The following is a 57,671-nucleotide window of genomic DNA, read 5'->3' on the forward strand; positions in this document are numbered from 1 at the left end:
ACCCTGCGGGCCAAGGACCTGTTGCGGCCCTGGGACAAGAAACAATCCAAGAAGGGCACGGGCTTCGAGCAGCCGCTGAAGGCCCATGAACACTGGCATACGGACGTTTCCTACGTGAACATATCCGGCACTTTTTACTACTTGTGCAGCGTCCTGGACGGCTTCAGCCGCGCCATCCTGCACTGGGAAATCCGCGAGTCCATGAAGGAGGAAGAAATCCAGCTCGTGTTGCAGATGGCCAAAGAAAAGCACCCCGACGCCACGCCGCGCATCATCAGCGACAACGGCCCCCAGTTCCTCTCCCGGGACTTCAAGGAGTTCATCCGCATCAGCGGCATGACCCACGTGAAGACCTCGCCCTACTACCCCCAGTCCAACGGAAAAATAGAACGCTTCCACAAGACCCTCAAGCAGGAGTGTATCCGACCCAAGACGCCATTGACCCTGGAGGACGCACAGCGCGTCGTCGGCCATTACATCACCGAATACAACACCGTGCGGCTGCACAGCGCCATCGGCTATGTGACACCCCAGGACATGCTCGACGGGAAGCAGGCCGAGATCCACGCCGAGCGCGACCGCAAGCTCGAAGCGGCCCGCGAAGAGCGCCGCAAAAGAAGACAGTTGAATCAGGAAGCCCAAGTCGCCTAACGTGGCGATGCCGGGCGAAACGGAAGGCGGCGCTGCGGGAGCGCAACCGCCCGAGGGATACCCCGGCCAGGCTCATCGGACGATGAGAGAGCGTGGCGCGCAAGCCGTGTCACGCCCGCCAGCACCTTCATCGGACGATAGACCTGCCATACCTAAAAAACTCACGCCCGAAGGGCGGTTAAAGATGCTGAGTGCAACTGACCGCACTCACTAAGAAATACAGGCATCACTCCGATTCAGGCTGAGACAACACAGCAGGACAGTCCCCCTCGACGGGACAGTCCCGCGATTTTCAAAGCGGAAGGACGGTCCCGCACATTGGGGTGGGACTTGCTCCATCGAGCAAATCTTGATTGCCCAATGACTCACCCCACTGTGAGTGCCCTTGCGTGCAGGACAGTCCCCCTCGAAAAAGAATCGCCCCGAAGTCCTTCGGGGCGATTCGTGTGTCCGTCTGATGAGCGACTATTTCAACTGCTGAATCTTCATTTCCTTGGCCAGCGTAACACCCTCGGCCAGATTGGAGGCCGTGCCGATGGCGTAGTCCTCTTCCACCGTGGTGAGGGTCAGCTTGCCCACGGGTTTCTGACGGTGTGCGATAACCTTGCCGCCTACCTCAATCGGGGCGCCATCCTGCAGGATTTTGAACTCCAGGCCCTCTTTCGCGCCATGTTTTTTGCCCAGGTTAATGATTACCGCATCGTTCGCGGCGGCATCGGCAATCAGACCCTGCAGCGGCTCGGTGGAGGCGAGCTTCTCGGTCAGGGCGTTCACCACCGCGGCCACCGTCTCGGTGGGCCTGGAATCGTCGATCTTCTGGGAGGCCTGGAAAAAGATACCCGTGGTCTCGGAGTCGATCAGGCGAAGATAAAGCATCGTGTCCGCGCCCACCTGCGCAAAGTCGATGAACCCAAGGTGTCCTGCGGAGAGCACCTGACCCAGACGACGCTGGGTGTCGCCGCTGGCGAGTTCCGAGCTGCCCAGGTTCAATTCCTGGAGGAGCTTGTCGAGCATGACGCGTTCAACCACTTGGATGCCGTTCTTGCCCTGGGCCTGCACTTCGATTTCGCGCTGGAGGACCATGTCCGTGCCGGCGCGATCAAAAACTATCTTGCCCTTGGTCTCTCCGGGCAGGAAGGCCAGCACCACGGGGCGGGACGTCCAGTCATCCGCCGGTTCCGCTTCTCCCTTGGCCTTGAGCTCTTCGTAGCGCTTGCTCAGGTCCGTGATGAGGCTCTTGATGAGCTCGCCCTTCTTGATGTCGTTGGCTTCTTCAAGTTCCGTCCTGACCTGTTGGAGCATCAGATTGGTCATCTCGTCGGGACGGATGGCGGAGGCCTTTTCCAGCGTTTCCTTGGCCAGCGCCAAGTCGTTTTCGCCGCCGCGTTCGCGATAGGCCGCACCTTCGTTGCTGAGGGCTTCCACGTTGTATTGGTCCAGCGACTGGGCTTTGGCGTATTGCTCCACAGCCTTGTCGATATCGCCATTGGCCTGGGCCAGACGCCCCTGGGCATTGACGGCTTCCGACTTCTGCCATTCGGGGATTTCCGCGCTGGCCGCCGCCGCGAGGCTGGTTTCGGCCTGCTCCAACTGGCCCGACTTGATGAGGGCCTCGCCTTTCACCGCCTGGGCGTAGCCATCGTCACCGGCCTTGTCCGCGGCGGCGATGGCGCCTTCGAGGTCGCCCCGCTCCAGAGCCACCTTCGCCAGACCGGCATCCGCGCCGATTTCGCCGAATTCCTTCTCGGCTTCGTCCAGCTTGCCCTCGGCCACGAGAATGTGGCCGTTCAATTCCTTAACCTCCTTCGCGTCTTCACCGTTTTCCAGCGCAGACGCAACTACGGCCGAGGCCTTGTCCGTCTTACGTTGCTGGAAGAGATTCTCGGCGACTTGCTTGAGGATGTTGGCCTGTTCCGTACCCGCGCCACGCAGCACCCGCTCAATTTTGCGCTCGGGCGTGTGGACAAAGAGGGTCAGGGGGAGTTGGTTGACGTTCTTGTACCACTCGGCCGTCTTGACCTGTTCATCGGCCAGGAGGAAATACTGGATCTTGAGGCCGTCGGCGAAGGCCTGAAGGGCCGCCTTGTCGGATTCCATCCCCAGTGCGATGATGGAGAGCGCATCGCTGTTGTATAGACGTTTCAGGGCCTGAAGCTTGGCGGCGATGGCCTTGCCGTTGTCCGGCGTGAAGAAGAAGAGGATGACCAGATCGGGATTCTTTTCGAGAATCTCGTTCAGGTTCACCGATTTTCCAAAGATGTCCTGGGCCTGAATTTCCGGGACCGGGTCGCCTTCAAAGAAGTCCGCCCGGCTGGACATACTGCACAGTGAAAAGCCCAACACCAGACCGAAATGCAAAACACGTTTGCTGATATTCATGGATCTCTCCCCAACCTCCTACATTTCAATGGTTTATCGACACACACCACCTATATGGGTGAATTCTACCACCAAGCGGGCTTTTTTACGAATGGACCAAGTCTCACAGAGTCGAGACGGGACCGAAAATGATTGGCACATTCGCCGTGGCTTCGGGGGTGCTCGCCGGCTCGATCTCGTCCGTAAAGCTTTCGCCTTCGGAACCCGGCTGGGCGGGGTCCGTTATTGTCACCCGATAACTCATGGCGCCGACCTTGCGTTCGGCGGGAATTTCGATAAGGTCGCCCGCACTCCAAGCGGGAGCGCTGGCGAGAACATTGCCGGCCGAGTCCAACAACTCAATGGCGATTGTGCCGGATACTTCGCTGAGTTTTCCTGCCAGATCGTCAAGGGTAGCTTCTTTCTGCATGAAGCGCTTGTAATCGTCTTCTGTATTCGCGCGATAGATCTCGAAGATCGCCGCCGTGTAATAGCGGTCTGAAGATGCGGTGGACGCCCCATTCTTGGAGTCCGGCGGGGGCGTTTTCGTCGGCGTCTCAGTCTTTTCCCCTCCGGACATCATGATCCCGCCAATAATCACCACCAGCGCCACCGCGATACCGCCGCCGATAAGAAGGCCTTTATTGGGTCCCGCGGAAGGCGTCGGAGCGGATTGAATCTGGGCGGGCGCAAGTCCGGGCACGGTTGCGCCAACGTCAACTGCGGAGGCCGGTGGCGGGCCCGCGACAGTCGCTTCGGGTCCGGGCGAACCGCCAGGCACGGTTGCGTCCGGCCCCGGACCGGCGATGGTCGTTTCCTGACTCGCGGGTCGCGAGCCGACGACCGTAGACTTAAAGTCCTCCGATGCGGGCTGGCTGATCATGGTTGCCTGCACCGGTGCTGCGGGTGCCGGGGCCGCCATGGTGGAAGAGAGGGCGACACTCGCGCCGGGATCGAGGATGGCCGGATTTGGGTTTTCCTTCAGGCTTTCGCGCAGGGCGGCGGCCATTTCATTGCCCGTCTTGAAGCGGCTGGCAGGGCGCTTACTCAAGGCTTTCATGATAACGCCGGCCAAGGCATCGGGGATGGCGAAGTTTAATTCGGTGGGGGAGACGGGATCGATCTTGATGACCCGGTGCATGACGGTGCTCAGGGCCTCGCCGCCAAAGGGCTTTTCGCCGGTGGTCAACTCATAGAGGATGTTGCCCACGGAGAACAGATCCGAGCGGCCATCCAGCTTTTGCCCCATGAACTGCTCCGGGCTCATGTAGTGGGGCGTGCCGATGAGGGCGCCGTCCTGCGTAAGGTTGGAATCACTCACGTGGGCGATGCCGAAGTCCGCCACTTTGAGGGGCTTGTCTTTCGGCATGAGGATGTTGGCGGGCTTGATGTCTCGGTGGACGACGCCGTGCTCGTGGGCCACGTGGAGGGCCTCGCAGATGTTCGCGCCGATCTCCACGATTTCTTCCATACCCAGCCGCTTGCGCGAATCGACGATATCCGCCAGGTCGCCCCCTTCGAGGTACTCCATGGCGATGTAGGCCATTCCGTCCTCTTCGGCGGCGTCGTAGATCGTGATGATATTCGGGTGGTTCAAGGCGCCGGCGGCCTTTGCCTCGCGGAGGAAGCGCTCCATCATCTCGTCGGCCATGCCCGAGGCTTCCACCACCTCGCGACGCGCGGTCTTGATGGCCACGCGCCGTCCGATGTTGGGATCTTTCCCCTCATAGACGACGCCCATGGCGCCTTTGCCCAGTTCACGGATAACTTCATAGCGCCCCAGCTTGGCGGGCATTTTCGGATCGGCCACGATAAAATCCTTGGTTGATAATTGCGGTATGTTTAACTATTCAGCCGTGGAGGCTAAAGATTCCAACCACGAATGGACACGAACTTACACGAATTAAGATGGGAAATCGACGCCGATTATGACAAATCAAAACTTTGTTTTAACCTCAAAGGACTCAAAGTGAAGGACAATAGGTCCACTTTTTCGCCTTGTGCCTTCATGGGTTCAACGATCTGATTTCTATCTTCAAATTGAATTGCGGGTTTGCGAAGAAGTCGATTCTAAAATCAGAAACCTGGTTTCTTATTCGTGTGGATTCGTGTTCATTCGTGGTTCAAGTTTTTGAGGCTGTCACGGCATCTTCAATTTCGCTATCCAGGCGCGCACGTTTTCCGCGTCGTTCGCGGTGGGGGCGAGGGCGAGGTACGCCTCGAAGTGCTTGATCGCTTCGGCGCTCTTATCCGCCGCCGCCAGGGTCAGGGCGAGGTTGTAGTGTGCGCTCGGCGCGTCGGGGTTGATGCGCAGGCTCTCCGAGAAATGGCCGATGGCCTCTTCGTTACGGCCCGCCCGCCGACAGGCCTCGCCCAGATCGTTGTGGCTTTGGGCCTCGTCTGGCGCGATCTTCCGGGCCTCGTCAAAGATTGTCACGGCTTTGTCGTAGTCCTTTTCGCGCAGGTAGAGCCGACCGAGGTTTCTCTTGACCTCCAGCCCTTCGGGCCGCAGGGCGGCGGCGCGCAGGTAGCTTTCAATCGCCTTGTCCGTTGCTCCCGCGCGGGCCTCGGCCGCGGCCAGGTTGAAGGTGGCTTCATAAAAAGTCGGCAAAAGTTTCTCGGCAAGGCGGTAGGCCTCAATTTTCTCTTCCAGGGTCTGGGCCCCGACACCTCGGTTATAGGCCTCGATGGCGCGGCGTTCGGACTCGCTGGCGCCGTCGGCGGGCACGAGGCGCGATTCCGTCGGGTCGGGAGCGGCCATTTTTGCGCCGCGCAAGCCGTGGGCGTCCAACAGGGGGAAGGCGTTGTTGATTCTATTCACAATTGTGAAGTCGATGTCGTTGAAACCGCCGCTGATGAGGCCGATGAGTTGGCCCTCCCTATCAAAGACGGGGCCGCCGCTGGAGCCGTGGGTCGCGGTGAGGGCAACCTGGATGACCGCATAGCCGTCAAAGGTTCGATTCGGATTAGCGACTGTTCCCGTGACGGTAGAGAATTCCAGATTCATAGGCGCGGCGATGGATACGAGGGGCGCGCCGCTCTTGAGCACTTCGGCATCGCCCAGAATGGCATGTGCCGGCAGGGGGGCGGCCGCCTTGAAAAGAGCGAACTCGACCTCGGGTCGGGACTCCACCAGTTCCAGCGGAACTTTCGTGCCGTCGGCCAGGCGTCCAACAAAATCCTTCACGCCTTCGGCCTGATGCGCCGTTGCGAGGACGTAGCCATCGGGGTGGATAGCGCAGCCGCTACCCTGTACCTCCGCGCCATTGTCGATTCGCTTACCCTGGATTACCAGCACCGTGGCCATGTTCCGGCTCGCCACGGCTTCCACATCGACGGGTTGTGCGCCGGTCCACGGCGCGCAGACCAGGCAGAAGGGCACCAGCGCCCTGACAAAATAGTTCATGGGTATTCCTCGTCCCTTATTCCCGAACCTAATAATAGGGCGGACTCGCTGTGCAGTCAATTTTTCACGTCGATGTGTACACATCGTTTTTCGATCCGGTACGTCACTGTGTTAGGATGGAACCGCGACGCGTTCCGGCAGGAGTTTACAACGTGAAAAAGTTATTGGTGATAGCGCTGGCCCTTCTGGCCGCCCTGCCCGAGGGGGCAAGGGCCCAGGGAATGATGTCCGATCTCCTTCTTGGAAAACTCGTAAATCCGGAGGTCGGCGCCTACGCCTGGTATTCTCTCAAAGACCAGGCAAGCGGCCAGGAGTATTTTCTCCGCCAGGCCATCGTGGGCACGGAGAAAATCAAGCGCAAGGAGGCGTGGTGGCTGGAGACGGAACTGGTGCCGAAGGTGGGCTTCTCTTCCGTCTATAAGATGCTCCTGACCGGGCCGGCGAGCGAGCCCGACAATGTGAAGCGCCTCCTGGTTCGCGAAGGCAACGGCGCGGTGCAGGAAATCACCATGGAAAACGGCGGTGACTGGGAAGACGATGCCGACATTCCACGCGAATCCGCGGGTATCGAAACGATTACCCTGCCTTCCGGTGAGATTCAGGCGGAGCACTACATCGTAAAGGACGGCGAGCCCCCCACGGAAATCTGGATCAGCGAACAGGTACCCCCGATGGGACTGGTCAAGATGAAGAATTCCGAAGGAGAACTGGTACTCCAGCGCTTTGGCAACGGGGGGAAGGACGGTCAGACCGCCATTCCCACGGAGACGGTTCAATCTGGAGAGACGGGAGAAGCGGACGAGGTGTCGGAAGCGCCGACGTCGGAAAGTCCCGATTCTGACACGGCGGATAAGGAACCCGAAGCCCCCAAAGAGAAGAAGAAATCGAATATTTCCATTCGGAAGCGGGCACGATGAGCGCCCGCACTTTCGTCGCCCCTGTGCTGGTGGGCCTCGCCCTCGTTTTATTCTCCGGTTGCCAGACCACCGATTCCTCCGATGCCGAAGCGGTTTCCCCCTCGGCGAAAATCGTGTTCACCCCCCGCGTTCACCGGGTTGTGATTCAGGCGGGCGAGGGGCGCTACCCGAACCTGTTCACGACGGCCTCCTATGCAGTGTGGGGCAGGGAAGGGCATGCCTCCGCGCCCATGACGCCTCCGGTAGCCACAGATGCCGCACAAGGGGATACCGCCACGGAAGCGGTGATGGATGCCAATCTGGAAAGCGTTCCTCCGCAACCGGAAGTGGAGGCGTCCCGAGCGGGCGGATTGACCATCGAGTGTCACCTGGAGTCGGAGTTTCCGGATCGCAGTATCGCCTATGACGCGGTTGGGCTGCGCGGAATGACGATCCTGTTGAAACTGCCCGACGGGCGCGAGTTGCAGCCCGCCCAGAAGACCCTTGGTTCGGAACTGGAAGAGGTCCCGATCGGGGCCTTGCGACGCTATGGACGAAAGCTGACCCTCTATTTCTCGGAAGGCCAGTTCATGGTGGAGAATCCCGCCGTCAATCCGAAGGCCGTCGGCGTTCAACTCCGAATTGTGGGGCTGGAATCTCAGTTCCTCTTCGACTGGCCCGCCACGCCGGACTTCCTGGCGACACCGAAGCCGCGACCGGACCAGAAAGCGGCCAAGTTCGTTCGCAAGCACCTGCCAGAGGCGCGTTCAGCCGTCGCTCGGACCTCCCACACCTTTGACTAAGCCCCGCGAGGGCCTTCTTTCGTGAAAGCCGCCATCAAATTCATCATGACCCTGACGGGGTTGTTACTCATCGCCATCAATATTGGCACGGTCCTGCTGCTGACTCAGTTCGAGGGCCTGCTTCGCCAGGGCATCACCCGACAGGCGGGGCAGATTCTGGGCTCGGAGGTTCATCTGGAAGGCGTGCGGATCGACTGGTCGCGCCAGGCCATAGAATTCAAGGGCATTTCCGTTTTCAATCCCGAAGGATTCAGCGACCGCGAGGCCTTCCGGTTGGAATCCGCCTGGGTCTATCCCCAGTGGCTGGCCATATTTTCGAAAACACCCGTAATCGATCAGGTGCGAATAGGTGAAGCACAGCTTCAGCTCCAGTATGACGAGGCAAAGGGCACCAACCTGGGGGCGATGATGGAGCGCGCCAGGGACTGGGCCGATCAGCAGACCCGTGGCGAGGCCTGGGTGCTCGGGCGGCCTGTAAATATCCGGAAGATCATTTGTGACGCGGCTGAGATCAAGGCGGAGAGTGTGTCGCCGCCCCAACCGCCGATCGCCCTCACCATGAACGCCTTTACCGTGGAGAACCCGGCGGGCGAGGAGGCGGTCAGCGGGGCGCGGGCGATTCATCTGGTGCTGCAGGGAATGGCGCGGCAACTGGGCTCGCTGGATGGACTCTTCAGCTTCGTTCGCGAGACCGTAAGTGCCGAAGCAAGCCCGCCGCCGGAAGCGGTCGCGCCTTGACCAACGTCAGGCCCCTTGTTATCATCCACCGGCGTCGGCCCCCGCATCGGGGATCGAATGTGTCGCAAAAACCCTGTTTCGCGCGCGGGTGCCGTCGAATCAACGAGCTGGAGGTCCCTGAACCGTGGCCCAGGTTACCCTGACCAACGTACAGAAGTTCTATCCCGGCGGTATTCCCGCCGTGAAGAACGCGAATCTGGTCATCAACGACAAGGAGTTTGTCGTGCTGGTCGGTCCCTCGGGCTGTGGGAAATCCACGACGCTGCGCATGATCGCCGGCCTGGAGGAAATCTCGGGTGGTGAAATTCGCATCGATGGCTGCGTCGTAAACGACGTGCCCCCGAAAGATCGGGACATTGCGATGGTCTTTCAGAACTACGCCCTCTACCCCCACAAGAACGTGTACAAAAACATGTCCTTTGGGCTGGAAATGCGGCGCTACCCCAAGGACGAGATTGACCGGCGCGTCCGCGATGCCGCCGAGATTCTGGGGATTACCGACCTGCTCCAGCGTCGGCCCAAGGCTTTGAGTGGCGGGCAGCGGCAGCGCGTCGCCGTGGGCCGGGCCATCGTTCGTAAGCCGAAAGTCTTCCTGTTCGACGAGCCTCTTTCCAACCTGGACGCGAAACTCCGGGTGCAGATGCGCGCGGAAATCTCCAAGCTCCACCGGCGGCTCCAGTCCACCATGATTTACGTGACCCACGACCAGGTTGAGGCCATGACCATGGGCGACCGGATCGTGGTGATGCTCGATGGCGTTATACAGCAGGTTGACGCGCCGCTGGATCTCTATCATCGCCCGGCCAACAAATTCGTGGCCACTTTCATCGGCAGCCCTCCGATGAACATACTAGAAGGCGGGATCGACAGCCACGGGCACGGCCTGGCGTTTCATACTTCAGGAAACACCTTCGTGCTCCCGCTGCCGTCGGAGTACCACGGGGCATTAACCCCCTTCAAGGGTAAGGAAGTATATCTGGGGATTCGCCCGGAAGACCTTCAGGATGCCTCGGAAAGCGCAGTGGAACCGGGGGAAATGCTGGAAGCGCTGGTGGAGGTGGTGGAGCCCATGGGTTCGGAAATATACGTCTACCTGAGCCTTGCGGGTCAGCCGATCGCGGCGCGCGTCCACGCGCTGGCCCAGCCGGAAGTGGGGCACCCCTACGCCCTCCGTATCAACACCGCCGCCCTCCATTTCTTCGACCGAGCGAGCGAAGAGGCCATCCGCTAGCCGGGGCCTCGGGTTTTCTGTGGATTCAGGTGCGAAATATCGCCCGCCCCGATTGCATTAACCTCGCAAGCGGCCTTGCCGCATAGGGTTAGGATGCCGGAGAATTTCACGCTGCTTGCACATTGGCGTGGGGCATGGCATAATCGTACGGATAAACTATTAACACTTTTAAGAATCTGCCGTAAACACAAGAAGGGCAGCGTCGTTATAGATTTTGTTGCGGGGATTGCTGATTCCATGGCCGGATGCCCTGGAGAACGGAGTGAAGATGAAAATAAATCGATTCCTCAAAGATGAGCGCGGCGTGACGCTGATAGAAATAACACTTGCGGTGGCTATTTTCGCAGGTGTCATCGCCGTGACCGCCCAGTCCCTCATGTCTTTCTACGTCAGCATCGACATCCAGGAACAGCGCATGGAAGGCGTCCGCGCCTGCCAGAGCGTGATGGATGGCCTTCGGGAGAAACGGGTTGAGTATAAAGACAATTTCCCGGAAGGGCTTCTGACCTGGATCGAGACCAACAATGACAGCTCCTGGGCGGCGTTCAAAGCGGACAACAGCGAGCATGTGGAACTTGCGGATCAGACTATCGAAGTGACCTGCTTCAATGACGCAGGCGAAACGGCGGATGGGGACGACAACCCCATCGTGGTTCACGTAACCACGAACTGGACCGATCGTAAGGGTCGTCCGCTGGCGGCTACGCTTGTGAGCATGTTGACCAATGAATAAGGAGACAGCTTCCATGAAAAACAGCGGACACACCATGGTCGAAATAATGGTCTCGATGGGCATCCTCTCCGTCGTCTCCCTCCTCGGCTTTATCGTACTTCAATCTTCCACCACTTCGGCCCAGTTGGCCAACGCCAAGGTGGAGGTTCAGAATAACCTTCGGGATACCGTCTCCGTATTGAGCAGCGAGCTTCGCGAAGGGGTAACGGAAATTACGACCGAGAAGACGGGCGCGCCCGAGGGCCTGTTTCCCGTTGCCATCAGCGATGAAGGCCGTTCGATTACTTTCCAAGTTCCACAACCCGTCTCGGGCGAGGCGATTTTTGCTTACTCCACGCCCATCACATTCTCCCTGGAGAATGAAGATGCCAATGAGAACGGTCTGCTGGATCCCGATGAGGACACGAACGGCGACGGTACGTTGACGCGTCGCATGGTGCGTTCGCAGGACGGGGCCACGGTGCCCGTGGCGAGCGCCTCGACCATCGAATTTGTGAATTTTACGCTGCTGGCCAACCAGGCTGCGGACGTTGAAGATATGACTACCGTGCAAATTACCTTGCGTGGCAGCAAGCGATACGGAGCAGGTGAAGGCAAACCGCTTCTCGCCGAGACAACATCCAATATTCGCCTCGTCAATTAAGAAAGGAGGGGACCTATGGATCATAGCCACCTTAAAAGAACAAATCAGGACGGTATAGCACTCGTATTCGCCATGCTCGCCATCATCGTCATTCTGGGCTCGATGGGTCTGGTCATGACGGGTGTACAGCGCGCCAAGAAAGAAACCGACCTCGCCTACAACAATGTGTTGTTGGAAGAAGCGGCCCAGGCGGGCATTGACCTGGCTGTAGAGCAGCTATGGAACGATTACAAAGTAAGCAGCGGCAACACGACCGGCAACGTTGCCTCGTACAAGTACTACCTGAACAACACCGCCGAGATCCCCATCAACGAAGATTTGAACTTCAACGGCAGCAAAGATGTCGGTGAAGAGGGCAACGGTGACGGTACCTTCGACACGCTGCCCTCGGGTGTCGGCCAGTATGGCAAGGCCATCATAACCGAACCCATCGATTTCAAGAAGCCGGGTACGGAAACCGTGCTGGCTACTATAGAGAACGTAACGGTTTCCCGCTACGACACGGTCTATGAATCGCGGCTTACCGTCCGCTCCTCGGCGACGATCGACGGCACGTCCAAGACGGCGGTGCAGGTGCTGCGCATTGGCGGTTCGCCCTTCGATCACGGCCAGTTCGCCATTCTTGCCAATAACATCAGTTGCATCCTCTGTCACGCGGAAATCCGCTCCCTCGAACTCGAGCGCAACACGGATTCCAGCCTCTACGGCACCTTTGACCGGGTCAAGGTAGCGGCGCTGGAGTCCCTCCTCGTCCGCACGGGTTCCGAGCCCGATTCCCGTGTAGCCGGTTCCGTGTACACTCGCGGCCGGGTTTATCAGCCCAACGGCAGCGAGTATACCGCCGCCGGCCTGGCTTCCACCGGCTTTGACGCCTATTCCTTCAGCAGCGAAGACGGAAAGATTACCCAGAGCGCCACGGGCGGCATGACTACGACCAATCTGGCCAATGCCGCGAAGAACGGTGACGGGGAGTTGCTCCAGTTCGCTAACCTCTACATGGAATACCCCGAAGAGGCGGAGGCGCAGACCGACGGCCCCCTTCCCGGTACTTTCCCGGCGCCCTATCCCGATGAAGATGGTGACCGCGTGGTGGATGACTCCGAGTTTGAAGTTATCGTCAACACCGCCAACGGCAGTATTGACTTCGAGTTGGGCGTGGAAGACCCGAGCGGCGCCATCACCAATGGTGTTGCCTACGGCATACCCGACGGCGGCATTTATACCGGTACGACGCTTCCGGAGTCTTCCAATTCGGCGCTGTCTTCGCTGTCCACCGACGGGTACTACGACGGTAACCTCATCCTGGTGGGCACGGAAGACGACCCCATCAAGATACAGAATACCGTTGCCATTGACGGTGACCTGGTGATCAAGGGACCAGTTGAAGGCGAAGGAAAGCTCCTCGTTCGCGGCAATACCTATGTCATCGGTGACGTTACCTACAAGGACGCCCCCGGCGAATTTGGCGTAAACGAATCCGGCGAAACGAACGCCTTCGCGTTGGTATCGGGCGGAAGCGTCATGATGGGCGACTACACCACGATTCGTGGCGTCAACCATACTTCCTATAACAACGACAAGTACCCGACCTGGAGCCAGTACAGCATCCACACGCGGGACAAGAACCGGACCAACAACGTAAATCGCCTTGGTTCCAATCAGACGCTGAAGTGGGGCTATTTTGACCCCTACTCGACGGATCCCAACCAGAAGGTTACCGGAACGCCCGGCAATCAGTTCAGCTTCACCATGTCAGAGCTTCAGTTGTTCAACCAGCTCGAACTGGAAAAGGCCGTGGCCGACAACACCTACACGCCGCGATTCTATGGTCTTCGCGAAAGCCAGCCGAACAACATCTGGCTGTACGACGCGGCCGACGAGCACGCGGTGCACTATAACGACTCGGGCGTGAAGAAACTGAGCGACTATCTGGTTGCGAAGGGTTACCCCCTTGATATTCTGAGTCGTGCGGCCTATCACTACCTGAATCCGGACGGCAACTGGATGTCGGAAGATCAGTTGCGCCAGTTCTGGTACGACGATGAAATGTCCCGCCCGAGCAGCGGACGCGACTTCAAGTTCGACGGCTTGCTGTACAGCAACAACTCGATCTTCAATATCGTCCGCAGCATGGAGCGGCACTACTCGAACTCGAAAGGCAAGATGACGATCCGGGGCGGCGTGATTGCGGCCGATCTGGGTATGTTCGTGCCCGGTGGTCTCAAGCTGCACTACGATCCGCGCGTGGAGCGTTTCCTGAATGTGGCGGATACGGAACAGGTGGTTTTCGCCCGCGCGGCCTTCTACTTCGATCGCGGGTGAGCCGCACGATGACCGAATTAAAATCGATGCTGGAGAAAGTGCACATGAAATCTCGATGGCAACACGTCCTGCTGGCCGTTGCCTTGTTGGCGGCCACCGCGGGCGCCGATACGGTCTACCTGAAGAATGGTGTCGAGTTCGACGGCGTCGTGACGCCCGTTCCCGATAATCCGGATGTCTTCAAGGTGACGGCGGGCGAGCGGAGCCTCGTCTATCGCGCGGAAGAAATCGACCGCGTGGAGAAGAACGAAAAGACCGGAAAGTTGAGCAAGGAGGAGATCCTGGCCAATTGGGAAGAGCAGAATCGGATCCTCACGGAGGAAACGGGCCTTACCGCGGAACAGCGCAACCTCGTCATGGGGCTGATGTTCGAGTTGAAGACCGACAACGTTTCCAAGCGGGTGGCGGTGCGCGAGAAACTGATCGGGCTTCAGAAGGAGTTCGACGCCTACAGTTTTCTTGCGAATCAGCTCCCCGGCGTATCGATTCTTATCGGTCCCAATCTGCTCGAAGCACTGGCCTATATGGACAGTTCGCGGGCGCTGGAACTCCTCCAGGCCGGCGCGCAAAATAATTATTTTGGCACGCGGGTCATGGCGATTGAGTTGCTTGGCCGCCTCGGTCATACGGGCAGCAAAGATCTCATTGTCCGCGGCCTGGCCGACCACAAACAGGAAGTGCAGATCAGCGCGATTTACGTGCTGGCGGGTATGGGGGCGCGGGAAGTGACCCCGGCGCTCATCAGCCTGCTGCCGAACCCGGACGAGCGCGTTTCAAATGCGAGCCGTGAGGCATTGCTGGCGCTCTGGGCGAACGCTCTTCCCGATCCGAAGCCGGGCACGGTGGACGAGTGGACCGCCTTCTGGAACGCCCAGGAGAAGTCGGGAACGCCTGTGCAGCTCGCGGATCTTAAGGCGCTCAGCAATCCCGAAGAAGAGATCGTAAGCAGTATCGATACCAATCACGGGGTGGGCTCCGGCGCCGAGACGACGGTCGCCTCGGAAGGCTGACAGACAGAAACCCCTTGAATGCGAAGTATCGAAGCCGGCTGCCTCTGAGAGGTGGTCGGCTTCTTTATTAACCGCACCGAGCCGATCTCTCCCCGATACCGGGCTTGGGGATTGGTGGGCGAAGAGACTATAATGGGGCCAAACTCAGGAGCGATTGCCATGTCGGGAATTTCAGTTTTGCTTTGTGTCGCGGCCCTTGCCGCGCCGGTGTCGGTCGATGTGACCAAGCCTCCGGCGCGTAATATTTCCGAGTATAACCTGTTTAAAGACGGCGCCCGCCAGATTCCCAATGATGGTGTTCTGCCTTACGACTTGAATACACCGCTCTATTCGGATTATGCGACCAAGCACCGCTTCATCTGGCTCCCTGAAGGTACCCAGGCGGCGTATCGAGACCCGGATGTCTTCGATTTCCCCGTCGGCACGGTGATCGCGAAAACGTTCGGTTTTCTAAATGATATCCGAGACCCTTCGAAAGGGGAGCGGATCGTTGAAACGCGCCTCCTTATTCACAAGCCGGAAGGGTGGGCGGGCTTCGCCTACATCTGGAACCAGGACGCGAGCGACGCCCGGCTGGCCGTTGCGGGGGGGCGGGTGGATGTTTCGTGGACGCATTTCGACGGGGAGGTGCGCAAGCTAGATCGCTACATCATCCCCAACATGAACGAGTGCAAGCAGTGCCATGAAATCGGAGGCAAGCTACAGCCCATCGGTCCAAAAGCGCGCCACCTGAACAAGACGTACTCCTATCCCGATGGCGCCATGAATCAGCTCCTCAAGTGGCAGGCGGCGGGTTATCTGGGCGAGGCGCCCACCCCGGAAGCGGCACCCCGGGTTCCCAACGCCGACGACCCCGCCAGCGGCACCCTGAACGAGCGGGCGCGGGCCTATCTGGATATCAACTGCGCCCATTGCCACAACCCCTCGGGGCCCGCGCACATGTCCGGGCTGGATCTGTCCTACAATCAGCGAGACGCCGGAAAATACGGTGTGTTCAAGAGCCCTATTGCTGCGGGCCGCGGTTCCGGCGGCTACAAGTTCGGCATCGAGCCGGGACACCCCGAGGTGTCCATTCTGATGCACAGACTGGAGAGCACCGAGCCCGGCGTTATGATGCCGCCCCTTCCCAAACGAATGATCCACGATGAGGGAGTGGCCTTGCTGCGGGAATGGATCCTCGCCATGCAGGCCAGGGTGACCGAAGGGAACTTAGTGGAGTTGGTGGAGTAGAAGTAGGATTTGCGTCTGATGTTGTCGCAGGTAACTGCAGCGGGCTGTTAGGCGTCTACGGTCGCAGCAGGGACTTTCGCAGCAGTTTAGACGCGTCTGACACGTCGCCGGCCTTCATGCGATAGATACTGAGTACGTAACCCTCTTCAATCTCTTCACCAACGTCGAGAGTTCCGAAGACGGCCACGGGCGATTCGGGTTGGTAGGCGACTTTCAAGGCGGGGGATGCCTCCACGAGAACCCACTCGTTTATTTCGGGGGAAACGCCGTAGCAGCAGAAGGACTGATTCTGCGTGATGGCGAAGCTGGTAATGCTTCCATCCTCGGCAAGTTCAAAAGGCACCATGAATCCCACGACCACCGCCTGCTGGCCGCTCAGCGCGCGAATTGGCGCGGGAATCTGATCACCCAGCAGGGCTGACGGGTTTTCCGCTCTTTGAAGTGTCTCGGGATCCGGATGTTTGTATGTGAAGGATGCTAGTCCACGAAAGGTGAGCTTGAAATACTTCCCGTCGGTCGTTTTCTCAAAATTGAGCGAGCCACCTTTCTCTGCAAGCTTCGTCTCCGATTCCTGTAAGGCTTCAAAGTCGGCTTGAGGTATGTTGCGGCTGCCCGGCGCGACCGACGGCGTATCGATTCTCCGGCCGGCCCGGGGCGCCGGGGCGTCGATGGGTGCGCCGCGTGGGGGAGGAGGCGTTGCCGTCGGGGTCTCCTCGGTACCCGCATAGGCGACATCCGCAAGGGGGAATAGCGCTTCTTCGGCCACCTGTGGGTGACGTCCAATCTCCCCGGGGGCATTCTGGTCACTCAATCCTCCCCCCATAATCATGCCCAGCAGTGCGGCCACTAGAACGATCAGTCCCGCCAGTTCCTTGGGTCTTCTCATGTTCAAGTTACCTTTCCAATTGGCCCCGGCTTAATCCGCGGTATTGTTACTCGTTCCCGTCCGGGAAGTTGAATTCGGTCTCGTTGATCGATGTGCCCCTGAAACTCAACGGGCCTATTCGACCCTGAAAGCGCTGAAGGTTTTTCAGGCGTTCGTCCGTAACCGAAAACTGGGAGGTGTCCCCCGACGTTTCACCGGTCAGGGCATTCTCCTGGGCTGCCACCTGCAGTTCGAACGGTGTCCCACCTTCGGGAATCACGGTCAACACTAGGTTAGGCTCTTTCATCCGGACGGGACTCTCGGCATGGCCGTCAAGGGAGTAGAGGGTCAAGCGCCCGGATGACGGGTCGAGTACCACTTCGATGTGCCCCAGGTGACCACCCAATACCAGCAGTGTGCCACCGTGCGGTGCGGTGTGATGGTGGTCATGCTCTTCCTCGTGATCATGACCAATATCATCGTGATCGGCGGGCGCAGGAGCGGGGGAGGCCGCCATCGCTTTGGCTTCAGGTCGGGCAGGTTCCGTCGCAGGGGGAACTTCTTGGGCGGGCTTGCATGCGCCGAGATGAAGGCCAATGCCCAAAGCCAGTGTCAGAGTGGCAATCCAGGGGCGCAGTGAAAGGTGGTGGCTCATCTCTTGGTCTCCAGAGTTCATTCTGATGTTGACCTTCAACGCCATCTTCGGGGCGTTCAAGTTTTTGGAAGCAGGTTGGTGGCGATATCAGTGCCATAGGCTCTGACGGCGGGAATGATTCCCGCGAAGCCGCCAACGAGCGTCATTCCCAGAGGAGTTATGACTTGTATCGGATGGGGGACCAGGGTGCGGAGAACGACACCGGTATGCTCACGGACGACCCAGGCGGCGACGGCCAGAATTACCATGTAGAGCGCGAAGCCCGCGATTGCACCAATGAAACCGATGAGACTCGACTCAAGTACGATGGCGCCGAATACGGTGGCCCGGCGCGCACCCAGTGCGCGAAGTATGGCAAACTCGCGACGCCGCTCGTTGATGGTGTTGTAAATACTGGCCGTGATCGCGGTCGCAGATACGAGCACGACGAGATAAGCCACTAGCTTCAGCACACGATTGACCCAGCCCATTTTTTCGAAGAGATCCAGCATGACGGCATCAAGGGGAAAGGCCAACGTTGCGACCTTGCCCTGCTTGTTGATGGTCTGCTCCAACTGCCAACCCGTGGCGGGGCTGGCGAGTTTGAGCAGCACTGCGCTGACTTCTTTGTGCTCATCGGGTATGGACTGCCCCGCGGCGGCCTGGTAGTCTTCGCCCGAGGCCCGAAGCACGTGGCCCTCCATGCGGAAGATCCCTTCGATAGGGATCCATATCACACGGTCCGATGGCGTGTTCGTTGGCTCAAGAATTCCGACCACCGTATACTCTTCCGGGTGTTTTGCGTTCTCGTCATAGGTGAGTCCGTGATAGGGGTTGATCGTATCGCCCGGTCTGAGGCCGGTCTGTTCGGCGACAAAGCTTCCGACCACGGCCTCGCGAAAGCCGTCGTCGAAGAAACGCCCGCCATCGCGGACCGCGTTGACCGCTCCGCTTCGAGATGGAAGATCGGTAAAGAAGGCGTGGGTCGTTCCGACGATTCGGAACCCCAAGTAGTTGTCGCCGGTCGCTACAGGTATGGCCTTCTGCACCCCAACAGTGTTATCGCGCAGAGACGTATAAAGCGTCCAGGGAATGTTGCCCGGCGAGGTCTCCAGATGAAAGACCGTGTTCAGCACCAGTTGCAGCTTGCTGCCCCGCGCCCCCAGCACCGCATCATAGCCCACATCCGGATTTGCGAAGGCCTGCCTGGACTGGGATTCTATCGCGAATACCGCCATGATGAGGCCCGAGGCGAGCGCCACAGAGATGACGGTTATCGCCGTGGAAAAGAGGTGCTGCCGGAGGCTCTTTCGTGCAATCATGAGTATGGCTCGGCTCATTCCGACTTCCTCCGCCGAAGCACTACGTTGATATCCGAAAAGGCGTGCAACTCGTCAAACTGTGCGAGTATCTCCCGATCGTGGCTCACGAGGAGCAAGGCGGCTCCCGCCTCCGCGCAGATGGTGCGGATGAGTGTCATCGCGTCCGCCGCGTTCTTTTGATCCAGGTTGCCCGTGGGCTCGTCTGCGAGCACAACCGACGGACGATTGGCGAGAGCGCGTGCCACGGCAACCCGCTGTTGCTGGCCCACCGACATTTGGCCTGGCCGATAGTGAAGGCGATCAGCCAAGCCCACGCGCTCCAGCAGGTGAAGGGCGTATTCATTGTCCACCTCACTACCGAAAAGCATGCTCATACGAACATTTTCGAGGGCAGTGTATCCCTGGAGCAGGTTGAAGGTTTGGAAGATGTAGCCGATGCGTCTGGCGCGCACCCGATCCCGGGCGGACTCTTGGAGGGCGGAAAAAATCTGGCCTTCGATCAGTACTACGCCCGTATCGGGCTGAAGAATGCCGGCAAGCATATTGAGAAACGTTGTCTTTCCGGATCCGCTGCCACCGTGGATGGCCGTATGATGACCGTGGACCAACTTGAAGGCGTCCACCCGCACGATGGGCACGCGAACACCGTCTGGCGTCCGATAGGACTTCTCCAGACCTTGCGCTTCAAGTGCGGGCTCGGGGTTCCCGTTAAGCGCGGATATTTGAGAACGTGGGGTGGACAACATGGGGACCTTCGGGCACCTCACGGGATCGGCGAAAGCTCACTTTAGTTGTATTGCACCAACTGCACCATGGCGATATTGGCCGAGACTGTCTCGACACCATGATGATACTGCGTACGCAGTATCGAATGCAAATCGTGCTTTCGGGCAGTCCTGCTCCACGAGGTACCAGGCACCAAGAGGGGGGGGGGCGATGGATGAGCCAAACCCAACTGCGCAGGCTGATACAAAAAAGAGCACGCCGGTTTACGAAAGTGGTTTGGGGTAAGAAGCTTCTCCCTCGGCCCCAGAGTTCCGCCGGCAGCATGAGCCTAACAGCAGGGATCCGTAAGGTAGATGTCGAGCCTGGTGCCGGTCGAACTGATATTGCGCCACACCGGTTCGGCTACCCAAAGTTTGGCGACATGGCTGTCAGTGCAAGCGAAGGGAACTCAGTGGAGTTGGTGGAGTAGTCGACGTATCCCGCAACGCGCCGGAGTCTCATGTGACCTGGGTCTTGCCCTCAACACCGACCCAGGAGCCCTTGGATTCCGGGAAAAACTCCCGCCACCAGGTTGCGGCCATCTCCTTTGTCCATTCGTTAACCGGATCACACTCCTCCAGCATTCGCTGCAGGGTAGCCGCGCTGTGGGGGCGATCCTGAGGCGCTTTGGCAAGGCACCGAAGAATCAGGTTCTCCAGGGTCAGATCCAGGGAACGGCCCAGCCGGACGGAGGGTGGAGACGGTGGTTCATTGACATGGCTGCGCAGGATTTCCATGGGCGATTGACCGGGGAAAACGGGCGTTCCGGTAAGCAGAAAATAGCCTACGGCCCCCACGGCGTAGAGGTCGCTTCGCGCGTCCACATTGTCCGGAGAATTCACCGCCTCAGGCGACATGTAGGCCGGGGTGCCAATCCACGAGCCCGAGGCCGTCAGGCGGCTCGCCGCAGCGGTGTCCATGGCCTTGACGACGCCAAAGTCGAGCACTTTGATCATGTCGTACAGCCCGCCCCGTGCGGAGATCATGATATTGGCGGGCTTGATGTCGCGGTGGATCAAGCCCGCGCCGTGGGCTTCGGCCAGCGAACCGCAGATCTGTTTGAGTATAGAGATGACGCGTCCCTCCGGGAGGGCGCCATAGCGGTTTACGAGGCGCTCAAGATCGACCCCTTCGAGATACTCCATGGCGTAATAGAAGATGCCCTCGGGGGTGCGACCATAGTCGTAAATCGTGATGGTGTTGGGATGGTTCAGCAGGCTGGTGAGTTTGACTTCCCGCTCGAAACGCTCGATGCTGTCGGGGGTCGTGCGTTCCACGTCCAGCAGTTTTACGGCCGTGGGCCTGCGAAGCATCTCGTGACGCGCCCGATAGACGACGCCCATGCCTCCGGCGCCAAGCTTTTCCTCCAGCGCGTACTGGCCCAGGCGCTGGGCGTCGAGAGCCGCTTTGCGCGCCTCGCGTTTCAAGCGCTCCACGAGTACGGTGAACACAAAAATGGCCACGGAGGTCAGGGCGATGAGCGCGTATAACCCCCAGAACACCTTGCGAATGAAGTACACCGGACGATAAGCCTCGGCACGGTCAACTTCGGCGACAACGCCAAATCCCGCGTCTTCCAGCCAGGTCCAGGCGCCGACACTCGGCACGCCCCGATAGTCGCGGTACCCGTCTACATTGAATCCGGACTTGCCCTCGCTTAGTGCACGCGCGGGAACGGTCAATGGCTGGTCCGGGCGACGTGTTTCAGGGCGCGTGCCCTCGGTCATATCGACCCCCGGATCTCTGAGTTCCACTGTCAAAACCGAAGAGGACAAGTCGTCGTCGGTGACCAGACCAATTTGCTTGAGTTCATCGTCGAATCGGCTCTGAGACAGCATCAGTCCGTTTCGATCCACCGCGTAGGTCTCTCCGGTCTTTCCCAATCTCGCAAGCTGGAGGATGGCGGTAAATTGCCCTTCGGGGTGCAGTCGTTCGGCGATCACGGCAATCTGCTCGCCGCTGTTATTCCGAACGGGCGCCAGGGCAAACATGGTTGGGACACCGGTTCTGAGTCGTCCCTGGGCGTCCGCGAGCATGACGATACTCTTGAAGGGGTTGGAGAGGGTTGTCTTTCCCGCCAGTGCTTCGGCGAGCCACGGAAGTGCTACATCGTAGGGCGTTTTGCCAATCAGTTCGGGTGCGTAGGAAGCGAGGACCATTCCCTGCGGATCGAAGAGAACATAGCCCGTTGACACTTTTTCATCGTTTCCCGATTCGAATCGGTTTCGAAGCTCCGACTGGGCGGGCGAATCAAGCAGGGCCGTGGGCGAATCAGGATTGGACCGGGCGATTTCGGTCAGCCGCAGAGACGAATCACGCACAACCGTGTCGGCGGCGTAGGCTTCCGCGTTCTCCTTCTGGTGTTGAATCCAGAGCTCCATAGCCGCCACATCCGCGTTCAGAACCGTGGTCAATTCACTTTGCAATTGTTCCCGAATCGGTCGCTCAATCTGTTTTCGAACCCAGGTGCCGAGGAACACGAGAAGGACCAGGGCAATCACGGGCCAGATCCAGAGTTGTTTCCTCAATAGCAGCGCGGTACTCCGAAAGGAACGGGAGATCGACTTGGAGGACAGGCCGGAACGGTGCGTCGAGGAGCCTTTGGTTGTTGGAATATTCTCAGTACCCATGCAATGCCTTAATGGTCCGTCCGCACCCTTCTTAGACACGATGTCAAGGCGTCCGGAATCTGGTTCGATACGCTTTATGGATGAGGCGGAATTCTATCAGTGTATTCCATGGGAGGGCAACGTGGCGAGGCCACGGCGCATGGCGCGAGGACCCTCTACTCAGCGTAGTGCTATTGCACTGCTGGGCCAGACGGTCGCGCCCGTTGAATTCTCGGCGGCAAATCCGGTGGATAGACCCGGACCTGACTTCTCGCCGAACTGCCGCCCAATTTCCCCGAGTTGGCGCGTTGCCAGCGCGGGCTGTTTACACCATTTTTACACCAGCCGCCCGCCTCTTTACCCCGTTTATTCGCGCCGGAAGGTACAGTCTTGTCAGCACAACCAAGGAGGTGCGTATGGACCTGATGTATCTGACACTGGCGGCGATTCTCGCCGCCTTGACCGTAGGGATGGCCGTGGCCATTGCTCGAACCACTGGGAGAAACTGAGATGGGCCTTCTGGAATGGGTGGCGGTCCTCCTGACCGCGGGGCTCTTGCTCTATCTGTCTTATGTACTGGTTTTTCCGGAGCAATTCTGATGAGTAACGGATATTTTATCTTGCTTGCGGCATTCATGCTGACGCTCTTTGGCGCAACCTTCCCCTTCGGGGCCTGGCTCGTTCGCATCGAGCGGGGCCTCCCGGGCGCCGGGCTGCTGGGGCGTTTGGAGCGCGCCGTCTATCGCCTGTGCGGTATCGACCCCGCGGAGGGCATGTCCTGGTCTCGCTATGCGATGGCGGTACTGGTGTTCAATTTCCTGGGCGTGCTCGCGGTCTATGCCTTGCAGCGGACGCAGGCCTGGCTCCCCCTGAATCCACAGGGGTTTGGCAACGTCACCGCGGACTCGGCGTTCAACACCGCGGTCAGTTTCGTCAGCAACACGAACTGGCAGGGCTATGGCGGTGAGAGCACCATGAGCTATCTTACCCAGATGGCGGGCCTGGCCGTGCAAAACTTCCTGTCGGCGGCGACGGGAATCGCGGTGGCCTTTGCGATGATTCGAGGCTTCACGCTGAAGCGCTCGGCCTCTATCGGAAACTTCTTCGTGGACGTCTACCGGATCACGGTATACATGCTGCTTCCGCTCAGCGCGATTTGCGCGTTGGTGCTGGTCAGCCAGGGTATGGTCCAGAATTTCAGCGCCTATGTGACGGTCGCGCCGCTGGACAGCGCGGCGCAGCCGGCACAGGAGCTCGCCATGGGCCCCGCAGCGTCCCAGGTTGCCATAAAGATGCTGGGGACCAACGGCGGTGGTTTCTTTAACGCCAACGCTTCGCACCCCTTCGAGAATCCCAACGCGCTCTCGAACTTTCTGCAGATGGCGCTTATCTTCCTGATTCCCGCCGGGCTGTGCCGGGCCTTTGGCCACCTTGCGGGCGACTACCGTCAGGGATGGGTGCTCTGGGGTGTCATGGCGGCGCTCTTCTTGAGTTGCGCCGTGGGCGTGGGCTATTTCGAACAGCAGGCCAACCCCGCCCTGAGTCCCGTCGGGTTGGATATGGCAGCCAGTCCGGACCAGCCGGGCGGCAACATGGAAGGCAAAGAAGCGCGATTTGGAATCTCGGCCACCTCGCTCTTTGCCACCATCACCACCAGCGCTTCCTGTGGCGCGGTAAATGGCATGCACGACTCCTTCTCACCCCTGGGAGGCCTTTTCCCCATGTGGCTGATGCAACTGGGCGAGGTGGTCTTCGGCGGCGTGGGCAGCGGGCTCTACGGCATGCTGGTATTCGCGGTTATTGCCGTTTTCATGGCGGGCCTGATGATTGGGCGCACCCCGGAGTACCTGGGCAAGAAGCTGGAGCCCTTCGAAATGAAGATGGCCGCTATGGCGGTGCTCGTGACGCCAGTCCTGGTGCTCGCGGGAACGGCCGTGGCGATTTCGGTCGAAGTCGGCCGTTCAGGCATGCTCAATCCCGGCGCCCATGGTTTCAGTGAGATTCTCTACGCCTTCAGTTCGGCCGCCAACAACAACGGCAGCGCTTTCGGCGGACTCTCGGCGAACACGCCCTTCTATAACAGCATGCTTGGCATCGCCATGTGGCTCGGTCGCTTCGCGGTCATCGTACCAGTACTCGCCCTTGCGGGCGGCCTGGCCGCAAAAGCCGAAACGGCGCGAACGGTCGGTACCCTGCCCACGGACGGCGTGCTCTTTGCCGTGATGCTGGGCGGCACGGTGCTGGCCACCGGCGCCCTTACCTATATCCCCGCGCTGGCGCTCGGCCCGGTAGCCGAGCACCTCTTGCCGCTTGCCCTCCACTAAGACAAGGAATCCCTTTCATGTATAAAAAATCGTTCTCCATGCTCGACCCGGCCACAATGAAGAGTGCCCTGGTGGGTGCGGTCAAGAAGCTCCACCCCAGCAGTCAGTTCCGGAATCCGGTCATGTTTGTGGTTTACGTGGGCAGTATATTGACGACAGCCCTCTTCGTCCAGGCGCTCGTTGGCGAAGGTGAAGCGCCCCCAAGTTTTATCTTCGGCGTAGCAGCCTGGCTCTGGGCCACCCTGCTCTTCGCCAACTTTTCCGAAGCCATGGCCGAAGGCCGGGGCAAAGCCCAGGCGGCGACCCTGCGCGAGATGCGTACCGCCGTCCATGCGAAGCTCCTCATCGAGCCAAAGCGCCACGCCCCCTGGGAGAACGTGCTGGCCGACGAGCTCCGAAAAGGCGATGTGGTCCTCATCGAGGCCGGTGACATGGTGCCCTGCGACGGCGAAGTGATCGAGGGCGTCGCGTCGGTGGACGAGAGCGCCATTACGGGCGAGTCGGCTCCGGTCATTCGCGAGGCCGGCGGCGATTTCAGTTCCGTCACCGGCGGCACCCGCGTGCTTTCCGATTGGCTCGTTGTCCGCGTGGCCGTGGATCCTGGAGAGTCCTTTCTAGATCGCATGATCAAGATGGTGGAGGGTTCCCAACGGCGCAAGACCCCGAACGAAGTGGCTCTGACCATCCTTCTCGTCGGCTTGACGATTGCCTTCCTCATGGCCACGGCCACGCTGCTGCCCTTCTCGCAGTATGCGGCGAATAATGGCAGCGGGGGAGCGCCGGTAAGCATCACGGTCCTCGCCGCCCTGCTGGTATGCCTGATTCCCACGACCATTGGCGGCCTCCTTTCAGCCATCGGTATCGCGGGCATGAGCCGCGTGCTGGCGGCAAACGTGGTCGCGACGTCCGGCCGTTCCATCGAGGCCGCGGGCGATGTTGACATCCTCTTGCTGGACAAGACCGGCACCATTACCCTGGGTAACCGGCAGGCGGTCGCCTTCCTTCCCGCGGACTGGGTGGCGGTCGAAGACCTGGCCGACGCGGCCCAGTTGGCCTCACTTTCCGACGAGACGCCCGAAGGGCGGAGTATCACCGTGCTTGCGAAGCGGGCCTACAACCTCCGCGAACGTGAACTGGCCGCGCTTGACGCCCATTTCATACCCTTCACGGCACAGACGCGAATGAGCGGTGTTTCCCTCGGCGGTCGCGAAATATGCAAGGGCGCCGCCGAGGCGGTGCGCGCCTGGGTTGAGTCACAGGGAGGCAGCTACCCGGAAAGCATGAGCAAGCTCGTAGACGATGTGGCCACCCGGGGGAGCACGCCGCTGGTGGTTGCGGAGGGCACCAAGGTGCTGGGCGTGGTCGAGTTGAAGGACATTGTCAAGGGCGGAATTCGCGAGCGCTTCGCGGAACTGCGCCGAATGGGCATACAGACCGTCATGATTACCGGTGACAACCCAAAGACGGCGGCGGCGATTGCCGCGGAAGCCGGCGTGGACAATTTCCTGGCGGAAGCCACACCGGAAGCCAAACTCGCCATGATCCGACGCTACCAGGCGGAGGGCCACATGGTGGCCATGACGGGCGATGGAACCAACGACGCCCCCGCATTGGCCCAGGCCGATGTGGCCATGGCGATGAATTCGGGTACGCAGGCGGCCAAGGAAGCCGGCACGATGGTGGATCTGGACTCCAACCCGACAAAGTTAATCGAGATCGTCCAAATTGGCAAGCAGATGCTCATGACGCGCGGCGCGCTCACCACCTTCAGTATCGCCAACGACGTGGCGAAGTACTTCGCCATTATTCCGGCGGCCTTCGCGGCGACCTATCCGTCGCTGGGTGTGCTCAACGTGATGGGGCTCGAAACGCCGGCCTCGGCAATTCTGTCGGCGGATATCTTCAACGCCTTGATTATCATCGCCCTGATTCCCCTGGCCCTTCGCGGCGTGGCCTACACGCCCGCGTCCGCCGGAGCGCTGCTCCGGCGGAACATGTTGATCTACGGACTGGGGGGACTTGTCGCGCCCTTCGTCGGTATCAAAGTTATCGACATGGCGCTGTCCGTGTTCTGATTGCTGTATACTCAAAGGAGCTATGAACCCCATGAAAAACATACTTAGACCCGCAGTTGTGCTCTTCGCCCTCATGACTGTACTGACCGGAATCGTCTATCCGGTGCTCATCACCGTCGCCGCGCAGGCGCTCTTTCCCCATCAGGCCAACGGCAGTCTCATCATCCGTGACGGAACGGTTGTCGGCTCGGAATTGATTGGTCAGTCCGTTACCGCGCCCCGGTATTTCTGGGGCCGCCCTTCGGCCTCGGGGGGATCCGCGTACAATGCCGCGGCTTCGGGCGGCTCAAACCTCGGGCCGACCAACCCCGCGCTGCTCGAAGCCGTGACGGCGAGGGCGACTCTTCTGCGCGATGCTGCGACGGATAAGAACCAGCCGATCCCCATCGACCTGGTCACCGCCTCCGGCAGCGGTCTCGATCCCCATATCAGCATTGCTGCGGCGAAGTATCAGGCTGAACGTGTCGCGCGCTTTCGCAGCAAGGATGTGGGGGTGATCGAGTCCCTGATTGAAGCCCATGCCGAGCGTCCCGCCGTGCCGGGATTCGGGGAGCCGGTGGTGAACGTGTTGCGCCTCAATCTCAGCCTTGATGAAATGGAGTGACAGTGTGGTGGACCCGGAGCATGCGATGACCCGCCCCGACCCGGACGAGCTTGTCCGGCGTGTTCAGGCGGAAGAGGCCAAAGCGGGGCGCGGCAGGTTAAAGATATTCTTTGGCGCCAGCGCCGGCGTGGGGAAGACCTTCGCCATGCTCCGGGCCGCCCGGCAATTGCAGGAGGGTGGAGTGGATGTGGTCGTTGGCCTCGTGGAGACCCACGGCCGCCGCGACACCATGGCGTTGTTGGAAGGGCTGGAGCTTCTTCCGCGAAGGGTTCTGCCGTATCGCGGTCATGACCTGGAAGAATTCGATATTGATGCCGCCCTGAAACGCCGTCCATCGGTAATACTCATCGATGAACTGGCCCACACCAACGCTCCAGGCTCGCGCCATCCGAAGCGGTGGCAGGATATTGAAGAAATTTTAGGCCAGGGTGTGGATGTTTATTCGACACTTAATGTGCAGCACCTGGAAAGTTTGAACGACGTGGTGGGGCGGATCACGAGCATCCGGGTGGGGGAGACCGTGCCAGATCGGGTCTTCGATGCCGCCGATGAGATCACCCTGGTCGATCTTCCGGCGGAGGAATTGCTCCAGCGCCTGAAGGACGGCAAAGTCTACATGCAGGAGCAGGCGAATCGCGCCGCGCAGAATTTCTTCCGCAAGGGCAACCTAATCGCACTGCGCGAGCTGGCCCTTCGTCGCACGGCCAACCGGGTGGACGATGATATGGCGGGCTATCGCAGCCGCGCCGCGGCAACGTCAATCTGGCACGCGCGGGATCGCGTCCTGGCCTGCGTGGGGCCCGCTCCCGGATCGGACGATGTGCTCCGGAGCGCCTCCCGGCTGGCCTCGGCACTGAACGCGGACTGGCACGCGATCTACGTGGACCCCCCCGCCCACCAGGCGCTGCCGGAAGCGGTCCTTTCCGTTGTCCTGGGGCGCTTGAAGCTTGCGGAAGATCTCGGCGCGTCTACGTCGACCATTTCGGGGGTGGACATCGCCCAGGGGCTGATCGCCTATGCACGGCGGCAGAATGTCACCAAGATCGTGCTGGGTCGCACGGTGCATTCCTGGTGGCGCAACCCCCTTTCGCTGGATCTGCCCCAGCAGATTGAACGTCTGGCGCCGGATCTCGATCTGGTGCTGGTGGGCAGGCCCGCACAGGCTGATCAGCCTCGCCGCGCCGCGAAGACATCCCCGGCGGGGCCGCGGATTTCCACCCAACGCTACGTCCTCTCCATCGTCGCCAGCGCGGCCACGGCCGCCGCCACCTATCCGTTCTTTCCCGCACTGGACGACACGAACATCGCCATGCTTTTTCTTGCTTCCGTACTACCGGTGGCCCTGTATCTCGGGCGCGGCCCAGCCATCGTCACGGCCCTGTTGAACGTGCTGGCCTTCGATGTGCTCTTCGTCGAACCGCGCTTCTCCGTTGCCGTGAGTGATGTGGAGTATCTGATCACCTTTCTTGTCATGTTTGTAGCCGGGCTCCTCACCGCAAGCCTGGCTTCCGGCATGCGTTTTCAAACGAGAAAAGCCCTCTCCCGCGAGGAGCACATGCGCGACCTCTATCAGCTCGCACGGGACCTCTCCGGCGCACTGACCAACGAGCAGATTGCGGGGATTGTGCAGCGCGCGGTGAAGGGGCTTTTCGGGGCGGAATCCCGCCTGCTCATGCCCGATCTCGCCAACCGCTTGAAGGCCCCCGCCGATACCATGGCCGTGGATATGGGCATTGCCCAGTGGAGCTTTGATCGGTGCAGCACCGCAGGCGCCGGCACCGACACACTCCCAGGCAGCGAGGTCCACTATCTCCCGCTGAAGGCCCCCATGCGCGTCCGGGGCGTCCTGGCGATTCAAAGTCTCCCGCGCCAGGCCCTGATGATGACGGAAGACCGCCAGCAACTGGAGACGCTGGGCGCCCTGGCGGCCATCGCGCTGGAGCGCGTCCACTTTGTCACCGTGGCCCAGGAGACCCTGCTGAAGATCGAGTCGGGGCGTCTGCGGGAATCCATGCTGAACGCCCTTTCCCACGATCTCAAGACGCCCCTGGCCTCCATGCAGATCATGGTCGAAACGCTCCTTCATGAAAAGGCCCGATTCCCGGAAGCGCAACACGATCTGGTGGCGCGGATCCACCTGCAGGTACGGGGCATGGCGCGCATCGTCGGCAATTTGCTCGACATGGCGCGGCTCGAAGCGGGGCCCGGCGTGCTCCGGCCCGACTGGCAGCACCTGGAAGAGCTCATTGGCACCGCCCGCAATGCCCTCGGCCCCGCCCTGGATCAGCACCGGTTGCTGGTCGAAATACCGTCCGACTTCCCCTTGCTCCATGGCGACGGCGTGCTCCTGGAGCGGGTGTTCGCAAATTTGCTCGAAAATGCGGGAAAATACGTGCCTGCCGGAGGGTCCATAGGCATTCGCGCCCGTGTGAAAGGCGTGCAGGCGGAAATTGAAGTGTGGGATGAAGGTCCTGGAATACCGAAAGGTCAGGAAAGTGTGCTGTTCGAGAAATTCGTGCGCGGGAAGTCGGAGTCCTCGGTGGCGGGCGTCGGACTCGGATTGGCGATTTGCCGCGCCATCATCGACGCCCACGGCGGCACCATCACGGCCGAAAATCGGCCAGAAGGCGGCACCTGCTTTCGCATGACCCTGCCCCTGAAGACACCGCCCGAACTGGATCCGGAGACGGTGGAAAGCGAGATGGACGACGCATGATCAACGACAACCGCGCTACCATCCTGGTCGTCGAAGACGAGCGGGAAATTCGACGTTTCCTTCGCTCCAGCCTGAGCGACAGTGGATTCGAAGTGGTGGAGAGCGACACCCTCCGTGGTGGTCTGGTGGAGGCGGGCACCCGCAAGCCCGATCTTGTCATACTCGACCTCGGCCTGCCCGATGGCGACGGCGTCGACTTTATTCGCGAGGTCCGGGCCTGGAGCAACCTGCCCATCGTGGTCTTATCCGCGCGCGACGCCGAGAAGGACAAGGTCGGGGCGCTGGACGCGGGGGCCGACGACTATCTGACCAAGCCCTTCAGCACGGGCGAACTTCTTGCGCGCGTTCGCGCGACCTTGCGCCGCACCACCAGCGCCACGCTCGATTCGGGATCCAGCATCCGTTTTGGGGCGATAGAAGTCGATCTTGCCCGACGACAAGTCACCAACCACGGGGAGAAGGTTCACTTGACGCCCATTGAGTATCGTCTTCTGACGACCCTCATCGCCCATGAGGGAAAAGTGCTCACCCACCGCAACCTCCTTCGCGAAGTCTGGGGCCCATCCTTCGTCGAGCATAACCACTACCTTCGCATTTACATGGGTCACCTGCGCCACAAGCTGGAAGCCGACCCAACCCGACCGGCCCACCTACTCACTGAGACAGGCGTTGGGTATCGCTTCGTGATGTGACGTCACCCGGTAGCCGCGATGCCGGCAACGGCGGATATTGTTTCCCGTCCCGCCATTGCGCTAGAGTCCATGTTGGCCCGCGGCCCTCCGGGTAGGGCCCTCGTACCCCATGTGGTGAGGAGAGCGAATAGTGCGTGCAAGAAAAACGACCCTGATGTTCATCGGCGTGATGCTGGTCGCGGGACTTTTACATGGAAACGAGACCGCGCCAGACCGGGAAGGCTTCGTTCCGCTCTTCAACGGCAGCAATCTGGATGGCTGGAAGACTACGGGCAACTGGGTGGTGGAGGAGGATGGCACGGTCTCCCTCGTGCCCCGGCCCGGCGAGACCGGCTGGCAGCGCTTCGACGCCTATATCATGACCGAACGCACCTACAAGGACTTCGTCCTCGACTTGGAGTTCAAGATCGAGAAGGAAGGCAACTCCGGCGTCTTTTTCCGCGTCGGCGATCCCCTCCAGCCCGTCGCCAACGGCATCGAAGTGCAGATCCTCGACACCCATGGCCTCGAAAATCCCGGGAACCACGACTGCGGCGGCGTCATCGGCACGGCGGCCCCCTCGAAAAACATGGCCAAACCCGCCGGCGAATGGAACCGCTATACCATCACGGTCGAGAACAACCGACTCACCGTCGTGCTCAACGGCGAGCAGATCATAGATCTAAAGCTCGACGAGTCCGCCATGAAAGACCGCCCCGAAATGGGCCACATCGGTTTTCAGGACGAAGCCAAGCGCATCTGGTACCGCAACGTGCGCATCAAGGCGTTGCCTGACAAGGAGCCGAAATAAGTACGGGTAGCCTTCACTTTCGGAAGGTCACCCTTCAACGGGGTCGATTAGGTCCAAGCCTTCGATCCAATCAAAGTCGTGCGTGTTGTGCGTTGCGAGTGGCAAATTGTGAGCGAGCGCCGTGGCCGCAATGATGGCATCGGCGAGCCCGATGCTTCGTTTTCTTCGCAACGCGATGGCACCATCAACAATCTCGGGGGATAGGGCGATTATATCCAACTCGGCAAAGAAGGCCGCGAAGGACTGGTGATCGTCGTTCGTGAGTCGCCAGTAACCCATGACCTCGATTTTTGAGACCGCCGACGCCCGAATGTTCTTGCCACGCAGAAAATCGGCCACCTTCGCATGGGCAGGATCGAAGGCATAGATGACAATGTTGCTGTCCAGCAACATCAGCGTTGTTCCCGACCGGGCTGTTGTCGCTCTTGCCGTTCCTCACGCTGCCACGCGACTGGGTCGCCGAATTTTTCCGTCAAGCTCTTTCGGCGGGTCGTCTCCAGGCCTTCCAGCAAATCGGCCAGTCGGTCACCGTTGGTCGATCCGGCTTCCGATACGTCCGGCGCTTCTTCCACCACCACCAGAACCCGTCCGTGTTCAAGACGCGGTTCCGATCCAATCCATTCTACGCGTCCATGATCGTATATAGCCTCATAACTCTTAAGCATGGAAAATCTCCTGCGCGTGCAACCCCGGCACGTATCGTTCCATCAGTCTACCAATTCATCAGGTGTCTCGGCGAATTAAAAGGTGAGAGGACTTTTCAAGCCGAATCCCCACGGACGGCACCCACCCAAAAATTTGCGTCCATTTGCGATAATTTGCGGTTCAACTCCCTTTCCCCATCTTCCGTGAAATTCCGTGCCCTTCCTTGGTCAATCCTATTCCTTTTTCTTCTCCGTTTCACCCGCCACCCGCGCCTCCAGCCGCCGGAGATCCTCCCGAGCGCAATCATCCATGAAATACGGCAGCGACTGCGCCAAGGCCTTCGCCACATGCTCCCGTGCCCTGGGGAAATCCTTCGTCGCCTCAAAATACTTCCCCACATAATAATGGGCATAAAACAGACGCCGTCCACGGCCGTCCGCATCGCCATCCCCCGACTCCGCCGCGGCCATCACAGCTTCCACAGTGCCTTCGCCCTGATATAGCGCCCACAGCGCCGGAAAAGGAGCCTCCCGCATCCGCGTGTAGTCCAGCAACGCCTCCCGCGCCTTCTCCACGCCCTCCGCCTCCGCCAGACACAAGAAATGCCACAGGCCATTCTCAACGTCCGTCGCGCCCACCGAATGATAGCGCGCAAACTGCGCCGCCCCGCCCGCGTAGTCCCCCGCATAATAGAGCGCCAATCCCCGCTCCCAGCACGAATCCTCATCATGCGGCTCACCCCCGCGCGCCGCCACGTTGTAATCCGCCACCGACTCCGAAAAACGCCCCAGACGAAACAAAACCTCCGCCCGCTGATGATGCCGTGGGGAAGGGGATTCGGGCCGGAGGTCGGCAAAGGGGGCGAGGGAGGGATCGGGGAGCGGGGTCGGTGTCGCTTTTGTCTCGTCCGCAGGTGCGTCCCAGAACCCGTTAGAGATCAACAGAGCTGCGAGAGTCGAAGGCAAAGTAAGGTATCGATAAATATGCTTCAGGGTGGATTCCGAAGTGGAGCGCTTTACAACGTTCACAATTGCTCTTCTCCATAGTAATAGAGCAGAGTGTCTCTTGTGCGTTAAACTCATCTTGTGAGGCCGTTCGGTGATTGGCAGTGTAATCTCGCGTTTGGAGCCTTCACGTCCAAGTGCTCGCGTGGCTCGTAATTGACAATCCAGACAAATCTATACTCAACCTGGTGTGCAAATGAGCCTTCTTTGAGAAAGAATGGAAGATGCCCCATACGCGACAAAGGAAATTCTTCCAATCGGGTACCGCTTGGCGTTGGATTTGTACTTGGTCCGCGTAGCCACTCCGGGTCAACCCAGCCAAGATCCTGCTCAATAATTCTCTTCTCCTGATAAAGACAAGGCCCCTCAAATCCGGCCACTAGGCCAGGAATTTGTCGCGAAACCTCTATTCCGAAGTTTGTGGAGTGTCCAATGCGGATGTATGAATCTGTTGCAAAATTCGCTTGGCCTGTTTTATCGAATTTCATAGTAGTACATAATACGTAAGCATTCATGCCATGATCGGCGAAGGCTTCAATTGTCTGTCCGCCGTTGGCATGTGTCCTGCTCACGAACATTGTCTTGCCCTCCTTTATATCCAACCTTTCTTCGTCGGCGTGCTTTCGAAACTGACCGAACGAGCTCAGACGGAGGCTCCCGTCAGAAAAGAACTCATCTACAAATTTCGATTCTAAGTAGCGAAAAAGGTGGGGGGAGCAATAGTTCCAAGGTGTTGTGATAGGGAGTGTTATCAATTCGGGATCCTCCGGCGAAATAATTAGTTTAGGCACATAAATCAGTCGCCCGGTCTTGGAGACTCACCTGCGTTAATTCAAGCCTTCAAAGCATGCGAAAAATCGATTGGCTCTAGGGTAATCATAGTAGTCCGACAGGTGAACGTCGAAGACGACTACGGTTCTGACCGCTACGAAACGATCAAGTCAAAACAATGTCATCTGAATAGCCGAAACCTTGAAATGGGACGAAAACAGCAAGGCAAACTTTTCAGCGGGAACGTTCAGCAGTTCCTTCGGTTCCAATTTGTGTAGTCCGCCGCCGTAGACCCGCCCTTCGCCGATTAGGCTTCCGACGGGTATCGACTGGAGCATGGCCCAAATTTCTTCCGCCAGGTGCGGATTCGCCTGAAGCTCCTTCTTGACCCACGGTTTTGGGTAGAGGAGCAGGTAGACATTCGCCGCGACGGCGTTGGAGTGGTTGAGTATGAATCGGAATACCTGGTCTGTGCCGTTGCCGTTGGTGCGCCCCATGTAGGTGCAGAGGAACATAGGGGCTTCTCGGCGCTCTTGCTGATACCACGGATAGCGGTTGCGGCAGATGTAACCTTCTGGGACTCCTCGCTCGCGGCCTTCTTCGAGGTATTTCCACACGTCGGGGTATTCGTGCTGGATGCGTTCCTCCGGCAGGGCGCTGGAGAAAAGGAAGCCCAGCTTTTCAATCGCCGGAACGCCGTCTTTTCCGTTTTCTATCCGATCCGTGGCGAGATAGCGCGGACTCGGGAGAATCGGAGTCAGGAATTGCTTCGGGATCTTGCGCCGTTCGGCCTCCGCGAGGGACATGATGAAGAAGTTATTGGCCCCCGTGGCGATTCCACGCTTGACACTAAAAAAATCGCCGAGGACGGGCTCTGGCAATTCGCAGGTGATGGCGATTTGTCGTGGCGTGCCGGTCTGAGGAAGGCTAGTCCACTTTTTCTCCAAGTGGAGTTGCTCAAGCGGGTATTCACTTTCCGTCGATGGCTCCAAGAGGGATCCGCCGAGGGAAAACCTGGCCGTGTGGGAAGGCGCGGGGGACTCGTTCCTGAACCATACAATGGCGGAAGAAACCAGGGCGTCGCCAAACTGAACATCCGCCGGGGAGAAGCGATGGATGTGCAACAGGGTGACCTTATTCAGCAGGAAGTCCTTGACGGCCCTGCCGTAGTTCACATCCATGAACTCACTCGGAATGAGCCATGCGGCGAGTCCGCCGGAGGCCATCCACTCTTTGGAGAGGCACAGGAAATAACAATAGAGCCCGCTGAGTCCCGACAAGGCGATACCGTGTTTCGCGGCAACGCGATCATGAAGACGGCGCTTGTCTTCGGCTGAAATGTGGTGATGGCGGACATAGGGCGGATTGCAGATGAGCAGCGTGGCCTTGTCCGCATCGTTTTCGGGCGGCACCGCCGCCGTGAAGTCCTCGCTTCGAATGTTCAGCCCGTGTTGTTGCCACAGATCGCGCGAAGGTTCTCCATAGTGGCCGTCGATCTCAAAGCCGTCGGCGGCAAAGGGAGCATCCTCGCCAAATATGCGAAGAAAGGCTGAATAGAAAGAACCTGTCCCGAGGGCGGGATCGAGAAAGCGTATTGGAGTGTCCAGGGACAGCTCGCGTTTGGCGTATCGGAGCAGGTCGCAGGCCAGCGCGGTAGGCGTGGCAAATTGGCCCATGCGGTTTCGCTCCGCCTGGGTCTTTTCGGAATCCAGCCTAGCCTGTATTTCAAGCCGTTCCCGTTCTAGTTCGTCGATATTCAGCATTCGCTAGAGTCCAAATTTCGCGAGGTCGTCGATTCGATGCTCCCACACCCAGTCAATACCTTCGGCGGCTTCGTAGCCCAGATAGCCGCTGTCAAAATAGCCGCAGAGAAAGAGGATGAAGTTGAAAGACTTCCCATAGTTCGCCCGCAACTGCGAAATCTTGACCGCCTCTTCCTTGCGCCGCTTGTTCGTGTTCGTGAAGTCGCCGGCCGATTTGCACTCGATCAGCAGGGGATTGCCGCGTTTGCTCCCTTTGTGCGGCAAGATGGCTACGTCTATTGGAATGTTGACCCTGGATAGGCCGCCTTCAAGTGCGACGGATACATTGAGATGGAAGGCAAAGGTGCCCGGCACCATTTCGCGAAACTCGGATATCGAGGCGGGCTTTACAAGCGTGTACTGCCGTTGCTCAAGCCACTGCCGAATCATGGCGAGCTGTCGTTTCTCCTGCGCATTCCTGACAATCGGATCTGCCAAGGCGCCGCAAAGTCGGTCGGCCACCACGGTGGCGGCCCGATGAATCTCTGTATCCGAAGGGGGGACTCTATTTTCAAGCCAAGGAAACAAATCCACGTCGGCGAGTTTGTGTATCAACGTGCCAATTTTTTCAAGTTCCGCGGCAGCGCCCGTCGCTATCAACTTCGGCGACACCCGTTGTTTCTTTTCCATATTGTTCACGAGACTGGGCGAGACTGACGCGAGACCAATCAATCGATCACGGGCAATTGGCGGTGCGGTGGACATTCTGAGAATGGGTAGGATTTCCGGGTGCTTCGCGAGCGTCTTCGATGATATGTCCGTCAGATTGTTGGTTAGCGCGAGGGCCGTTTCTACCTGCTTCGTGGCTTCAAAACGTGTTTCGCGGTAGGCCCCTGGGGCAAAGCGCATGAACCATTCGTTGTATTGGTCAACCGACCGGGCGACATCGTCTTTCCAACGATGGGGCTTGTCCATATTTACCGGCATTGCGCGCGATTTCCTGAATTCTAAAGAGCGAATTGGGTCTTGGAGGGTAAATTTGTTGGAGTAGCCCCTCGGTGACCGTGAACACGAACCAAGAATACCCCATTCGTCAAGGGGTTGCAATACGGGCGAGGCCAAATCCCCTCGCCTCTCCCTATCCGCCTGTGCTATACTCTTTCTATCGAGTGAGTTACGCCGCAGGTCCCCGGGTTTTTCCGCATGATCGTACAGTTGAGTCTTGGCAGTAATCTGGGTGATCGTGCCGCGTCGTTGCGCGCCGCGTTGCGGGCGTTGATGTCGGTGGAGGGGGTGGAATTAAAGGCGTGGTCCCATTGTTACGAGACTGAGCCGATTGGCTTTACGGAGCAGCCGGCTTTCTTGAATATGGCGGTTGAGATCGAGACGGCCCTCGGGCCGCTTGAACTCCTGAATGCCGTCAAGACGATTGAAGCCACGATTGGTCGGCAGAAGACCACCCGGTGGGGTCCTCGCGAGATTGATATCGACATCATTCTCTGGGGGGACACGGAGTATGCATCGGATCGGTTAACCTTGCCGCACCGGGAGTTTCGCCAGCGCGCCTTTGTGCTGGTGCCCATGGCGGAGATTGCGCCGGAGGCCGTGGACCCCGTCACGGGGGAGACGATTGCCGAATTGGCGAAGCACCCCGAAGTGCGGGGGTGGATCGAAAAACGCGAGAAAATCGCACCCTGAACCGCTCCGCTTGGAGCCCAAAGGGACCGGGACGGGTACGTCACGGTTCAGGAGAATAACGTGGCCAAGGTCACCACACTGTCCTTCCAGGACAAAAAGCTGCAGGGCGAGAAGATCACCGTCCTGACCGCTTACGATTACCCAACGGCCCAGTTGCTGGATGCCGCCGGGGTGGATGCGCTTTTGGTGGGGGATTCCATGGGCATGGCGGTCATGGGCTTGAAGGACACCCTCGCCGTCACTGTGGAGGATATTCTTCACCACACCCGCATGGTCGCCCGCGCCGCAGCGTCGGCCATGGTCATCGCGGACATGCCCTTTCTTTCCTACCACGTCACCCCCGAGGAATCGGTCCGCAACGCCGGGCGGCTCATTGCCCAGGGTGGCGCCCAGGCCGTGAAGCTGGAGGGACCCGTTTCGAGGATTGGCGCATCGCTGGAGCGTATCCTCGCGGCGGGCATCCCGGTGATGGGCCACCTCGGCCTCACGCCCCAGTCCGTCCACCAGTTCGGCGGATTCAAGGTGCAGGGGAAAGACGAGGCAGCCCAGGCGCGCCTGAAGGAAGACGCCCTGGCGCTGGAAGCAGCCGGTTGCTTCGCCATCGTGCTGGAGTGCATCCCTGCGACATTGGGCGCTGAGATTTCGGCGTCGTTGCGCATCCCCACCATCGGTATTGGCGCGGGACCCGACTGCGACGGTCAGGTGCTGGTACTTCACGACATCCTGGGTTGGGGCAAAGCCCGCTTCGCCCACACCTTCGCCGATGTGAAGGGCCAAATCAGCGACGCCGCCGCGCAGTATGTGGCGAGTGTCAAATCCGGGGCCTACCCGGCGCCGGAGCAAACCTACCCATGAGAATCATTCGCGACAAGAAGACCATGCGCCAGATCGCCATCCAGGAAAAGGCTGCGGGTCGCTCCGTCGGCTTTGTGCCCACCATGGGCGCGCTCCACGAGGGCCACGCGAGTCTCGTGCGTGCGGCGGTGGGCGGGGATGACCTCTCCGTGGTCAGCATCTTCGTGAACCCGACCCAGTTTGCGCCTCATGAGGACCTCAAGAAATATCCGAGGCCCTTCTTCGATGACTGCGAGCTCTTGGAGTCCCTGGGCGTAGACCTGGTCTACGCGCCCGACGCGGAAAGCATGTATCCCGAGGGCTATGCAACCTATGTGACCGTGGAGGGCCTGACCGAAGGTCTGTGCAGCGGCACGCGCCCGCACTTTTTTCGCGGCGTGGCCACGGTGGTGACGAAACTTTTCACGACCGTGCTGCCGGACCGGGCCTATTTCGGGCAGAAGGACGCGCAGCAGTGCGCCGTCATCAAGCGTATGGCGCTCGATCTGGATCTCGGCGTGGAAGTCATCGAATTGCCCATCGTTCGCGAGGACGACGGCCTGGCCATGAGCTCGCGCAACAGGTACCTTTCTGCCGACGAGCGGAAAGACGCCTTGCGCATCTCCGCCGCGCTCTTCCACGCCCAATCCATGCTGGAGGTGGGCGAACGCAACAGCGCCGCGATCATCGAGTCTGTTCGCGCAGGCATCGCCCCGCTGGTAATTGACTATGTATCCCTCGTGGATGTGAAGACCATGCGCCCGCTGGAAACGGTGTCGGGGGAGATTCTCCTCGCCGTTGCCGTGAATATGCCCTCCGCGCGTCTCATTGACAACATCAAATTCACCGCACCCGCGGTTCACTAAGTCGGGAACATACGCCATGCTGCTATCCATGTTCAAAAGCAAAATCCATCGCGCCACCGTCACCGAAGCCGTTCTGCACTACAAGGGCAGCCTCACACTCGATCCGGACCTGATGGACGCCGCAGAAATGCTGCCGAACGAAGAGATCCACGTGTTGAACATCAACACGGGCGCGCGCTTCACGACCTACATCATCGAGGGCGAGCGGGGGAGTGGCGTGGTGTGCCTGAACGGCGCCGCCGCGCGGCTGGGACAGCCGGGCGATCTGATCATCGCGCTAACCTATTGCCACATGGATCGCGAAGAGGCGAAAATGCACGTACCGGTCGTGGTGCACGTGGATGAGAAGAATAAGATCACGTCGGTCGAGGGGACGGAACGGAATTAACAGGGGGAATGGGTCTTATGGGTCGTATGAAAAGCAGGACGTGGTAAATCTCATAAGGCCCATATCACCCATAAGACCTATAAGACCCATTTCCCCCCCGACGCCGTGATCCACCCGCCGAGAATGCGCTAAGATACCCGCCATGGGAGCACGACTCAACATCACCGACGGCATGCGCCGCTTTCTCGATTACCCCAAGTTCACGGGACCAACGCGCGTGCTCGTGCTGGACACGGGCTATTTCTTTGACCAGAGCTGGCTCCGCGCGGCCGCGAAGCTGGGTTGGAAGACGGCCTCCGTGCGCAGCGTCATCACGGGTGATCTCACGCGCGACGACATCGCGTCGCTCTTTCAAACGATCGGCGAGTTCAAACCCGACTTCATCCTCACGAGCAATTACGCGGGCATGGACAACGCGGGGCTCTTCGCGAATTTCTTTAACGACGCGAAGCTGCCCTATGTGAGTTGGTTCACCGACACGCCGCGCATGATTCTGTTCAATCGAACGATGTATGTATCCGAGTATTCCATCGCGGCAACCTGGGAGCGGGCCTACGAGCCCCACTTGCGCAGGCTTGGATTCGAGCACGTACACTACATGCCCCTGGCCACGGATCCGGAGGTCTTCTGGGGTTGCCCCCGCGATACGTTCGAGCGCAGCCTCGCTTTCGTCGGCAATTCCATGCTGGTGCAACTCGGCGAGGCGCTGGAGAAACACGTGGACTTACCCCACGTGACGGCGGCGGTCGAAGGGGCCATTCGACAGGGGAGAGCCACCCGTTCGGCCTATGCGGAAGGTGTCGCGGACATCATCGGTCGTGACCTCTACGATTCCCTTGATGAAACCGGCCAGCGGAATGCGGAGCTCCTCTTGAACTACGAAGTCACTTCCCACGAGCGCATCGAGCTTGCGCGGACCCTGGCCCCGCTGGGCCTGGAGGTGCGCGGCGACGCGAGTTGGTCGAAAATCATAGACAAGCACGGCCCCGGCGTTCACTACTTTGAGCAATTGCCCGCGTTTTACAGCGGCACCGCGATCAATGTGAACCAGACCAGTCTCCAAATGCGCGATGCCGTAAACCAGCGTGTGTTCGATTGTCCGGCGGCGGGAGGCTTCGTGATCACCGACAATCAGCCCGATCTCCACGAGCACTTCGATGTTTCGCGCGAGATGGTGACCTACGATTCACTCCCGGAGCTTTCCGACAAGGTGCTGTACTATCTCCATCACCAGGAAGAACGTCAGACCATTTGTGACCGTGCCCGTGAGCGGGTGCTGGCGGAGCACACCCACGCCCACCGGCTTCGGGCGCTGGAGGCATACATGAAGCCGTTGTTCGGGGTGAAATCTTGAGTCGCCCTAAGAAGTCCAGGCCGGAGGAGGAACCCTCGTCAATTGGGCCCGATGTAAGGCCCAAGGCCAAGCCCCGTGCACGAAAGACCGCGGCCAAGGTTGCTTCGGTTCCTCATCCTGTATCGGAGAAGCCCGCGCCCAAACCCCGCGCGCCGCGCAAGCCACGCACGCCGTCCGCCCCGAAGGCCAAACCCAATGCGAAGGCCGTCGCCGCCCCGCCCATGTGGAGCCTATCTCCCGAACGGAAGCGAATTCTCTGCCTGAGCGGTGGCACGGCGTCCATCTTGTTTCTCGTGGGCATGTATCTCTTCTACTCCATCGATTATCCCTATTACGATCAGTGGGACTTCGTGCCCTTTCTGGAGAAGGCCTACGCGCGCCAGTTGACGTGGACGGATTTCTGGGCGCAGCACAACGAACACCGCCTCGTCTTTCCGCGCCTGCTCATGCTCGTCCTGGCGCGTCTGAGCCACTGGAATATTTACCTGGAACTCGGGGCCAATTTCATACTCGCGGGTCTGACCTGGCTCGTCTTGTGTGCCCAGGCCAAAGCGGGCGGGCGCCGGGTCTTTGAAGGCACCAGTATCACAATCTACCTGATGTTGACCCTGCTCATCTTCTCCCTGAGCCAATGGCAGAACTGGTTCAATGGCTGGCAGCTCCAGGAGTTCATGAACGTCCTCGCGGCCGTTCTGTCGTTCATCGCCCTCACCTGGGGCGGGCTGCCCGGCCTTGGTATTGGCCTTGCGGCATGCTTTGGCCTCGTGGCGACCGGTTCCTTTGCTAATGGTATCCTCGTCTGGCCCATCGGGCTGATCCTGTTGATTCTCCAACGGGCGGAACGAGACAAATACCTGCGCTTTGAGTTGCTTGGCTGGTTCGCTGTCGGCATGGCGGTAACCTGGGCCTATCTGCGCGACTACGCCACGCCCTCGTATCATCCGCCCCTGAGCAGCGCCCTCAATCAGCCGCTGCAATGCGTTTTGTATGTGCTGGCCTATCTCGGCCAGCCCGTCTGGAATCTGGACCCCGTCGTCTCCATCGTAATGGGAATGATCGGCCTGCTCCTCTGGTCCACCTCGCTGGCGCAACTCTTCCTTTCGCGGGTCTCCCTTCGTGTCTTGTCCCCCTGGATCGGCATGGCGCTCTACGCCATCGGAACCGCCGCCATCACCGCACTCGGTCGCGTTGACATCGGCCTCGATCAGGCCATGAGTTCCCGCTATGTCACCATGGCCAATCTACTGTGGGTTGCCGTTGCCATCCAGTTCTACTGGGTAGCCCGGCTCAACGACGGCCCCATCGTCCGCCGTACCCTGGCGGTAAAGGTGGTGGCCCTCTGCGCGCTGCTTCTCACCGCTTCGCTGACCGGTGCGTACCGGTGGGCGGAGCGCCACCACGCCTACAGCGGCCTTCGTAATCAAGTGCTTCAGGGCTATGACCTGGAGAGCCTGCACACCGTCTATCCCCCGAACCCCGCCGCCGTGGTCGAGCGACGGGTCATTCTCCACCGCCTTGGGCTCACCGTCTACCGGGGCAAGGGTCTACCCCTGCCCGCAGGGCCACCACCGTGACTCCCCAGACGGCGGAATCTGGCCCTTGAACGGGGGAATTGATTTCTATATTCTGTTCCTGTAAGTCGGGCGGGGAACCGTAGTTTAACATCTATATCGGCCTGAAACATCGCGTTCAGGCAGGCACAATTCCATCGTGGGCGCTTCAGGGAGGGGCATTTCGCGGCGTATCCCAGGGTGTTAAGGCTCGAAAGGGCCAGCATGCACGGGATGCAGTCGCCATCGCTGGAGGATGGCCAAATGGAAAACGGTGAAGTCCGTTTTGACCTCGTGCTGGGGGTGCTCGCGGTCACGACCCTTATCGCCGGAACAGCGGTGGGCGTGGGTATCATCGCATTTCGGAAGAAGCACGGACTCATCGATCGCTCCGAGGCGATGTTGCGCCGATTCGGATCCGCCGAGCAAGACGATCATGGCGACGGCGCGCGTGCGCGAATTAATCTAATCGTACTCTCCGCTATTCTCCTCTGGATCGCGTTTCTCCTGTGCCTTGGCGGTTTGCGCGCCGTGCTGGTGACCGGCTGACCAAAAAAAATCCCCCGGAAGTTTCCGGGGGATGCAAAATTGAACCTGGGGGGGATAGCGCGGCTTAGCGCTTGGAGAACTGGAAACGCTTGCGGGCGCCGGGGCGACCGTACTTCTTGCGTTCCACTTCGCGGGCGTCGCGGGTCAGCATGCCCGCGGAGCGAAGGGCGCCATGGGTATTGGCGTCGTTTTCCAGCAGCGCGCGGGCGATACCGAGGCGCAGGGCGCCGGCCTGTCCGGAGATGCCGCCGCCATCGCAGATAGCGCGCACGTCGAAGGTGCCGGTGGTGCCAGTCGCTTCGAAGGGCTGTGTGGCGAGGAACACGAGTACATCGCGCTCCAGGTATTCCCGCACTTCCTTGCCGTTCACGATGAACTTGCCGGAACCCGGCGTCATGCGGACACGGGCGGTGGCGCGTTTGCGGCGGCCGAGGGCTACGATTTCATTGGTCTTGGGGTCAATCACAGTTCGCGGTCTCCAGCGTTACTTCAGTTCGAAGGGTTTCGGGTTCTGCGCCACGTGGGGATGATCCGCACCGGCATAGACTCGAAAGTTCGTGCAAAGTTTCCGGCCAAGGCGGTTGTGGGGAAGCATGCCCTTGATGGCCAAGGTCATGGCCCGTTCCGGGAAGCGTTCTACGATTTCGCCGTAGTTCGCTTCCGAGAGGCCGCCGGGATAACCAGAGTGCCGATAGTACTTCTTCTGTACCATCTTGTTGCCGGTAACCCGGGCTTTTGCCGCGTTGATGACAATGACGTGATCGCCACAGTCAAGATAGGGGGTGTACTGAGGCTTGTGCTTGCCACGGATCAGCTTCGCAGCTTCTGCGGCAACACGGCCCAGGACTTGGCCCTCGGCATCAATGATATGCCAGTTCTTTTTAACTTCCCCGTCTTTGGGGACATAGGTTTTCACAAACTCGCTCCTTTAGTAGCGTTTTGTTGCACGCAATGGGGGGGGAAAGCGCGCGTAAATGTAACGGAAGAGGGACTATAGCAAATTGAGAAGGGCCATGTCAAACGCGTTTCCCCCCTAAAGCGCTGCTTGCCTTTGGCTTAGGCCCTGCCCGCAGGACGTACCGCCTGGACGAAGTTTTCCCCGTCGAATTGATACCCCTCCTCCCGGAAATCGCCAAAGTCCTGCACTCGTTTGACATTGTTTTCCAGCAGCCACCGAACAAAACGGCCCTTGATCGCTTTACCGAAATGTCCCGCCGCTTTCTGACCGCCTCCAACGCGAAAATCGACGGTGATCAACGACGGGTATTCCAGCGCACGGGCGTAATTCTGCGAAAGGAGATTCAAGACGGGTTTCCCCTGGGTGATCGCTTCCAGGCGCGCGCTGTTCCTCGGACGCCAGTAGCGCGTCAGCCACGGCGTCATGGATAGCTTGTAGCACGGCAGCGGTGTGGCCCCGGGGATGAGCCCGAACAAGGCCGAGACGATGAGAAGTCGCTTCCTGGCTGCGGCCCGATTGGGGAGCGTGCCGAAATCGAGGTGGTCATAAACCACGCCGGTATAGCGTTCCAGCGCCGGTACGGCCGGTGTATCCAGCGCGCTCAGGTTCCAGGCGTGGGCCTCCCGGGCCTTTTCCTCCGACTTCAGACCGTAAAGGGCAAGCCGCTCACGGGCCGACAACGAAGCCAGATAGGTTAGAACCCCTTCGACATCGCGAACGAACTCTGGACGCCCACGGCGAAAAGAAGCGGAACCCAGAGCGGATGACTTGCCCTCGCTGGGGGGAAGCAATACATACACGGTTCTTCATTCCACCGTAAGTTCGTCGAGCGTCTCTTCGGCCTGGCTGATGGCTTTGAAGTGCATGCCCGCATCATCGATGGTGACCACCCAGAAATGGGGCGTACCGGAGGCCTTTTCCAGGTACCAGCGTCCGGGATCAACCGCTTCTCGGGGATTGACGCCGAAACTGCCATCGCCAAGATAGACCGTGCCGGATTCGGCCACCTGATTTCCCTTCAACACCTTGCTGCGCTTGAAGGAGTGATCGTGATTCTCAAAGGCGACATCCAGGCCATACCGATCGAAAATCGGCAACCAGTTTTCGCGCCCCGCCACCGCCCGCCAGTCGTCAAAATCGCGATGGCTGGGGTAGAGGGGAGCATGGTAAACCGCCATCCGGTTTTCGACGTCCTGTCCATCCTTCAGGGTCTGTTCCAGCCAGGGAATCTGCTCCGCGTGGAGGACAGTATGGCCGGAATCGAGGACCACCAGCAGGGTGTCATCCCGCACCTTACGGGAGAAGTAGGGGAGCCCCCCCTGGGCGAAGAATGCATAATAAAAGGGAGCCCGCTCCAGGAGTGTGCCCTGCTTCTCGTTGACCTCATGATTGCCGATCGCCAGGATCATGGGCACCATCACGCCATCCGATGTCACCATGTTGTTTTCCCACATGGCAAACCAGTGATCCCACATCCAGGCGCTGCTCAGTTTGCCATTGTCGTAGGCGATATCCCCGCCAATGAGGGCGAACATGGGGTCAGTCCCGCCGGCCAGCCCCGTAAGCTGATGCGCACGGGGTAGAATGGTCATATCGCCCCCGGCTATGAAACGAAGGGGGGTGTTGTCCGGGGGCAGGGGGCGGAATCGGAGCTCCTCGGTCACGCTTTCCCCACCCTCGCTGAGTACGAAGTAGTAGGTTTCGCCGGGAATCAGGTCGGTCGCCTCGACATGGTAAATATACCGTTCGTCGCGCAGACCGGGAATCTGGCGCACCACGGTGCCTTCCGCCTGCATGGCATACTCCGCCGCCACACCGCCATGAGATTCGGTGTCATAGGCGAGTTTCAGCGCTTCATAGTGCTTCGGACTCTGATAATTCACCGTCATCGTGGTGCGTGGGTCATGTTGCCAGGTCAGGTAGACGTGATCAATGCGCGCGCAGCCCGCGAAAAACGGGACGGTGATCAGCAACATGAGAATCAGGAACGGTACCCTGACCGGGGGGAGAAAACTGGGCATTTCGTGTCTCCGGGGAGCGTTTGTGACAGGCTCCCTATGATAACCTGTTATCCTGGTCGGATTCACCGTTTCGCCCCGCCGCTGAGATGGGGAACCCCGTCCCGAGAATGGACATGACGAATCAACCGGTTTAATCTCAAAGAAAAGGCAATCCCGATGCAGTACCTGCGCGAATACGGCTCCACCATCGCCATCGTCCTGGTGGGCGCACTTATCGTCTACACCATGGCCGTGGGAGGTTCCCATCCGCTGAAGGGGAAAACCGCGCCGGATTTTACGCTCCCCGGTGTGGATGGTAAGCCGGTAAGCCTCTCCAGTCATCTGGGCAAAGACGTTGTCGTCCTCGACTTCTGGGCCTCCTGGTGCCCGCCCTGTCGAAAGGGCCTCCCCATCCTTGATCGCCTGGCCTCATCGATGAAGGGAAAACCCGTGGCTTTCTATGCGGTCAACATCCGCGAAAGCGAGGCCCTGGTAACCGAGTTCGCACGCAGGGAGAAGCTGACGCTTCCCATTCTGCTGGATGATTCGGGGCTGGTTGCCGATGACTACGGTGTGACAACCATCCCCCAGACCGTCATCATTGATCGCGCGGGAAAGGTCCATAACGTCGAAGTCGGATTGTCCCTGTGGGGAGCCGAAGAGACCATCCTTACCGAGATCCAGGCGGCTCTGGACGCCCCCGTGGGGACACCCGGCGTTTGACCGTCGTCGCGACCCTTGTCTACACTGCCAACGGCGATAGGTTCTAAGGCAACGGGAGAAATTCGGAATGGACCGACGAGCAGGCAACCTGGTCTTCCAAGCTTGCGTCCGTCTGTCGTCCGTACCGCCACGCCTTGCGGCTCTCGCCGGGCTCCTGCTGGCACTGAGCGTCAGCGGGTGCCGCCCCCAGGTCCCGACCCCGGAAATCGATTACGCGCCCGAAGAAGCGGGAAACACGGTACGTCGAACAGAGGACGTGGCCCCCGCGCCCGCCCTCCACGCGCTCCTGGATCTTTTTTTACGCGGGGTTGATCATCCACTTGCGCCGACTCGATGGCGCGTCGCCGGGTTGTCGTACTATCCGTCCATCCATCAGGCGGTAGCGGCGGGGGATCTCTACGCCGTTGTGGACCAAATTGAGGGCGGGGCCAATCTTCACGAGCGCGACAAAGACGGACGCACTCCCCTGCTTGTGGCGGCGGCCGAGAACCAACCCTTCGTAGCAGACTACCTCCTTGATCGCGGAGCGCAATTGTCGGATCGGGATAGCCTTGGCAATTCCGCCATGCATCTCGCCGCACGAGCGAGCCATATCTACACGCTTGAGAATCTGCTCCACCGCGGCGCGACGTTGGAGACGCGAGATTTGGAGGGTTACACGCCCTTGCACCGTGCCGCGGAAGCCGGCGACCTCTTCGCGGTACAGCACCTGGTGGCCCTCGGCGCGAATCTGTTCGCCATGCAAAACGATGGAGAACTTTCTATTCCAGCGGTACTTGCCGCACGAAAGCGACACTGGGAGGTCACCCGTTTCTTTCGCGAAAAGGGCCAGTACTTTCCAATACACATGATGGCGGCGCAGGGAGACCTGCCCGGCGTATCCGAGGCAATCTCCGATATGCCGGCGGCCGTCAACCTCTTCGATTCCATGCAAAACACGCCCCTCATGAGTGCGGTTCAGACCGGTGAATGCGAGACCGCCGCGCTTCTTCTGGAGCGGGGAGCCGATCCCACATTGCGTAATCTGGAAGGCGAATTTCCGCTGGCCATCGCACTTCGCCGCAGCCATTTTGCGTGCGCCGAGACCCTGCTCGAGCGCGGCGCCAATATCAACGAGCCCCTCTCTTCAGGAGTCGAATTGACTTTGCTCGGCGACGCGGTCCGAAGCGCCCCCATTGAGACGGTGTCCTTCATCCTTGAGCACGGCGCCGATCCGCGAGCGAGCTGGGAGGGAGGAAGGACCGCCCTCCACGTGGCCGTGGAAATCGCGGATGTCGCTAAAGTACGGCGACTTGTAGAGGCGGGCGCCGATCCAGCCTTCCTGAACGTGGCGGGTTGGTCGCCTCTGCTCCTCGCCGCGCAACGTGGGCTGCTGCCGGTCCTGGAGGCGATGACAACTGACCCCGACCTCCTTGATGCCCCGTCCAACGATGGGCGACGACCGATTCACGAGGCCGCCGCCCGTGGACAAGATGGGGTCGTGGCATGGCTCCTCTCCCGGGGTGTGTCGCCGACTTCCGCGGACGGCGCCGGGCGGACGGCATTGCACCGTGCCGCACTTGAAGGGCACACCACTACAGCGACCCTTCTCCTGGAGGCGGGGGCATTGCTGGAGGCGGTTGATACCAAGGGGAATACGCCTTGGCTGGCGGCGGTCGAGGGCGGCTCCACAGCGATGCTTCAGTTGCTGCTCGCGCGCGGCGCCAACGGCGGACAGCGAAATACCTCCCAGGCCGGGGCCGTTCATATTGCTCTCGCGAATCATCATGTCCCCCTGGTCTATTGGCTGCACGACCACGGCGTCCCCATCGACCCGCGAGACGGCGAAGGCCGCTCCGCCCTCTACCCCGCGGTACGAACCGGAGACCGGGAGGTCGTGGAGTGGCTCGCAGCGCTGAATCTACCCGTTGATGATCGTGATCGGGCCGGACTCGGCCCCATCCATGAAGCGACGGCCGGGGGAGATATCGAAACGATCCGATTCCTGATTGAAAAGGGCGTCTCGGTGGCAAACGCGGACGCCAACCTCAATACACCGCTTCACTTCGCCGCCGCCCGAGGCAACGGGTCGATTATCCGACTCCTGTTGGATTCGGGAGCCCCCTTAGAGGTCGAGAACGCTGACGGACAAAGGCCCCTGCACATGGCGGCAAGAAACGGACATGGGGATTGCGTGGAGGTCCTTGCTGTTCGGGGGGCGGTTGTGAACGCGGCGGATCACCACGGTTCTACGCCCCTCATCGCAGCGGCGGCGGCGGGCCACTATGACGCGGTGGTAGCTTTGATACGGCGGGGGGCGTCGATTGAAATGGTAAATGCCGATGGGCTCACCCCGCTACAGGCGGCCTCATACTTGTTGGAAAGCCCCGTTGACGACACCACGCGGGAGGAAATATTTCGGGTCCGGGCGTTCCTTCATGCCGTCCTGGCGGAAGAGTTTCGCGCGGTTGCGACCGCAGGCGATCTGGAACGAATGAAGACGCTGTTGATCGCCTACCCAAGCTACCGAGATGCCCCGACTTTCGGACGAACTCCAGTCCACTGGGCGGCACAGAGCGGCCACGACGCCATGGTGGAGCTACTCGGAAGCGACTTGCACTAGACCACGGAGAAAATCCCCCTTCAGACTTCCAGCGCCGAAGCTAAGCCGCGCGTTCGACTTGATAAGGCGAGCCTCTGCTTGATAGCCTCTATGACGTGTTTTCGTCTTATTCGTCATTTTTACTGAGTCCCGTCTCCCAGACTCGGGCACCCACCAGCCGAGGTCTTTCCTCTCCGTGAATCCCATCGAAGTATCCGTCGTCATGCCCTGTCTGAATGAAGAAAAGACCGTCGCGGTGTGTATTCAGAAGGCCCTGACCTCCATGAACGCCATGGGCGTTGTGGGCGAAGTGGTTATCGCCGACAACGGCAGCACGGATCGATCCCGCGAAATAGCGGCCGCCGAAGGCGCCCGTGTGGTGGAAGTCGTCGCGCGTGGTTACGGGTCCGCCCTGCGGGGCGGGATAGAAGCGGCCCAGGGCGCATTTATCATCATGGGTGACGCGGACGACAGTTACGACTTTGCCAATCTCCGTCCCTTCATCGAAAAGCTTCGGGAAGGCCACGACCTGGTCATGGGCAACCGTTTCCTGGGCGGAATACAGCCGGGCGCGATGCCGCCGCTTCACCGTTATCTGGGCAATCCCGTGCTGAGCTTTATCGGACGCCTCCTTTTCCGCACGCCCATACGCGATTTCCACTGCGGCCTACGCGGCTTCAGCAAGGACGCCTTTGCGCGGATGGACCTGCGAACCACGGGCATGGAGTTCGCCAGCGAGATTGTAGTTAAGGCGTCGTTGCTTCGCATGCGGATCACCGAAGTGCCGACCACGCTGAAACCCGATGGTCGCGACCGACCGCCCCACTTGCGCTCCTGGCACGATGGATGGCGTCATCTGCGATTCCTGCTGATTTTCTGCCCGCGCTGGCTCTTCCTCTACCCCGGTTTTGCCATGCTTGCCGCTGGTGTGCTCCTCGCCGTCGCGGTGCTTCTCACCGGCGCCCAACGCGCCAATTCGCTCCTCTTCGCCATGGCGCTCATCGCCATCGGTTTCCAGTCGGTGTCTTTTTCTCTCATCGTCAGGCGATTTGCCGAGATGGAAGGACTATTGCCCGCCAAGAAGAGTTTTGACCGGCTTCTCGGACTGCTGACGCTTGAGCGGGGCCTCGCCATGGGAACCGGCACCTTCGTCCTCGGTCTGATCGGTTTTGCGATTGCAACGGTCTACTGGGGGCGCTCCGGTTTCGGAGCCTTCCCCCGCGTCCTGACCCATACCCTCGTCGTGCCCTCGGCCTTTGCCCTGGTGATGGGTGTGCAGGTGGTGCTCAATTCCTTTGTGCTCAGCATCATTTCTCTGGAGCACATTGGGTCCAGAAAGGCGTCGCCATGATTACCAGCTCCCAGTTGCTGCGGGAAATCGCCGTGGACAATCCCTTCCAGCCAGCCACAAGTATCTGGCGCGCGGTGGAGCTTGCCCTCATCATCAATACACCCTTTCCCGAGGGGCGGGGTCTTGATTTGGGTTGTGGGGACGGAACAATCCTGCAGCGAGTCCTGAAGTATGTCGGTTCCCGCGAGGTGGTTGGTATTGACCTGGATCCGCGCGAAACGGAAGCCGCCACGGCCCTGGGTCTCTACGCCAACGTCCACACAGGACCGGGCTCGGCCATACCCGAGCCGGACGCCAGCTTCGATTTCGTTTTTTCCAACAGCGTGCTGGAGCACATCCCGGATCTGGCTCCCGTGTTCGCCGAGGTTGCGCGGATTCTTAAGCCCGGTGGCGTTTTCTACTTCACCGTACCGAGTTCGACATTCCCCGACCTGCTCTACGGCCCGTGGCTGCCCGGGACGGACCGGCGCGCCTACAACGATCTCGTCACGCGCCGCATCGCAGTGGCGCATTACTTCACGCGGGAGCAATGCGCGGCATGGATGTCAGAGGCTGGTCTACGCCTCGACGAAACGATTCCGTATTTTTCTCGGAAGGTTACGCGCCGCTGGGAGTTTGTGGCGCGGGTGACCTCGGGAATTCTCTATCAGATTGCGGGCCATCGCAAGCAGCCCATAGAAATACAGCATACCCTCAGGATTCGCACGCGACGCAGTGGTCTGTTGGCCAAGCTCGCGGTCCATGCGGTCACGCTCCTTGGAATCGGCGCGCTCAAGGATGACGATGGACCGCGGCACGGCTACGGGGGCTACCTTTTCATCGCGCGGAAGCCCGCATCGTGACTGCGGAGGACTCGGAGAGCCCGCGCTGCCCGGCGTGCGCGAGTGACTTCACACGCCGGTGGCTCAACAAAGGCGGCTACGCCCATGGCCGCTGCAATGCCTGTGGCCACGGATTTGTTTTTCCCCTGCCGAGTCAAATGACTATCGACGCCTACTATCGGCATCTCGATTCCGGCCTGAGTTCCGACGCTTCGTGGCAGACCGAGGCCGGGCACAAGATACAGCTCTGGCGCGATCTCCTGAACCGAGTCGAGGTCGCTTCGGGACGCGGCCCCCTGTTGGATCTCGGGTGCGGCGGGGGCCAGTTTCTCCAACTGGCCGCGCAATGCGGATGGTCGGACGCCACCGGCGTGGAACCATCCCCGAAAGCCGTCGCCCTTGCGCGCGCCGCAGTCACCGCGCCGATTTACGAGGGCTCCTGGAAAGACGTCTCGCTGTCGCCGTCGAATTTCGCCGCCGTGGCACTCTTGGACGTGCTGGAACACGACAGGGACCCCCTCGGTCTCCTGGCGCACTGCTTTCGCCTGCTGCGGCCCGGCGGGAGCCTCCTGATCACCGTTCCCAATATTCGCGGCCTGTCGATTCGATGTTTCGGCGAGGGCGCCTATGTGGTTATCCCCCCGGAGCATCTGTCCTATTTCACGGCCAAATCCCTCAGGCTCATGCTCCTGAAATCCGGCTTCGCTCCGCCGGCGACCTTTACTTGTGACCTTTATCTCAAAGAGTGGCTTCGCTTCATCTCACGGTTGCGGAAGGGAAAGCCCGCCGCCTCGGCCTCAACGGACGGCAGATCGCAGTACCTGAAATGGCACCGGCGCCTTTCCGGAGGCGTCGCAATCCATGGAATCGGCGTGGCAAACACTTTCCTGGCCGCACTCGGTTGCGGCGACCAGTTGGTCGCCGTGGCGCGGAAACCTTTCGGGAGCCCCGAACATGCCTGAACCCCTGCGCGTACTCTCCATTGGCCTCGGTTGGGTTGCAACTCACCGACACCTTCCGGTCATGACCGCCAGTCCGTTGTTTGACGTCGTTGGCGTTGCGGACAAACGGCCGGAGCGCGCTGTGGAAGTGGCCCGAAAGTTCAATGTGCCAAAACACTATTCCGCGCCGGGGCTGGCGGGGGAAGACGGTCTGGCTCAGATTCCCTGGCTTGATGACGTGGAGGCGGTGGTCATCGGTGCGAGTCCCTTTGCCCATTACGCCCTGGCAAAGTCCGCCCTGCGCGCGGGAAAACATGTGCTCACCGAAAAGCCCTTCGCCATGACGGTTGAAGAAGGCGAGGAACTCGTTGCGCTGGCGAAAGAGAAAAGTTGCATACTCGCCGTCGTGCACAATTTCCAGTTCGCGCCCTCCATGCGCCGCCTACTGGCGGACATTCAATCCGGAAAAATCGGAAGGATTAAGAGCGTCAGCGGAGTCGTCTTTGGCAATCCGCGACGCAGGTTGCCCGAGTGGTACGAATCGTTGCCGCTGGGGCTTTTCTATGATGAGAGTCCCCACCTCTATTACCTGTTGCGCTCGGTCTTGCCCAATTCCATGACGCCTGTACAGTGCGATGTATTCCCCGGCTCCGATGGCAAAGCAACCCCCGCCCAATTGAGCCAATGGTTCACTTCGGTATCGGACGTCGGCGAGACTATTCCGGTGCACCTCTCCATGAATTTTGAGAGCCCCCTGAGCGAGTGGCACCTCCAGGTACACGGGGAGCACGCCTTTGCGGATGTCGATATATTCCGCGATATCTATCTATGTCTTCCCAACGATGGCGCCCATACGGCCGCCACGATACTGCGAACGAGTCTGCTTACGTCCATCCAGCACTGGATGCAACATATCCCCTGCGGGTTCAAGCATTTCAGTGGCCGTATGTGGTATGGAAACGAGGAAGTCTTCCAGCGCTTCGCCGATGCCGTTCGGCGCGGAAAACAGCCCGAGGGCATCAGCGGGGAAGACGCCCTGGCGGTTCTCAAGCTGCAACATCATGCCATCGCGACATGCGCCACGCTGCCGAGGCATGGTGACGGCTGATGGATTCCCTGACCAACAGCGGGGTACCAGTGCTCCTGGTCACGCATTATTTCGCGGAACAAGGTGGGGGAATAGAGCGCGTAGCCGCCCAACTCGCCGCCCAACTGGGGCGAACCGGACACAAAATCACCTGGGCCGCAAGTGATACCTGCCAGCTTACGGAGTCGTCCAGGGCCGCGGCGCAATGCGTTCCCATGCGGACGTGGGACGGCATTCAGCAGGCCACAGGCGCGCCGTGGCCCGTCTGGAGCCCGAGGTCCATACTCCAACTATGGAAACTCGTGGGGCAGACCACGGTCGTCCATATCCACGACTGCCTCTACATGGGCAACATCGTTGCCTTTCTATTTGCCCGCATGCGCGGACGACCGGTTGTGGTCACCCAACACGTTTCCGATGTACCCTTCAAGAATCCCGTACTGAAGCTGGCGCTCTGGCTTGCCTATCAGAGTATCGGGCGGCTGTTACTCGGGTGGGCGGATCAGGTCGTCTTTATCAGCGAAGTGGTTCGCGACGACTTTCTGCGGCACTTTCGGTTTCACCGCGCGCCACAGTTCATTCCAAATGGGGTCGACGCTTCGTTGTTCACGCTTCTCGATGCGGATTCGCGGGAAGAAGTTCGCCGCAAACTTTTCGGAACTTTTGCGGACCGAACGGTGTTTATCTTCGCAGGGCGCTTCGTTGAGAAGAAAGGACTCGCTGTTTTGCGGCGTATCGCCGCTTCGATGCCGGGCAAATGCTTCGTGTTGCTCGGTCAGGGTCCCGTCGATCCGAAGTCCTGGGAACTGGAGAATGTGCGGGTCGTCGGTGCGGTGTCCCAAACCGAACTTGCGCGGTACTATCAGGCTGCGGACGCCCTGGTGCTACCCAGCGTGGGCGAAGGTCTGCCGCTGGTGGTTCAAGAGGCCATGAGTACCGGTTTGACGGTCGCGGTATCTTCGAGGACGGCTCGTGCCGACTCGACGGCAAGCGCATACCTGTTGCACGCACCGTGTACGGATGAAATGGATGAAGATGCAGTTGTGGAACACTGGATCGACTTGCTGGAGGCCATTGAGCCCCGACATGGCGATGCCGATATCCGCCGAATCGAGATTCGTCGATTCGCAACGAGCCGCTGGTCGTGGGAGCAATGCGCGGAGCACTACGCGAGCATTTTTCGCACCCTTGCCTGACCGTGGGTTTCAGTCTTGGCCTCCTTTTCCCATCGTACCGCATTTTGTAGCGGACGCACTCCCCCCCTGAACATCGCCTGGTCCCGCACCAGAAGTGCGATTAATGGAATTTATCCATGGCGTAGCGCCGCCAGGATTAAGATTTCGTAATCGTTACGCGTCGAATACCGCAATGTCGGTACATTAGGCTTACCTTGAATACAAGATCGTATTTACCTCTGAAAGGCAGTACCTCCAATGCACCGATTCTCCGCGTCCGAGCTCGACAGCGAGGAAAAAGTCGGCCCGAAGGGCACGGGCAACCACAAAGCGGTGGGGGAAACCAGTGCTCTGCTGGCCGAGTCCAAAAGCGTTCGATATCGCTGTTCGCCGTCGAAGTATGAAAAATGCAGGGGACCTGAATCGAGCAGCAGCCATCGTACCGTGACAGCGGGGAACAGTGAGGGCATGTTTCCCATGAAAAAGCCAAACTTTCTTTACATCGGTATCGCGCGCGCAGGTTCCACCTGGCTCTTCGAAATGCTTCGCCAACACCCGGAAGTATTTGTTCCGCCGGCGAAGGACGTCTACTTCTTCGACCGCTACTTCGAAAAAGGCCTGACGTGGTATTTCTCACATTTCAAACATGCGGACGAGGCCAAAGCCATTGGAGAACTCTCCCATGACTACTATTTCTCCGAAAGGGCACTGAAGCGAATCCATGAAACTCTCCCCGAAGTACGCCTGATCCTTTGCCTCCGCGAACCTGTCGGGCGGCTGGTTTCGGGTTTCGTTTACAATCGAACCACGGCCCTTCGCAGTGGCGTTTCCCTGGCGGACTATGCGGCGCAGGAAGAAATCGCCACGCAGTTTGAGTATTACCACCACCTCAAGCGATATATCGACTGTTTCGGCCGCGATCGTGTGCTGGTCGTCTTTTTCGAAGATATGGTCGAGGAACCGGAGAAATTCATTCGCACCGTCTACCGCTTTCTCGATGTGGATGACTCCTTTGTTCCGCCCAATCTCCACGAGCGGATCAATCCCGCTCGGGATGCCCGCGCGGAATCGCTCGCACTTTTCGCCTACAGGGTGGCATTGCTTCTGCGCCGGCTCGGACTTTCAAATCTCGTTGGGCGCATTAAAGAGAGCAAACTGGTGAACCGATTTCTTTATAAAGCCCCCACCGAAGGCCTGGCTGAAAAGCCCTCAACCGAATTGATAGCCAGGCTGCGCCGCGACCACGCCCGGCTCGAATCTCTGATTGGTCGCCCCTTGCCTCAGTCCTGGCATGTCTGATCGCCGTCGTGTGCGCCGTACTGCGCTGTTGGTATCGGGAGGCTGCCTTGCGAGTGCGATCCTGCTGGCACTCCTCCTCCGCGCCTTCCCAATAGACGGAGCAAGCTACCGGGAGACGCTCGCTCAAGGGCGATGGATTGGGCTTGCGGGGATACTCGCGACCACCGTGTTTCATTGCTGGGTTACGGGCGTTAAATGGCGCTATGTTACCCGCCTCACCAGTCGCGGGACCGATCTCGGCGCGGGTTATTACTTCTATTCAGCGCTTATCGGTCTGCTGGGGCAGGTGCTGCCATTGCAGGTGGCCATGCTCGCGGGGCGCGGTCTGGCCCTGAGGTTTCATGGCAAGGTTCCTCTCCGACGCGGCGCTGCTGCTGTGCTCTATGATCAATTCTTCGATGTGCTCGTTCCCCTGACCATGGTCGTACCCATTTTGCTCGCGGCTGCGAACGTAATCTCTCAGGAGGCGGGGGGATGGTTGTGTTTCACGGCCGTGGGATTGGTGGGCGCACTCCTGGCGATCCTGGGTGCGCAGGCAATTCAAGTCCTGCTGCGTCCGCTGCTGCTGCTGCCTCGGGATTGGAAGCTCTCCGGGCTCGCCCGTTCACTCCAGGAGGGCACGTCCCTCACCGAGCGTCAAACGCTCGTAACGCTATACACGCTTTCGTCCCTTCGAGTGGCCAACCTGGTTTTTCGCGCCTGGCTGGTGGGCTGGACGCTGCACCTCGACCTGTCCTGGATGGTGATCCTCTTTGCCCATTGCGGCGTGACCTTCTCCCTCATTTTCGCCTTTCTGCCGGGTGCACTGGGGGTCGTCGAGTGGGGATGGGTCGGGATGCTCCACCTCTTCGGCGTCGACACCGTTGACGCAACCCACTATGCCCTCTCCAGCCGGCTCTTCGCCCTGGCCGCGCTGGTCGCCATCAATCTCGTTCACGCTATCGCGCTCATGGCATACTGGGGGCTTCGTGGCCTCCGCCGCCGTAGAGACAACACTCCCTGAACGGCCGGGACGCGGGCCGCCTTGGAAGGCTTGGAAGAGGATATACTCCGAAGTGATCGAACGAAACTTGAGAGGCCCCTGGCCCTGGCTGCTACTTGCGTGTATCACTCTGTTGGCGGCTCTGGGACTGACGAATTTCTTACGCGCCATGCCCGTGGAGATCAGCCTCGATCTTGACACACCGGCGGAGCAGGTGTCCGCCCACTGGCACGGAGGTTCGAGCAGTTTCGAGCAGCTTGCCGATGCGTGGTCTCCCCATCATTACAAGGTCCGGATCACCGCGCCGCCCGGCGGGGAGGGGGGGGATGGGGGCTACCAATTGATCGTCATGGCCACAATCGACCAGGTGAACTTCTCCGACGAATCGCTCTGGGGCAAGGCCAGCAGCTACTTCATGCTCCATGGCGCGGAACGCCCCGCGACACTCGAACTGGAGGGGTGGAACCTTGGCGCGACGCCTTATCTCTCTTTTGAGACGGATATGGCTTCGGAGGCGGTGGAGATTCAGTCGGGAGACGAAGCGCCGCAAACGGTATCCCTCCAGAGTGCGGAGCGGGGCAAACTCAAGCACCCCTTGTCCACGGATACGCGCCGCTATCGCTATACGGGCGAAGTGCCGCTACGCCATGTGAATGAAGTGGCAATCGCTATTGCGGGGGTCGACCAGCCGACCGTCCACCGCCTCTATGTGAACAGTCTTATCCCGCGCCTGTACTTCGCGCAGGGGCGTCCGGCCAAATCGCCCACGGCAATCAACACGGAGCACTGGAAGCCCGCTTGGAGCGGAGACCGCTTCTTACTGCCCGGCGCCTTTCTGCTGGGGAGTACCTTCCTCCCGACATTGGTGATCCTCTGGGCGGGACTCTTCTGCGGCTTTCTCGCGTGTCTCCTGATCGCCCGGCTCCTGTGGACGT

The 57,671-nt window shown here is 59.9% G+C and carries 52 protein-coding genes (1 of these 52 running past the window's edge); 34 read left to right on the top strand and 18 right to left on the bottom strand.

The genetic code is table 11. From position 1 onward, the window contains the following. Positions 1 to 651, top strand: a 651-nt coding sequence (locus JNK74_02155) for a transposase family protein (protein MBL7644969.1), incomplete at its 5' end; no start/stop codon positions are given. Between the two features lie 465 nt (positions 652 to 1,116). Here JNK74_02155 and JNK74_02160 read toward each other — a convergent pair. The 3 genes from JNK74_02160 to JNK74_02170 form a co-directional block, all read right to left on the bottom strand. After that, entirely contained in the window at positions 1,117 to 3,030 is a 1,914-nt protein-coding gene (locus JNK74_02160; protein MBL7644970.1) for a redoxin domain-containing protein, read from the bottom strand. A gap of 103 nt (positions 3,031 to 3,133) precedes the next feature. Next, the gene (locus JNK74_02165) at positions 3,134 to 4,819 is read right to left on the bottom strand and encodes a protein kinase (protein MBL7644971.1); all 1,686 of its coding nucleotides are present in this window, start codon (positions 4,817 to 4,819) and stop codon (positions 3,134 to 3,136) included. Positions 4,820 to 5,149: 330 nt separating this feature from the next. Continuing rightward, positions 5,150 to 6,415, bottom strand: coding sequence for a tetratricopeptide repeat protein (locus JNK74_02170; protein MBL7644972.1), 1,266 nt, complete (start codon positions 6,413 to 6,415; stop codon positions 5,150 to 5,152). A gap of 152 nt (positions 6,416 to 6,567) precedes the next feature. Between JNK74_02170 and JNK74_02175 the strand changes: the two genes are divergently transcribed. The 9 genes from JNK74_02175 to JNK74_02215 all read left to right on the top strand — a co-directional run bounded on the left by JNK74_02175 (position 6,568) and on the right by JNK74_02215 (position 16,021). Next, positions 6,568 to 7,332 carry a hypothetical protein gene (locus JNK74_02175; protein ID MBL7644973.1) on the top strand — a complete coding sequence of 255 codons (765 nt, stop codon included), beginning with the start codon at positions 6,568 to 6,570 and terminating at the stop codon, positions 7,330 to 7,332. After that, positions 7,329 to 8,114: a hypothetical protein gene (locus JNK74_02180; protein MBL7644974.1), complete on the top strand. Its 786-nt coding sequence runs from the start codon at positions 7,329 to 7,331 to the stop codon at positions 8,112 to 8,114. Before JNK74_02175 ends, JNK74_02180 begins: the two co-directional genes overlap by 4 nt. Before the next feature lie 21 nt (positions 8,115 to 8,135). Continuing rightward, positions 8,136 to 8,852, top strand: a complete 717-nt coding sequence (locus tag JNK74_02185; protein ID MBL7644975.1) for a hypothetical protein — start codon at positions 8,136 to 8,138, stop codon at positions 8,850 to 8,852. Positions 8,853 to 8,976: 124 nt separating this feature from the next. Next, positions 8,977 to 10,083, top strand: a complete 1,107-nt coding sequence (ugpC, locus tag JNK74_02190) for a sn-glycerol-3-phosphate ABC transporter ATP-binding protein UgpC (GenBank protein ID MBL7644976.1) — start codon at positions 8,977 to 8,979, stop codon at positions 10,081 to 10,083. Between the two features lie 268 nt (positions 10,084 to 10,351). Continuing rightward, a complete protein-coding gene (locus JNK74_02195) occupies positions 10,352 to 10,816 on the top strand; it encodes a type II secretion system protein (GenBank protein ID MBL7644977.1) in 465 nt (154 codons plus the stop codon). A 13-nt stretch (positions 10,817 to 10,829) separates the two neighbouring features. Then, positions 10,830 to 11,459 carry a type II secretion system protein gene (locus JNK74_02200; protein ID MBL7644978.1) on the top strand — a complete coding sequence of 210 codons (630 nt, stop codon included), beginning with the start codon at positions 10,830 to 10,832 and terminating at the stop codon, positions 11,457 to 11,459. 15 nt (positions 11,460 to 11,474) lie between these two features. Next, the gene (locus JNK74_02205; protein MBL7644979.1) at positions 11,475 to 13,781 is read left to right on the top strand and encodes a hypothetical protein; all 2,307 of its coding nucleotides are present in this window, start codon (positions 11,475 to 11,477) and stop codon (positions 13,779 to 13,781) included. 44 nt (positions 13,782 to 13,825) lie between these two features. Beyond that, complete coding sequence (locus JNK74_02210; GenBank protein ID MBL7644980.1) at positions 13,826 to 14,791, top strand: HEAT repeat domain-containing protein; 966 nt, start codon at positions 13,826 to 13,828, stop codon at positions 14,789 to 14,791. Positions 14,792 to 14,950: 159 nt separating this feature from the next. Continuing rightward, positions 14,951 to 16,021 carry a hypothetical protein gene (locus JNK74_02215; protein ID MBL7644981.1) on the top strand — a complete coding sequence of 357 codons (1,071 nt, stop codon included), beginning with the start codon at positions 14,951 to 14,953 and terminating at the stop codon, positions 16,019 to 16,021. Positions 16,022 to 16,076: 55 nt separating this feature from the next. Here JNK74_02215 and JNK74_02220 read toward each other — a convergent pair whose 3' ends face one another. From JNK74_02220 to JNK74_02240, 5 genes are all read right to left on the bottom strand, one after another. Further along, positions 16,077 to 16,907 carry a DUF3299 domain-containing protein gene (locus tag JNK74_02220; protein ID MBL7644982.1) on the bottom strand — a complete coding sequence of 277 codons (831 nt, stop codon included), beginning with the start codon at positions 16,905 to 16,907 and terminating at the stop codon, positions 16,077 to 16,079. A gap of 46 nt (positions 16,908 to 16,953) precedes the next feature. Continuing rightward, positions 16,954 to 17,541: a hypothetical protein gene (locus JNK74_02225; GenBank protein MBL7644983.1), complete on the bottom strand. Its 588-nt coding sequence runs from the start codon at positions 17,539 to 17,541 to the stop codon at positions 16,954 to 16,956. A gap of 56 nt (positions 17,542 to 17,597) precedes the next feature. Then, entirely contained in the window at positions 17,598 to 18,860 is a 1,263-nt protein-coding gene (locus JNK74_02230; protein ID MBL7644984.1) for an ABC transporter permease, read from the bottom strand. Continuing rightward, complete coding sequence (locus tag JNK74_02235) at positions 18,857 to 19,588, bottom strand: ABC transporter ATP-binding protein (protein MBL7644985.1); 732 nt, start codon at positions 19,586 to 19,588, stop codon at positions 18,857 to 18,859. The genes JNK74_02230 and JNK74_02235 overlap by 4 nt, the downstream gene beginning before the upstream one ends. 477 nt (positions 19,589 to 20,065) lie before the next feature. Continuing rightward, on the bottom strand, positions 20,066 to 22,108 hold the full coding sequence (locus JNK74_02240; GenBank protein MBL7644986.1) for a serine/threonine protein kinase: 2,043 nt from the start codon (positions 22,106 to 22,108) through the stop codon (positions 20,066 to 20,068). Between the two features lie 618 nt (positions 22,109 to 22,726). On the opposite strand from JNK74_02240, the gene JNK74_02245 reads away from it, so the two are divergent. The 7 genes from JNK74_02245 (at position 22,727) to JNK74_02275 (ending at position 31,417) form a co-directional block, all read left to right on the top strand. Next, entirely contained in the window at positions 22,727 to 22,816 is a 90-nt protein-coding gene (locus JNK74_02245) for a potassium-transporting ATPase subunit F (GenBank protein MBL7644987.1), read from the top strand. Further along, positions 22,816 to 24,540, top strand: coding sequence for a potassium-transporting ATPase subunit KdpA (kdpA, locus tag JNK74_02250; GenBank protein MBL7644988.1), 1,725 nt, complete (start codon positions 22,816 to 22,818; stop codon positions 24,538 to 24,540). Before JNK74_02245 ends, kdpA begins: the two co-directional genes overlap by 1 nt. 17 nt (positions 24,541 to 24,557) lie before the next feature. Beyond that, the gene (gene kdpB, locus JNK74_02255; protein MBL7644989.1) at positions 24,558 to 26,615 is read left to right on the top strand and encodes a potassium-transporting ATPase subunit KdpB; all 2,058 of its coding nucleotides are present in this window, start codon (positions 24,558 to 24,560) and stop codon (positions 26,613 to 26,615) included. A gap of 31 nt (positions 26,616 to 26,646) precedes the next feature. Continuing rightward, positions 26,647 to 27,219, top strand: coding sequence for a potassium-transporting ATPase subunit KdpC (gene kdpC, locus JNK74_02260; protein MBL7644990.1), 573 nt, complete (start codon positions 26,647 to 26,649; stop codon positions 27,217 to 27,219). 25 nt (positions 27,220 to 27,244) lie between these two features. Next, positions 27,245 to 29,935, top strand: a complete 2,691-nt coding sequence (locus JNK74_02265; GenBank protein ID MBL7644991.1) for a DUF4118 domain-containing protein — start codon at positions 27,245 to 27,247, stop codon at positions 29,933 to 29,935. Further along, positions 29,932 to 30,627 carry a two-component system response regulator KdpE gene (kdpE, locus tag JNK74_02270; GenBank protein ID MBL7644992.1) on the top strand — a complete coding sequence of 232 codons (696 nt, stop codon included), beginning with the start codon at positions 29,932 to 29,934 and terminating at the stop codon, positions 30,625 to 30,627. The genes JNK74_02265 and kdpE overlap by 4 nt, the downstream gene beginning before the upstream one ends. Before the next feature lie 130 nt (positions 30,628 to 30,757). After that, entirely contained in the window at positions 30,758 to 31,417 is a 660-nt protein-coding gene (locus tag JNK74_02275) for a DUF1080 domain-containing protein (GenBank protein MBL7644993.1), read from the top strand. A gap of 27 nt (positions 31,418 to 31,444) precedes the next feature. Here the strand turns inward: JNK74_02275 and JNK74_02280 are convergent, their stop codons facing one another. The 6 genes from JNK74_02280 to JNK74_02305 form a co-directional block, all read right to left on the bottom strand. Next, on the bottom strand, positions 31,445 to 31,810 hold the full coding sequence (locus JNK74_02280) for a type II toxin-antitoxin system VapC family toxin (GenBank protein MBL7644994.1): 366 nt from the start codon (positions 31,808 to 31,810) through the stop codon (positions 31,445 to 31,447). Next, positions 31,810 to 32,082: a hypothetical protein gene (locus JNK74_02285; protein ID MBL7644995.1), complete on the bottom strand. Its 273-nt coding sequence runs from the start codon at positions 32,080 to 32,082 to the stop codon at positions 31,810 to 31,812. Before JNK74_02285 ends, JNK74_02280 begins: the two co-directional genes overlap by 1 nt. Before the next feature lie 213 nt (positions 32,083 to 32,295). Then, complete coding sequence (locus JNK74_02290) at positions 32,296 to 33,090, bottom strand: hypothetical protein (GenBank protein ID MBL7644996.1); 795 nt, start codon at positions 33,088 to 33,090, stop codon at positions 32,296 to 32,298. Positions 33,091 to 33,140: 50 nt separating this feature from the next. Beyond that, a complete protein-coding gene (locus tag JNK74_02295; protein ID MBL7644997.1) occupies positions 33,141 to 33,644 on the bottom strand; it encodes a hypothetical protein in 504 nt (167 codons plus the stop codon). Between the two features lie 363 nt (positions 33,645 to 34,007). Continuing rightward, entirely contained in the window at positions 34,008 to 35,600 is a 1,593-nt protein-coding gene (locus tag JNK74_02300; protein ID MBL7644998.1) for an SAM-dependent DNA methyltransferase, read from the bottom strand. Positions 35,601 to 35,603: 3 nt separating this feature from the next. Next, a complete protein-coding gene (locus tag JNK74_02305) occupies positions 35,604 to 36,566 on the bottom strand; it encodes a XamI family restriction endonuclease (protein MBL7644999.1) in 963 nt (320 codons plus the stop codon). A 216-nt stretch (positions 36,567 to 36,782) separates the two neighbouring features. On the opposite strand from JNK74_02305, the gene folK reads away from it, so the two are divergent. The 7 genes from folK to JNK74_02340 all read left to right on the top strand — a co-directional run bounded on the left by folK (position 36,783) and on the right by JNK74_02340 (position 42,818). Further along, positions 36,783 to 37,277: a 2-amino-4-hydroxy-6-hydroxymethyldihydropteridine diphosphokinase gene (gene folK / locus JNK74_02310; protein MBL7645000.1), complete on the top strand. Its 495-nt coding sequence runs from the start codon at positions 36,783 to 36,785 to the stop codon at positions 37,275 to 37,277. 60 nt (positions 37,278 to 37,337) lie between these two features. Next, the gene (panB, locus tag JNK74_02315) at positions 37,338 to 38,132 is read left to right on the top strand and encodes a 3-methyl-2-oxobutanoate hydroxymethyltransferase (GenBank protein MBL7645001.1); all 795 of its coding nucleotides are present in this window, start codon (positions 37,338 to 37,340) and stop codon (positions 38,130 to 38,132) included. Further along, on the top strand, positions 38,129 to 38,977 hold the full coding sequence (locus JNK74_02320; protein ID MBL7645002.1) for a pantoate--beta-alanine ligase: 849 nt from the start codon (positions 38,129 to 38,131) through the stop codon (positions 38,975 to 38,977). The genes panB and JNK74_02320 overlap by 4 nt, the downstream gene beginning before the upstream one ends. Positions 38,978 to 38,993: 16 nt before the next feature. Then, positions 38,994 to 39,365: an aspartate 1-decarboxylase gene (locus JNK74_02325; GenBank protein MBL7645003.1), complete on the top strand. Its 372-nt coding sequence runs from the start codon at positions 38,994 to 38,996 to the stop codon at positions 39,363 to 39,365. A gap of 142 nt (positions 39,366 to 39,507) precedes the next feature. Beyond that, positions 39,508 to 40,719 (top strand): glycosyltransferase, encoded by a 1,212-nt coding sequence (locus JNK74_02330; protein ID MBL7645004.1) that lies wholly within the window; start codon positions 39,508 to 39,510, stop codon positions 40,717 to 40,719. After that, entirely contained in the window at positions 40,716 to 42,293 is a 1,578-nt protein-coding gene (locus JNK74_02335; protein ID MBL7645005.1) for a hypothetical protein, read from the top strand. The genes JNK74_02330 and JNK74_02335 overlap by 4 nt, the downstream gene beginning before the upstream one ends. A 240-nt stretch (positions 42,294 to 42,533) precedes the next feature. Continuing rightward, the gene (locus tag JNK74_02340; protein MBL7645006.1) at positions 42,534 to 42,818 is read left to right on the top strand and encodes a hypothetical protein; all 285 of its coding nucleotides are present in this window, start codon (positions 42,534 to 42,536) and stop codon (positions 42,816 to 42,818) included. 64 nt (positions 42,819 to 42,882) lie between these two features. Here the strand turns inward: JNK74_02340 and rpsI are convergent, their stop codons facing one another. The 4 genes from rpsI to JNK74_02360 form a co-directional block, all read right to left on the bottom strand. Further along, positions 42,883 to 43,284 carry a 30S ribosomal protein S9 gene (gene rpsI / locus JNK74_02345; GenBank protein MBL7645007.1) on the bottom strand — a complete coding sequence of 134 codons (402 nt, stop codon included), beginning with the start codon at positions 43,282 to 43,284 and terminating at the stop codon, positions 42,883 to 42,885. Between the two features lie 18 nt (positions 43,285 to 43,302). Beyond that, positions 43,303 to 43,734: a 50S ribosomal protein L13 gene (rplM, locus tag JNK74_02350; protein MBL7645008.1), complete on the bottom strand. Its 432-nt coding sequence runs from the start codon at positions 43,732 to 43,734 to the stop codon at positions 43,303 to 43,305. Positions 43,735 to 43,874: 140 nt separating this feature from the next. Next, complete coding sequence (gene yaaA / locus JNK74_02355) at positions 43,875 to 44,576, bottom strand: peroxide stress protein YaaA (protein ID MBL7645009.1); 702 nt, start codon at positions 44,574 to 44,576, stop codon at positions 43,875 to 43,877. A 6-nt stretch (positions 44,577 to 44,582) separates the two neighbouring features. Continuing rightward, positions 44,583 to 45,797, bottom strand: a complete 1,215-nt coding sequence (locus JNK74_02360; GenBank protein MBL7645010.1) for a metallophosphoesterase family protein — start codon at positions 45,795 to 45,797, stop codon at positions 44,583 to 44,585. A 156-nt stretch (positions 45,798 to 45,953) separates the two neighbouring features. Here JNK74_02360 and JNK74_02365 point away from each other — a divergent pair, with 156 nt between their 5' ends. The 10 genes from JNK74_02365 to JNK74_02410 form a co-directional block, all read left to right on the top strand. Then, positions 45,954 to 46,499 carry a TlpA family protein disulfide reductase gene (locus JNK74_02365; GenBank protein MBL7645011.1) on the top strand — a complete coding sequence of 182 codons (546 nt, stop codon included), beginning with the start codon at positions 45,954 to 45,956 and terminating at the stop codon, positions 46,497 to 46,499. Between the two features lie 67 nt (positions 46,500 to 46,566). Continuing rightward, positions 46,567 to 49,101, top strand: coding sequence for an ankyrin repeat domain-containing protein (locus JNK74_02370; GenBank protein MBL7645012.1), 2,535 nt, complete (start codon positions 46,567 to 46,569; stop codon positions 49,099 to 49,101). A gap of 202 nt (positions 49,102 to 49,303) precedes the next feature. After that, positions 49,304 to 50,431, top strand: a complete 1,128-nt coding sequence (locus tag JNK74_02375) for a glycosyltransferase family 2 protein (GenBank protein MBL7645013.1) — start codon at positions 49,304 to 49,306, stop codon at positions 50,429 to 50,431. Then, entirely contained in the window at positions 50,428 to 51,273 is an 846-nt protein-coding gene (locus JNK74_02380) for a class I SAM-dependent methyltransferase (GenBank protein MBL7645014.1), read from the top strand. Before JNK74_02375 ends, JNK74_02380 begins: the two co-directional genes overlap by 4 nt. Next, positions 51,270 to 52,214, top strand: a complete 945-nt coding sequence (locus tag JNK74_02385; GenBank protein ID MBL7645015.1) for a class I SAM-dependent methyltransferase — start codon at positions 51,270 to 51,272, stop codon at positions 52,212 to 52,214. The genes JNK74_02380 and JNK74_02385 overlap by 4 nt, the downstream gene beginning before the upstream one ends. After that, complete coding sequence (locus JNK74_02390) at positions 52,207 to 53,301, top strand: Gfo/Idh/MocA family oxidoreductase (GenBank protein ID MBL7645016.1); 1,095 nt, start codon at positions 52,207 to 52,209, stop codon at positions 53,299 to 53,301. The genes JNK74_02385 and JNK74_02390 overlap by 8 nt, the downstream gene beginning before the upstream one ends. Continuing rightward, positions 53,301 to 54,476, top strand: a complete 1,176-nt coding sequence (locus JNK74_02395; protein MBL7645017.1) for a glycosyltransferase family 4 protein — start codon at positions 53,301 to 53,303, stop codon at positions 54,474 to 54,476. The genes JNK74_02390 and JNK74_02395 overlap by 1 nt, the downstream gene beginning before the upstream one ends. 456 nt (positions 54,477 to 54,932) lie before the next feature. Then, positions 54,933 to 55,754, top strand: a complete 822-nt coding sequence (locus tag JNK74_02400; GenBank protein MBL7645018.1) for a sulfotransferase — start codon at positions 54,933 to 54,935, stop codon at positions 55,752 to 55,754. Next, on the top strand, positions 55,747 to 56,757 hold the full coding sequence (locus tag JNK74_02405) for a flippase-like domain-containing protein (protein ID MBL7645019.1): 1,011 nt from the start codon (positions 55,747 to 55,749) through the stop codon (positions 56,755 to 56,757). The genes JNK74_02400 and JNK74_02405 overlap by 8 nt, the downstream gene beginning before the upstream one ends. 52 nt (positions 56,758 to 56,809) lie before the next feature. Beyond that, positions 56,810 to 57,671, top strand: the start of a protein-coding gene (locus tag JNK74_02410) for a hypothetical protein (protein ID MBL7645020.1). It continues 1,394 nt past the right edge of the window; the window shows 862 of its 2,256 coding nt (coding positions 1–862); its start codon is at positions 56,810 to 56,812; its stop codon lies off the right edge, out of view.

Source organism: Candidatus Hydrogenedentota bacterium, assembly GCA_016791475.1.
Classification (GTDB): domain Bacteria; phylum Hydrogenedentota; class Hydrogenedentia; order Hydrogenedentales; family JAEUWI01; genus JAEUWI01.

Coding starts and splice junctions, on each gene's coding strand:
- JNK74_02390 (MBL7645016.1), top strand. CDS start 52,207: ATGCCTGAACCCCTGCGCGTACTCTCCATTGGCCTCGGTTGGGTTGCA.
- JNK74_02295 (MBL7644997.1), bottom strand. CDS start 33,644: ATGTTCGTGAGCAGGACACATGCCAACGGCGGACAGACAATTGAAGCC.
- JNK74_02280 (MBL7644994.1), bottom strand. CDS start 31,810: ATGTTGCTGGACAGCAACATTGTCATCTATGCCTTCGATCCTGCCCAT.
- JNK74_02380 (MBL7645014.1), top strand. CDS start 50,428: ATGATTACCAGCTCCCAGTTGCTGCGGGAAATCGCCGTGGACAATCCC.
- JNK74_02265 (MBL7644991.1), top strand. CDS start 27,245: ATGACCCGCCCCGACCCGGACGAGCTTGTCCGGCGTGTTCAGGCGGAA.
- JNK74_02370 (MBL7645012.1), top strand. CDS start 46,567: ATGGACCGACGAGCAGGCAACCTGGTCTTCCAAGCTTGCGTCCGTCTG.
- JNK74_02195 (MBL7644977.1), top strand. CDS start 10,352: ATGAAAATAAATCGATTCCTCAAAGATGAGCGCGGCGTGACGCTGATA.
- JNK74_02300 (MBL7644998.1), bottom strand. CDS start 35,600: ATGCTGAATATCGACGAACTAGAACGGGAACGGCTTGAAATACAGGCT.
- JNK74_02245 (MBL7644987.1), top strand. CDS start 22,727: ATGGGCCTTCTGGAATGGGTGGCGGTCCTCCTGACCGCGGGGCTCTTG.
- JNK74_02400 (MBL7645018.1), top strand. CDS start 54,933: ATGAAAAAGCCAAACTTTCTTTACATCGGTATCGCGCGCGCAGGTTCC.
- folK (MBL7645000.1), top strand. CDS start 36,783: ATGATCGTACAGTTGAGTCTTGGCAGTAATCTGGGTGATCGTGCCGCG.
- JNK74_02320 (MBL7645002.1), top strand. CDS start 38,129: ATGAGAATCATTCGCGACAAGAAGACCATGCGCCAGATCGCCATCCAG.
- JNK74_02160 (MBL7644970.1), bottom strand. CDS start 3,030: ATGAATATCAGCAAACGTGTTTTGCATTTCGGTCTGGTGTTGGGCTTT.
- JNK74_02225 (MBL7644983.1), bottom strand. CDS start 17,541: ATGAGCCACCACCTTTCACTGCGCCCCTGGATTGCCACTCTGACACTG.
- JNK74_02305 (MBL7644999.1), bottom strand. CDS start 36,566: ATGCCGGTAAATATGGACAAGCCCCATCGTTGGAAAGACGATGTCGCC.
- JNK74_02375 (MBL7645013.1), top strand. CDS start 49,304: ATGCCCTGTCTGAATGAAGAAAAGACCGTCGCGGTGTGTATTCAGAAG.
- JNK74_02340 (MBL7645006.1), top strand. CDS start 42,534: ATGGAAAACGGTGAAGTCCGTTTTGACCTCGTGCTGGGGGTGCTCGCG.
- JNK74_02220 (MBL7644982.1), bottom strand. CDS start 16,907: ATGAGAAGACCCAAGGAACTGGCGGGACTGATCGTTCTAGTGGCCGCA.
- JNK74_02285 (MBL7644995.1), bottom strand. CDS start 32,082: ATGCTTAAGAGTTATGAGGCTATATACGATCATGGACGCGTAGAATGG.
- kdpB (MBL7644989.1), top strand. CDS start 24,558: ATGTATAAAAAATCGTTCTCCATGCTCGACCCGGCCACAATGAAGAGT.
- JNK74_02200 (MBL7644978.1), top strand. CDS start 10,830: ATGAAAAACAGCGGACACACCATGGTCGAAATAATGGTCTCGATGGGC.
- JNK74_02325 (MBL7645003.1), top strand. CDS start 38,994: ATGCTGCTATCCATGTTCAAAAGCAAAATCCATCGCGCCACCGTCACC.
- JNK74_02210 (MBL7644980.1), top strand. CDS start 13,826: ATGAAATCTCGATGGCAACACGTCCTGCTGGCCGTTGCCTTGTTGGCG.
- JNK74_02180 (MBL7644974.1), top strand. CDS start 7,329: ATGAGCGCCCGCACTTTCGTCGCCCCTGTGCTGGTGGGCCTCGCCCTC.
- JNK74_02360 (MBL7645010.1), bottom strand. CDS start 45,797: ATGCCCAGTTTTCTCCCCCCGGTCAGGGTACCGTTCCTGATTCTCATG.
- JNK74_02365 (MBL7645011.1), top strand. CDS start 45,954: ATGCAGTACCTGCGCGAATACGGCTCCACCATCGCCATCGTCCTGGTG.
- JNK74_02330 (MBL7645004.1), top strand. CDS start 39,508: ATGGGAGCACGACTCAACATCACCGACGGCATGCGCCGCTTTCTCGAT.
- kdpE (MBL7644992.1), top strand. CDS start 29,932: ATGATCAACGACAACCGCGCTACCATCCTGGTCGTCGAAGACGAGCGG.
- JNK74_02230 (MBL7644984.1), bottom strand. CDS start 18,860: ATGAGCCGAGCCATACTCATGATTGCACGAAAGAGCCTCCGGCAGCAC.
- JNK74_02215 (MBL7644981.1), top strand. CDS start 14,951: ATGTCGGGAATTTCAGTTTTGCTTTGTGTCGCGGCCCTTGCCGCGCCG.
- JNK74_02405 (MBL7645019.1), top strand. CDS start 55,747: ATGTCTGATCGCCGTCGTGTGCGCCGTACTGCGCTGTTGGTATCGGGA.
- JNK74_02395 (MBL7645017.1), top strand. CDS start 53,301: ATGGATTCCCTGACCAACAGCGGGGTACCAGTGCTCCTGGTCACGCAT.
- JNK74_02235 (MBL7644985.1), bottom strand. CDS start 19,588: ATGTTGTCCACCCCACGTTCTCAAATATCCGCGCTTAACGGGAACCCC.
- kdpC (MBL7644990.1), top strand. CDS start 26,647: ATGAAAAACATACTTAGACCCGCAGTTGTGCTCTTCGCCCTCATGACT.
- JNK74_02205 (MBL7644979.1), top strand. CDS start 11,475: ATGGATCATAGCCACCTTAAAAGAACAAATCAGGACGGTATAGCACTC.
- kdpA (MBL7644988.1), top strand. CDS start 22,816: ATGAGTAACGGATATTTTATCTTGCTTGCGGCATTCATGCTGACGCTC.
- JNK74_02170 (MBL7644972.1), bottom strand. CDS start 6,415: ATGAACTATTTTGTCAGGGCGCTGGTGCCCTTCTGCCTGGTCTGCGCG.